This is a genomic window from Pseudomonas sp. PA-5-4B (assembly GCF_021606215.1).
GTDB classification, from domain to species: Bacteria; Pseudomonadota; Gammaproteobacteria; order Pseudomonadales; family Pseudomonadaceae; genus Aquipseudomonas; species Aquipseudomonas edaphica.
Window position 1 is genome coordinate 1 of record NZ_WKDB01000044.1, and the last position, 54,214, is coordinate 54,214.

Consider the following 54,214-nt stretch of genomic DNA (forward strand, 5'->3'; position numbering starts at 1 on the left):
GTCTTTGTCCATCTTTTTCTTGGTGGCTTTGTCCCACAGGCGGCAGCCGTCCGGGCTGAATTCGTCGCCCAGGACGATGGTGCCGTCGTGGAACACGCCGAATTCGAGTTTGAAGTCGACCAGCAGCAGGCCTGCGTCGTCGAACAGCTTGCTCAGCACGTCGTTGACCTTGAGGGACAACTCTTTCATGCGTACCAGTTGCTCAGCGGTGCCCCAGCCGAATGCCACCACGTGGGATTCGTTGATGAACGGGTCGCCCTTGGCGTCGTCCTTCAGGAACAGCTCGAACGTGTAAGGGTTGAGCTTGAGGCCCTCTTCCACGCCCAGGCGCTTGACCAGGCTGCCGGCGGCGTAGTTACGCACGACGCATTCGACCGGGATCATGTCGAGCTTCTTGACCAGGCACTCGTTATCGCCCAGCAGTTTGTCGAATTGGGTCGGAATGCCGGCCGCTTCGAGTTTTTGCATGATGAAGGCGTTGAACTTGTTGTTCACCATGCCTTTGCGATCAAGCTGTTCGATGCGCTTGCCGTCGAACGCCGAGGTGTCGTTGCGAAACAGCAGGATCAGGCGGTTGGCGTCGTCGGTCTTGTATACCGACTTGGCTTTGCCGCGGTAGAGTTCTTCACGTTTTTCCATGATGGGCTCCGCTTGCTAAATGGTGGGCTAGGCGATGTGTCGCCAGTCGAGCCCTGAATCTTGATCGGCCAGTTGCAGCCAGTCCGGGTCGCACCCAAGGGTGTCGACAAAACATTGCCGCGCAAGCGCAGGCAGGTTGTTCTTGCTGCTCAGGTGGGCCAGGACCAGGTGTTGCAAGTCTTGCCAGCCCAACTCATACACCAGGTACGCCGCCTGGTGGTTGTTCAAATGTCCCAGTTCGCCGCCTACCCGCTGCTTGAGAAAGTAGGGGTAATGACCACGTGCCAGCAGGTCGCGGCAGTGGTTGGACTCGATCATCAAGGCATCGAGGTCACGGTAACCGTCCAGCACCTTGGAGCAGTAGGAGCCCAGGTCGGTGAGCACGCCGAAACGCCGCTGACCGCCACTGAATACATACTGCGTCGGTTCCTGGGCGTCGTGCGCTACGGCAACTACGTCAATGCTCAACGCACCGATCTGCAGCGTCTCGCCACCGGCCAGGAAGCCTGCGGGTTCTATGGGTTTGCGCATCCCGCGCAAGGTGCCGCGACTCAGGTACACCGGAAGATTGTAGCGCCGAGACAGCAAACCCACGCCATGCACGTGGTCGGCATGTTCGTGGGTCACCACAATTGCGCTCAGCTGCGAGGGGTGAACCCCCAGGCGCAGCAGGCGCCGCTCGGTTTCTTTTAACGAGAAACCACAATCCACCAGCACATACGTGTCGTCATGTGCGACCAGCGTGCCGTTCCCTTGGCTACCGCTGCCGAGAACGGCAAAACGCATCGGGTCAGCCCAGGTTGTCCTGAATCACGCCCAACACTTTGCGCGCTGTTTCAGCCGGCGCAACGGTGTTGATGTTCTTCTCGACGGTCACTTGTACGCTCTCGCCCACCTTGCTCAAACGAACCTGGTAACGCTCGGCACGTGTTTCGATCTCTTCCTTGGTCGGCTTGCTGCCGAACAACTTGCCGAAGAAACCTGGCTCGTCGTCTTTCTTCTCGGCCTTTTCCGCTACGTTGATGTAGTACAGGCCCAGGCTGCGGTTGATGTCTTCAACGCGCCATGGACCTTGCTCCAACGCACGGCCAACACTGGCCCAGGCACGGTCGAGGTCTTCACCCAGGGTGAGCACCACGTTGCCGCTGCCGTCTTCGGTGAGGCTGACGCGGTTAGGCGTGTCGAAGTTACCGGCGGCGAGCAGGGAAACCGAACCGCCCTTCTCGGAGATACGGCTCATGCTGGCCAGCATCTCGTCGACCAACGCGGCGTCTACGCCCATGTTGACCGAACGCGGGGTGAAATCGACGTTGGCAGTGCTGCCGGCAGGACGCTCGGCGCTCACCACGTAGACTTCACTGGTATTGCGCTGCACGCCTGGCTCGATGCGCACACGCACACGGGCTTCGCTGTCGGGCGCTACACCGCTCGCCTGCAGGCGCTTGGCCATGCTGGCGGACAGTTCGCTGCCGTGCTGCCATGCCGTGGTGAACTCACCGGTTTGCGGGCGTTGTTGATCAATGCTGAAACCGTTGTCCTGGAAGAACTGCACCGCCACTGGCCAGACTTCAGCCGGTGGGCGTTGGGCCATGATCCAGCGGTTGTCGCCGCTCTTTTGCAGGCTGTAGTCGCTGGTGTCCGCCACGGCCGAGATCGGCTGCGGGCGTGGCACTACGTACTCGCCCTTGGTGGTGTCATCGGCGACGTTGCGCGGAATCGGCAACAACGGGTCAAGGCGCTTGGCGACGTTGACGTCCGGCGGCAGTTGCATCGGTTTGGTTGCTTGGGCTTCCAGGTAATCGCTGCCGCGGTCACGGAAGTAGCCTTCCGGGCCCCATACCCAACCGCAGCCACTGGTGCTGGAGATAATCAAGGCAAGTGCGGAAAGTCCGGCCAATCGCTTCATGCGTAGTGCTTCCTCAATTAAACCAGGACGCCGGACTGGCGCAGGGCCTGTCGCAGCGGTTCGTGACAGGCTTCGCTGAGCCGGGTGAGCGGCAGACGGATACCGTCCGGCATCAAGCCCATCTCAAACAGTGCCCATTTCACGGGAATAGGGTTGGATTCAATAAACAGTGTCTTGTTGAGCGGCATCAGTTGCTCGTGGATCGCACGGGCTTTTACGGCGTCACCGGCGATGGCGGCGGCGCACATGTCGCTCATGGCGCGTGGCGCGACGTTGGCGGTCACCGAGATGTTGCCTTTGCCGCCCAGCAGGATCAGCTCGACCGCCGTGGCGTCGTCACCGGAATACACCAGGAAGTCGCTGCTCACGCCGGCCAGGATGTCCTTGGCGCGCTGCAGGTCGCCGGTAGCTTCCTTGATGCCGATAATGTTCGGCACGGTGGACAGGCGGATCACGGTCTCGGCCTTCATGTCACAGGCCGTGCGGCCAGGAACGTTGTAGAGGATCTGCGGGATGTCGACGGCTTCGGCGATGGCCTTGAAGTGCTGGTACAAGCCTTCCTGGGTCGGCTTGTTGTAGTACGGGGTTACCAGCAGGCAGGCATCGGCGCCGGCTTTCTTGGCGTTCTTGGTCAGCTCGATCGCTTCACGCGTCGAGTTGGCGCCTGTGCCGGCGATTACGGCAATGCGGCCCGCCACGCGCTTGACCACGAACTCGATGACCTGGATGTGTTCTTCCACATCAAGGGTGGCCGATTCACCTGTGGTGCCGACCGCCACGATGGCGTTGGTGCCTTCTTGCAGGTGGAAGTCCACCAGTTTGCCAAGGCTGTCCCAGTCGAGATGACCTTGTGCATCCATGGGTGTGACCAGTGCCACCATACTGCCCGCAATCATGCAACCGCTCCTGCCGGAAAAAGAGAGCCGTAATGGTACTGGCGCCAAGATGCTTGTACAAGCGAAGTACCGCCTGAGGATGCGTTCTGGGGCAACTAAACGACGGGCAATGCCATCATTGGGCCAAAGCGCGGCTTGAAGCACGCTGAAATCAGACCGATCGCGTAATGAAAACGCCACCTCCTAGCCCTTGGCGATGGTTTTCGCTACCCTTCATCCTTTGATCGATACGGCCCACACAGTATCGACCGCTCATCGCTTTAGGAAGGCTGCATGTCCACCCCCACAGTTCGCGAACAATTCCTTGTTATCAGTGCCCTCGGCGCCAACCCCATGGAGCTGACCAACGTCCTGTGCCGCGCCAGCCATGAGAACCGCTGCGCCGTCGTGACCTCCCGCCTCACCCGCCACGGCGAGTGCAGCGCGTTGGTGCTGCAGATCTCCGGCAGCTGGGACGCCCTGGCGCGCCTCGAAACCGGCCTGCCGGGCCTGGCCAAGAAGCACAACTTCACCGTCAACGTCGTGCGCAGCGCCGCCCTGGAAAACCGCCCGCAGGCCCTGCCTTATGTGGCGTATGTCAGCTCGGCCTACCGCTCGGACATCGTCAATGAGCTGTGCCAGTTTTTCATCGACCACAACGTCGAGCTGGAAAACCTGACCTGCGACACCTACCAGGCACCGCAAACCGGCGGCACCATGCTCAACGCCACGTTCACCGTGACCTTGCCGGCCGGCGTGCAGATCAGTTGGCTGCGTGACCAATTCCTGGATTTCGCCGATGCCCTGAACCTCGACGCACTGATCGAGCCATGGCGCCCACAGAACCCAATGTAAGGAAGTACCTATGCCGGTAGCCATCGACAAACCCGTGGCCGATTTCGAAGCCCAGGCCACCAGCGGCCAGACGTTCAGCCTTGCAGCCCTCAAGGGCAAGCAAGTGGTGATCTACTTCTACCCAAAGGACAGCACCCCGGGTTGCACCACCGAGGGTCAGGGTTTTCGTGACCAGTACGCCGCGTTCAAGGCTGCCAATACCGAAGTGTTTGGCTTGTCGCGAGACAGCGTGAAGTCCCACGAGAACTTCAAGGCCAAGCAGGAATTCCCCTTCGAGCTGATCAGCGACAAGGACGAAGCGGTTTGCCAGCTGTTTGATGTGATCAAGCTGAAGAAGCTGTATGGCAAGGAATACCTGGGCGTGGACCGAAGCACGTTCCTGATCGACAAGGATGGCGTGCTGCGTCAGGAATGGCGAGGTGTGAAAGTGCCGGGCCATGTGGATGCGGTGTTGGCGGCGGCACAGGCATTGAATAAAGCTTGACCCCTGCTGAACCAGCTTGCTGTGGCGAGCGAGCTTGTTGTGGCGAGCGAGCTTGCTCGCGTTGGAGTGCGAAGCGCTCCCGCTTTTACGGGGCCGCTACGCAACCCAAAGGGAGCAAGCCCCCTCGCCACAATAAGGTTGCTGTTACAAAAGCGGCGCCACCACCGGCTCTTGCCGCGGCCACGCATCCAGTACGGCCTTGAACAGCGTCGCCAGCGGGATTGCAAAGAACACGCCCCAAAACCCCCACAGCCCTCCAAACAACAGCACCGCGCAGATGATCGCCACCGGGTGCAGGTTGACGGCCTCCGAGAACAGCAGCGGCACCAGCACGTTGCCATCCAGGGTCTGGATAATCCCGTACACCGCCATCAGGTAGATGAACTGGTCGCTCCAGCCCCACTGGAACAACGCGATCAACATCACCGGCACGGTCACCACCACCGCGCCCACATACGGCACTACCACCGATACACCCACCAGCAAGGCGAGCAGCGCCGCGTAGTTCAGCCCGAGCGCGACAAACGCGATGTAGGTGACGCCGCCACAGATCACAATCTCAATGACCTTGCCGCGAATATAGTTGGCAATCTGCCGGTTCATTTCTTCGGCCACTCGGGTGATCAGCGCCCGTTCACGCGGCAGATAGCCGCTGACCCAGCGGCCGATCATTGCGCGGTCCTTGAGGAAGAAGAACACCAGGATCGGCACCAGCACCAGGTAGATCATGATGTTGACCAGGAGCGGCAGGCTGGACAGGGAAAAAGTCAGCGCCCATTGTCCGAACTTTCCGATCTCGCCGCGCGCCACTTCAATGGCCTGCAACACCTGCTCGTCCGATACCAGGTGTGGATAACGCTCCGGCAACAGCAGCAACAGCGATTGCCACTTGGCGAGCATGCCCGGCAACTCGTTGAACAAGGTGATCAACTGATGCCACAGCAATGGCAGCACCACGACGATAAACACCACCAACAGCCCCATGAACAGGGCAAAGACCAGCCCTACCGCCACACCGCCGGGCAAACGCAGACGTTCCAGGGTAGTGACCAAACCTTGCATCAGGTAGGCCAGCACCATACCCGCCAATACTGGCGCCAGCATGCCGCCCAAGGTGAGCACGGCGGTAAAAGCCAGGAATAGCAGGACGGCCAGCACCACCGCTTCTTCATCGGAAAAATAGCGCTGAATCCAGTCTCGCAACACTTTGAACATCAATCAACCTCGGGCGGTGGGGGCGAACAGTTCAGGCCTTGCGCAACCAGTAACGGTACACACCGGCGGCATCTTCTTCGTGCAGCAGGGTGTGCCCGGCCAGCTTGGCAAAGGTGCGAAAATCGCGCTGGGAGCCTGCGTCCGTGGCGATCACCTTGAGCACGGCACCGCTGGCCAAGCGGTTGAGTTCCAGCTTGGCCTTGAGCAAGGGCAGCGGGCAATTGAGGCCACTGGCATCGAGTTCGGCGTCAAAGGCTACAGCGTTGGTCATCGGTTTGCTCCGGGCATGCGTTTGGAGTGCTTAGAATATCTGGTCCGAAGCTCAGTGTCCGGCTACAGTAAGCTCTTTGTCGAAAGGCTTTGTGCATGACTTTTTTGCGCCCTACCCTGCTGACGCTGGCTTGCCTGCTGGCCTCCCCGGCCTTCGCTGACGACCTGCCGTCACTCGGCGACGCCAGTTCTGCCATTGTCTCGCCGCAACAGGAATTCCAACTGGGCCGCGCATGGCTGGCCTACCTGCGAGGCCAGGTCTCGCAACTCAATGACCCGCAGCTCAAGGATTACGTCGAAACCAGCGTGTACAAGCTGGTGGAGACCAGCCAGGTGAATGACCGACGCCTGGAGTTCATCCTCATCGACAGCCCGCAACTCAACGCCTTTGCCGCACCCGGCGGGATTGTAGGGGTTAACGGCGGCTTGTTCCTGAATGCTCAGACTGAAGGCGAATATGCCTCGGTACTCGCTCACGAATTGGCTCACCTGTCCCAACGTCACTTCGCGCGAGGTGTGGAAGCGCAGTCGCGCATGCAGATTCCGATGATGGCCGCCCTGCTCGGCGGCATTATCGCGGCGGCAGCGGGTGCAGGTGATGCTGGCATTGCCGCGATTGCGGGCAGCCAGGCGGCAGCTATCCAGGAACAGCGCAGGTTTTCGCGCCAGAACGAACAAGAGGCTGACCGTATCGGCATCCTCAACCTGGAAAAAGCCGGTTACGACCCACGCTCCATGCCGACGATGTTCGAACGCCTGATGCGCCAATACCGTTTCGATGCCAAGCCACCGGAGTTTTTGCTGACTCACCCGGTGACCGAGTCGCGGATCGCCGACACCCGCAACCGTGCCGAACAAGCCAAGCAGGGCGGCAAGGAAGACAGCTTGCGCTACCAACTGATTCGCGCACGGGTGCAGTTGCAATACGAAGACACGCCGGGGCTGGCCGCCAAGCGCTTTCAGGCGCAATTGGACGAGAACCCGAAAAACGATATAGCGCGTTATGGCCTGGCCATCGCGCAGATCAAGGGTACCCAGTTCAAAGAGGCACGGGAAAGCTTGCAGCCGCTGCTGGCCAAGGCGCCCAACGACATTACCTACAACCTGGCGCAGATCGAGTTGGATATCGACAGCAACCGCCTGCCGGATGCCCAGCAACGTACTGACCGGATGCTGGCCCAGTACCCCGGCAGCTATCCGCTTAATCAGATTCGCATAGATGTGCTGCTCAAGCAGAACCGTACGGCCGATGCTGAAAAGGCATTGGACGGGTTGCTCAAGTCGCGCCCCGATGATCCGGATGTGTGGTACCAGGTGGCAGAGACTCGCGGCCTGTCCGGCAATATCATTGGTCTGCATCAGGCACGCGCCGAGTACTTTGCTTTGGTGGGTGACTTCAAGCAGGCCATTCAGCAATTGGACTTTGCCAAGCGCCGGGCCGGCAACAACTTCCCACTGTCCTCGCGTATCGACGCGCGCCAGCGTGAGCTGATCGAACAGGAACGCTTGGTGAAAGGGATGATGAGCTAAAACCATCGCCCACAAAAAAGCCCCGCTTTCGGTAACCGAAAGCGGGGCTTTTTATTGAGCTAGCGGATTACTCGGCCAGCTTGAAGGTGATGAAGCTTGCACGGCCCTGACGCAGCACGCGCATCGACACCGAGCGATTCTTCGGCAACGCTTTGGCGATGTCGGTGAATTCCTTGGTGGAGTTGATCGCCTGGTTGTTCAGGTGGGTGATCACGTCGCCCGGCTGCAGACCGATCAAGGCGGCTGGGCCGTCCTGGACTTCTTTGATCACAACACCGCTCTTGAGGTCGAAGCTCTTCTTCTGCTCGTCGGTCAACTCAACCACGGCAATGCCCAAGCGATTGCTGCTGCGCTCAACGCCTGGCTTGGCGTTGCCCAGTGCGTCCAGGGTTGCACCCTCTTCCGGGATCGCGCCGACGGTCAGCTCAACGGTCTGGCGCTTGCCGTCACGAATCACTTCCAGCTTGGCTTTGCTGCCGGCTTTCAGAGCGCCTACCAGATGCGGCAGGTCGGCGGACATGACGATCGGCTGGCCATTCATGCTCAGGATCACGTCGCCCACTTGCAGGCCGCCCTTGGCAGCCGGGCCGTCGTCCTGAATCTGCGCGACCAAGGCACCGGCCGGCTTGTCGAGGCCGAACGATTCAGCCAGGTCTTTGTTCACTTCCTGGATCACCACACCCAACCAGCCACGGCTGACTTTGCCGCCGCTTTTGAGCTGGTTGGAAACGTCCATGGCCACGTCGATCGGGATGGCGAAGGACACGCCCATGAAACCACCGGAACGGGTGTAGATCTGCGAGTTGATCCCCACCACTTCGCCCGCCAGGTTGAACAGCGGACCACCGGAGTTACCCGGGTTGATCGGCACGTCGGTCTGGATGAACGGTACGTAGTTTTCATTTGGCAGGCTGCGACCGATGGCGCTGACGATACCCTGGGTCACGGTATGGTCGAAGCCAAACGGTGAACCGATCGCAACCACCCATTGCCCGGCTTTAAGGTCCTGGGATTTACCCAGTTTCAGTACGGGCAGGTCTTTACCTTCGATTTTCAGCAAAGCCACGTCGGAACGCGGATCGGTGCCCACCAGCTTGGCTTTCAACTCACTGCGGTCGGCCAGGCGCACGAGAATTTCGTCAGCGTCGGCAATCACATGGTTATTGGTGAGGATGTAGCCGTCTGGCGAAATAATGAAGCCCGAGCCCAGGGACTGCGCCTCACGCTGCCCGCCACCGCCGCCACGCGGGGAGCGTTGTTGCGGCATACCGCGCTCAAAGAACTCGCGCAGCATGGGCGGCAAGCCTTCCAGGTCAGGCATCTGCTGGTTCGAGACTTTGCGATCCGGCAGCTTCTGCGTGGTACTGATATTCACCACGGCAGGCGAAGCCTGCTCCACCAATTGGGTGAAGTCAGGCAGCTCGGCCGCTTGCGCGGACACTGCCTGACCCAGCACCAATACCGTGGCGACTATGGTTAGGTAAGACTTCAAACGTGGTATCGACATACAGCTCCCGTTACGACGAGCAGGGTTGAGCGACAGGGTTCAAGAAACGCCGAAAACTTCGACCGGCATTTTTGTTCCGCGAACAAAATAAGGTCAGAGCCGACAAGCTCTGACCTATAAAAAACATGGGGATGTTTTGCAAGTGAAAATACTGATCCAGAAATTTCATGCTCTCAGCCCCCAACCGCGCAAAGGCTCACATTGAAAGGTCAGGATGAACATAGGATTAACGACTCATGGCTTGGCGGCGGTCTTTTCGCCGCGCACCGACAGCGCGATGCGTTCGGCGGTGCCGATGGGGATTTCGCCTACAACCGTCACCATGACTTCGCCATCGACCGTGTTCAGACGGCGCGACACGGCCACAGTTGGGCCAAGCTGCGTGCGTGTTTCGCTCACACTCGCACCGTCGGTGGACTCAAGAAACACTGAGAAACGTGCAAGCCCGTCGTCGTACATCAGACTGTCGACAGTGGCGTGGGTCTGAGTATCTTTTCGCGAGACGCTGTTGGTGAGCTGAAAACCTGGAGGCAACCAGTCCAGATGCCATGCGTGGGTGGCGGGCACCTCGGGTGCTTTGGTGCTGGAAACAGCCACAGGTGAGCATTCGCTGCTGGGCAGTAAGTCATGATCTGATGGCGCAGCCGAAGTGTTCAGTCGAGTGAACTGGAAGCGCTCCAACAACTGACCCTGCTCATTGAGTAACAGGGACTTTAGCGGCAGCGCGGTTTCACGATCCAGGTGCAACTCAAAGCCATATCGGTATTGATCACGGGGAGTAATTGACACAATCACCGCATTCCGACCGGCCACGCGAGATTTGCCAATGACGGCCAGTTCGTAGAATTGAGTTAGTTTTTGCGGATCCAGAGCGCGCGAAGGCGCATCAGGCGAGTTGCCAAGGCCGGCAACCAAGGTGCCACTGACACACTGCGTGCGTCCATCTACGCGCACCAGTTCCTGGGCAGAGCCGTCGAGTTGCAACAGCCGCTCGCGGACGTGACCGTCTTGGACGCGATGCCAGATGTCATGGGTAGAGAAACTGCCGTTACGCTCGTAGACGAACGTACCTGCAAAGCTTTGCTGCTGTTCTGCACGCCCAAGTCGAGTCAGCCAGTCTTGGGCTTCGTCGGCATGGGCGGATAGTGCAAAACAACCACTGAGCAAAAGCGTAAGGAGCGGTATGGCGCGCATAGGGCCCCTTAGCGGTTTAGCGGTTTTCCAGGCTGGCTGCACGAGCGTATGGCAGAGCGCTTTCAGTGCCTTTCAAGGCCGATTCCTGTGCGTGTTGGCGCAGGTAGCCTGGAAGACGCTGGTCCTGCCAACCGGATTGCCCTTGAAGTACGCCGTTGGCCATAGGGCCGGTGGCATCAGAGCTTTCCTTGTAGCCGGCCAGTACCGCTGGGCCTTTGACTTGCGGACCGGCCATGACCGGTTGCTGAGTCTGCTGGGCCAGTTCGGCACCGGCAATTTCGTCCTGGTTGTACAGGCGAACACCGGCCAACACGGCAACAGTCACCGAGGCAGCTACTGCCAGGCGACCCAGGCTACGCCATGGACCACGAGCAGCTTTTGCCGGAACGGCTTCATCGGCCAACGCGGCAGAAACGGCCGCAGCAATATCCAGACGAGGGATTAAAAGATCCTTGTGCATCACCGCCCGAGCGACTTGGTAACGAGACCAGGTATCACGGGTTTCGGCATCATCAAATGCGTTGAGCACCCGACGAAGTTCCAGTTCATCCGCTTCGTTATCCATCACTGCGGACAGCGATTCCTGCAGGGCATCACGACTCATGGCGGTTCCTCTCTTGGCTGTCGCCGCTGTCTTTAGTTTTCCTGCAACAACGGTTGCAAGGCTTTGTCGATGGCTTCCCGGGCCCGGAAAATCCGTGACCTTACAGTCCCCACCGGACATTGCATGACGCTCGCAATGTCTTCGTAACTGAGACCATCGAATTCACGTAAAGTTAACGCCGTACGCAAATCTTCTGGCAGTTGCTGAATAGTGCGATGAACGGTGCCTTCGATCTCGTCGCGCAGCAAAGCACGTTCCGGCGACTCGAGATCTTTGAGGCCGTGATCACCATCGTAAAATTCTGCATCTTCTGAACTTACATCACTGTCCGGTGGGCGGCGGCCGCGAGACACCAGATAGTTCTTCGCCGTGTTAATGGCGATGCGGTACAGCCACGTGTAAAACGCACTGTCACCGCGAAAATTGCCAAGTGCACGGTACGCCTTGATAAAGGCTTCCTGTGCAACGTCCTGCGCTTCATGGGTGTCGTGCACAAACCGCACGATCAACCCGAGAATTTTGTGCTGGTATTTCAGCACTAGCAGATCAAATGCTCGCTTGTCGCCACGTTGAACGCGCTCGACCAGCTGCTGATCCTCTTCCTGGGTTAGCATGAACACTCCTCGTTGTACTCACAGGAGGCTTGCATAACTAAACGATCAGGCTTGCAAACATAGACTAGGACTTCTCGCAAAAGTTCTCCCCCTCCAAGCAAGTTTCCGGCATGCACTGATTTGGCACACACGAAAAACGCAGCACGGGCTAGGCCGGCTGCGCGAATAATCTTGTCGCCGGTTTTCTGACGCGTCCAATGCTCCCGACGGGCCAATAAACTCAACGTTTTCCCAGCTTTCGGGCAACCTGCTATTGAGTCGGGGCTCATGCAAAAAGTTCCAATCTCAATAGCCGGCCCATATGACCCCAGCTGTGCACCGTAATTTCACTTTGCTACGAATGCCCGACTATTGTGCCGCTCCCCCCCTCTATATACTAGTGGCCCGTGTGACCCTTTGATTCGCCGATCCAGGCGTCCTGTTTGCGCCAGCCCTTTGGATCGCTTTTTGCGGAATCCTTCAAATGAGCCAACAGTTTCAACACGATGTCCTGGTGATCGGTAGCGGTGCGGCCGGCTTGAGCCTGGCACTCACCCTCCCCAGCCACCTGCGCATTGCGGTCCTGAGCAAGGGCGACCTGGCCAATGGCTCGACATTCTGGGCCCAAGGCGGTGTCGCCGCGGTACTGGACGACACCGACACAGTGCAATCCCACGTCGAAGACACCCTTAACGCCGGCGGCGGCCTGTGCAACGAGGACGCGGTGCGCTTCACCGTCGAGCATAGCCGCGAAGCCATCCAATGGCTGATCGACCAGGGCGTGCCGTTCACCCGCGACGAACACGCGGGCAGCGATGACGGCGGATTCGAGTTCCACCTGACCCGCGAAGGTGGCCACAGCCATCGCCGCATCATCCACGCCGCCGATGCTACTGGCGCCGCCATCTTCAAGACCCTGCTCGAGCAAGCCCGCCAACGCCCCAACATCGAATTGCTGGAGCAACGCGTCGCCGTCGACCTGATCACCGAAAAGCGTCTGGGCCTGGACGGCGAACGCTGCCTCGGCGCCTACGTGCTCAACCGCGCCAGTGGCGAAGTGGACACCTACGGCGCACGCTTCACCATTCTCGCCTCAGGCGGTGCCGCCAAGGTCTACCTCTATACCAGCAACCCCGACGGCGCCTGCGGTGACGGTATCGCCATGGCCTGGCGTTCAGGCTGTCGGGTGGCCAATCTGGAATTCAACCAGTTCCACCCCACCTGCCTGTATCACCCGCAAGCCAAGAGCTTCCTCATCACCGAAGCCCTGCGCGGTGAAGGTGCGCACCTGAAACTTCCCAACGGCGAGCGCTTCATGCAGCGCTTCGACCCCCGCGCCGAACTGGCGCCACGGGATATCGTGGCCCGCGCCATCGACCACGAAATGAAGCGCCTGGGCATCGACTGCGTCTACCTCGACATCAGCCACAAACCCGAAGCCTTCATCAAGACGCACTTTCCCACCGTCTATGAGCGCTGCCTGGCGTTCAACATCGATATCACCAAAGGCCCGATCCCGGTGGTCCCGGCCGCGCACTACACCTGCGGTGGCGTGATGGTCGACCAACACGGTCGCACCGACGTGCCCGGCCTGTATGCGATCGGCGAAACCAGCTTCACCGGCCTGCACGGCGCCAATCGCATGGCCAGCAACTCGCTGCTCGAATGTTTCGTCTACGCACGCTCGGCGGCCACCGACATCCTTGAACAGCTACCCCGCATCCCGGTGCCCGCTGCCCTGCCGCGCTGGGACGCCAGCCAGGTGACCGACTCCGACGAAGACGTGATCATCGCCCACAACTGGGACGAACTGCGGCGCTTCATGTGGGACTACGTAGGCATTGTGCGCACCAATAAGCGCCTGGCACGGGCTCAACACCGCGTGCGTTTGCTACTGGACGAAATCGACGAGTTCTACAGCAACTACAAAGTCAGCCGCGACCTGATCGAGTTGCGCAACCTGGCCCAGGTTGCCGAGTTGATGATCCGCTCAGCCATGGAACGCAAGGAAAGCCGCGGCCTGCATTACACCCTCGACTACCCGCAGATGCTGCCCGAAGCCCGCGACACTATTCTGGTGCCAGCCACCTACGGCGACTGAACTTCAAGCGCACCCGCAGGCGTCGGTGCACATCGGCGACCTGCGAATCCATCGGCACACAGACCGAACGCACCCACCACTCGCCCTGCACCCGATAGCGCAGCACCACGATCAGCGGCAACGCCAGGCTGTCCGGACGCAGCTGTACGCTGTGCCAGCCGCGCTCGGCACTGAACAATTGCCAGCCATCTTCGTCACGGCGCAGGCCACGAATCGACGAACGGTGAGTCAGCAGGATATGACGCGGCAACACCCAGGCGGCATGGGCCAGGCACACCAGAATGCCAAGGCTTGCGAAGGGCAAATCGATAAACAGCAAGGCACCCAGCGCGAACAACTGGGCAAGCAGGTACGCCGCCAGCAACAGCCGTGAGGCCTGCCAGCGGCATTCGAAGCGATTACTTGGGCTGGACACGATCCAGGATCATCCGAACCATGCGCTGCAACTCCGGGTCTTCAGATTCGGCGCGTTCCATGAACCAACCGAACATGTCCTGGTCTTCGCACGTCAGCAGCCGCACATAGAGATCGCGGTCTACCTTATCCAGCGTCGCGTACACTTCTTTAGTGAACGGCACCAGCAACACATCCAACTCCAGCATGCCACGGCGGCTGTGCCAGTAGAGGCGGTTGATTTCTACATCTTCGACCATGGACTGCTCCTCAAATAGCGCGCAAGTATACAGGCCCAACGGCAGCGGAACACTCGGCTTTGGTCGCCCCATACGGAAACTATCCATTTGCCGGGCGCCCCTCTATGATGCACGCATGACTTTTTGACCTGCGAAGACCCATGGCCGACTCTGCATTTTTCTGCCCCCTGACACACGAAGGCGTCCTTGCCGTCCGCGGCTCCGACGCCGCCAAGTTCCTGCAAGGGCAACTGACCTGCAACCTCAATTACCTGAGCGACACCCAGGCCAGCCTTGGCGCGCGTTGTACGCAAAAAGGCCGCATGCAGTCGAGTTTTCGCATCCTGCTGCAAGGTGACGGCGTGTTGCTGGCCATGGCCACTGAGCTGCTCGAACCGCAACTGGCAGACCTGAAGAAATACGCGGTGTTCTCCAAATCCAAACTCACCGACGAAAGCGCCGCCTGGGCACGCTTTGGCCTGTCGAATGCGGATCAAACCCTGGCCACCCTTGGGCTTGAGCTGCCAACTGAAACCGACAGCGTGGTGCGCACCGACACATTGATTGCCATTCGTGTCTCCCAGAACCGCGCCGAACTCTGGGTGCCTGCCGAACATGCCGAAGGCGTACGCCAGCAATTGGCCAGCCAACTGCAACAAGCTGACTTGAATGACTGGTTGCTCGGCCAGATCCGCGCCGGCATCGGCCAGGTCATGCCGCAGACCCGCGAACTGTTTATCCCGCAGATGCTTAACCTGCAGGCCGTAGGCGGCGTCAGCTTCAAAAAAGGCTGCTACACCGGCCAGGAAATCGTCGCGCGCATGCAGTACCTGGGCAAACTCAAGCGTCGCCTGTATCGCCTGAGCCTCAATGCGGCGCAATTGCCCGAGCCAGGCACTCCGCTGTTCTCGCCCAACCATAACAGCGCGATCGGCGAAGTCGTCATCGCGGCAAAAGCTGACCATTCCATTGAACTTCTGGCCGTGCTGCAAGCCGAAGCTGCCGACAGCGGCGATGTGCACGTCGGCACCCTGGAAGGCCCCGGCTTACAACTGCTCGACCTGCCGTACCTACTGGATCGAGATAAAGAGATCCAGCGTTAATCGCCGCACCTTTTTGCAACACCCTAGAGAGCATGAATGAACAAGCTGGCGGAAAAAGTCCAACAGGCTTTGGTAACGGCCATCGACAACGATGACCTGGTTCTGCCGACATTACCGGAAGTGGCCTTGAACATTCGTCAGGCCGCGGAAGACCCGGAGATCAGCATCAGCCACTTGAGCAAAGTGATCGGTCGCGATACCGCGCTGTCGGCGCGCCTGATCAAAGTGGTGAACAGCCCGCTGCTACGCGCAACCCAGGAAGTCACTGATCTGCATACCGCCATCACGCGGCTGGGCACCAACTACAGCAGCAACCTGGCCATCGGTCTGGTCATGGAACAGATCTTCCACGCCCGCTCCGAAGTCGTCGAACTGAAAATGCGCGAAGTGTGGCGCCGCAGCCTGGAAGTGGCAGGCGTGAGTTATGCCTTGTGCCGCAACCACAGCCACCTCAAGCCGGACCAGGCCGCCCTCGGCGGGCTGGTGCATCAGATTGGCGTGCTGCCGATCCTCACCTACGCCGAAGACCGTTACGAGCTGTTGGCCGACCCGGTCAGCCTCAACCATGTCATCGACAGTATTCACCCGTTGCTGGGTGACAAACTGCTGGGTGTGTGGGATTTCCCGGAAATGCTGGCCAAGCTGCCGGGGCAGTACCTGGATTTGGAGCGTGACTCCCCAAGCCTGGACTACATCGACGTGGTGCAAATCGCCGTACTGTATTGCCACCGAGGCACCGCGCATCCATTGGCCAACGTAGACGTTACCAGCCTGCCGGCGCTCAAGAAGCTGCGCATCGACCCCTACAGCGAAACATTGCGTGCCGAGCTGGATGAAGCGCGCTCGATGTTCTATTGACTACCCCGCGATAAAACTCACCCGCACCTTCAACCCCGCCAATTCACCATCATGCAGGCTGATCTGCGCCAAATGCGCCCGGCAGATCTCGCCGACAATCGCCAGCCCCAAGCCCGAGCCCATGCCCTGCTGGCTGCGGCGGTAGAAACGTTCGAAAACCCGGTCCCGCTCATCCAGCGGGATGCCTGGGCCGTCATCTTCAACTTCCAGGATCGCCGGCGCGGTCACCCGCAGAATCACGTTCCCGCCCGATGGGGTGTGGGCCAGGGCGTTATCCACCAGGTTGCTCAACAGCTCATTCAACAAAGTCGGCTCACCGCGCAGCCACACCGGTTCGTCCGCCTCCAATGCCAGGGCAACGCCCCGCGCGTGGGCCAGCGGCGCCATGGCCATGCCGAGTTCCCGCGCCAGCTGGCTGAGGTCAAGCAATTGCGCACCGCCCTCGGCAATCGCCCGCGCGCCGTTTTCGATGCGTGCCAGGGACAGCAATTGGTTGGCCAAGTGGGTCAGACGGTCGGTGCCTTGGGCTGCGGTTTCCAAGGTACTGCGCCACGTCGCCGGGTCGCTGCTGCGCAGGCCCAGCTCAAGCCGGGCCTTGAGCGCCGCCAGCGGGGTGCGCAATTCGTGGGCGGCGTCGGCGATAAACTGCGCCTGGCGCTCGAACTGGCCGCGCAAGCGCTCGGTGAAATGATTAAGCGAGCGCACTAACGGGCCGAACTCATGCTGCACCTCCACCAGCGGCAGCGGGCGCAAGTCGTCGGGCTGGCGTTCTTCCACGGCGGTGCGCAGGCGTTCCAGCGGGCGCAGTGCCGCACTCACGGCAAACCACACCAGCAATAACGCACCGACCGCCAGCATGCCCAGGCGCAGCAGAGTGTCGGCCATCAGGCTGCGAGCCATGCTCTCGCGAGCTTCGTCAGTTTCCGCCACGCGAATTTCCGCCATGCCGTTCATGTTCGGCTCTGACACCGCCTTGAGCAGGCTGACCACCCGCACATGCTGGCCCTGGTACATGGCGTTGTAGAACCGCGCCAACGCCGGGTAATCATCGGTGCGCGGCGTGCCCGGCGGTGGGCCAGGGAGGTTTTCGTAGCCGGAGATCAATTTTCGGTCGATGTCATTGACCTGATAATAGATCCGCCCGGCACTGTCGTAGGCGAAGGTATCCAGCGCCACATACGGCACATTGGCACTCAGGGTGCCGTCCACCTGGGTCAACCCGGCGGCGATGGTGCGCGCAGAAGCCAGCAAAGTGCGGTCATAGGCGGTGTCGGCAGCTTCGCGGCCATTCCAGTAAGCACTCATGCCGCTGGCGAGCATCAGCACCACCAGCAGCAGCGCCAGGTTCCACAGCAGCCGCCAGCGCAGGCTGCTGGGCTTATGCATCACGGGCTTCCAGCAAGTAGCCAAGGCCACGGAAGGTCACGATGGCGATGGGCTGGCCGTCGAGCTTCTTGCGCAGGCGGTGCACGTAGATTTCAATCGCGTCGGGGCTGGCTTCCTCGTCCAGGCCGAACACCTGGGAAGCCAGTTGCTCCTTGCTCATCACGCGGCCGGGCCGCGCGATCAGCGCCTCAAGCACCGCCTGCTCGCGAGAGGTCAACGTCATCAGCTCGCCGCCCACGGTGAAACGCCGGGTATCCAGGTCGTAGACCAGCACGCCGCACGCCTGCTGACGTTCACCGCCCAGCACACTGCGGCGCAACAGCGCCTTGACCCGCGCTTCCAGCTCGGTCAACTCGAAGGGCTTGGCCAGGTAGTCATCAGCGCCCAGGTTCAGGCCATGCACACGGTCTTTTACATCACTGCGCGCCGTCAACATCAACACTGGCAGATTTTTCCCACGCGCCCGCAGACGCGCCAACACCTCAAAACCATCCATGCGCGGCAGCCCCACATCGAGGATCACCACCGCATATTCCTCGCTGCTCAAGGCCAGGTCCGCGGCCACGCCGTCGTGCAGTACGTCGACGGTCAAACCCGTGCTCTTGAGCGCTTGGGCAACACTTTCGGCGAGTTGCAGATGGTCTTCAACCAAGAGGACACGCATGGATTTTCACCTCGTTCGGGCATGGTCGACGCCACGCTTTGGCGGGCAGTTTACAGGCGCCGCCTGCCCTGTGAAGCCCGAAAACATTGAAAGGCAGCTGAAAGGTTAGTGAAAGCTTCGCCCTTTAGCATCCAGCAACGGTGGGTAATGCCCGCCGAGCTACCTGATCAGTAGCGATCGAAAAACGCCTCGAAGCGTTTTCGCCAAAATAAGAACAATAACGGAGTACACCACGATGCTGTCGACCCAGCCCCAGGCTTGCCCGCCTGTGCGTTTTTCCCGTCTTGCCAAGACCGCCCTTGCCAGTGCCACCGCCCTTGCCGGCTTTTCGCCGCTTGCCCAGGCTGCCTTCTTTGAAGACAGTAGCGCGACCCTGGAAACCCGCAATATGTACTTCAACCGCGACTTTCGCGACGGCACCAGCGCGCAGCAATCCAAGCGCGACGAATGGGCTCAGGGCTTCATGCTCAACCTGCAATCGGGCTACACCGACGGCACCGTCGGCTTTGGTGTGGACGCGCTGGGCATGCTCGGGGTCAAGCTCGACTCCAGCCCCGACCGCACAGGTTCTGGCTTGCTGCCCACTGACAACGGCCGCGCTGTCGACGACTACGCCAAACTCGGCCTGACCGGCAAAGTGAAGATCTCCGCCACCGAACTCAAGATCGGTGCGCTGATCCCCGAACTGCCGACCCTCAAGCCCAACGACGGCCGCATCCTGCCGCAGACCTTCAACGGTGGCTTGCTGACCTCCAAAGAATTCAAGAACCTGGTGTTTACCGGCGGCCGCCTAGACAAAGCCAAAGACCGCGATTCCACCGACTACGAAGAAATCGCCCTCAATAACAAGAACAGCCGTTTCGTCAGCGGGGCTACCGGCAAGCACTTCAACTTCGGCGGCGTTGACTACAAGTTCGCCGACAAGATCACCGGCAGTTACCACTTCGCCCAACTCGATGACGTGTACCGCCAGCACTTCCTCGGCCTGGTGGCCTCGCGCCCACTCGGCCCCGGCACCTTCGGCACCGACCTGCGCCTGGCCATCAGTGATGACACGGGCGCGGCCCATGGCGGCAAGATCGACAACAGATCCCTCAACGGCCTGTTCAGCTATGCCCTCAATGGCCATAAGCTCAGCGCCGGCTACCAGCACATGTCCGGCGACAGCGCCTTTCCGTATGTGGATGGGGCCGACCCGTACCTGGTCAACTTCGTACAGATCAACGACTTTGCCGGCGCCGAAGAACGCTCCTGGCAAGCGCGCTACGACTACGACTTCGCCAAGCTGGGCATTCCCGGCTTGAGCTTCATGAGCCGTTACCTGTCGGGTGACAACATCAAGCTCAAGAACGGTGAGACCGGCAAGGAGTGGGAACGCAACAGCGAGATCCGCTACATCGTACAAAGTGGCACGTTCAAGGATGTCGCGTTTCGCCTGCGTAATGCCACGTACCGTTCCAACTACTCGGCCCGTGATGCGGATGAAGTACGCGTGCTGGTCAGCTATAGCGTCGCACTTTGGTAGTAGCCCCTAAATAACAACAAGACGGAGATTCAAATGACCTATTCACTGCGTAAATTGGCCCTCGCCGCCGGCTGCATGTTGTTCGCCGGCCAACTGCTGGCCGCCGACGAACCCAAACGCCCGGAATGCATCGCCCCAGCCTCCCCCGGCGGTGGTTTTGACCTGACCTGCAAACTGGCGCAAAGCGCGTTGGTCAATGAGAAGCTGCTGAGTAAACCGATGCGTGTGACCTACATGCCCGGCGGCGTGGGCGCGGTGGCCTATAACGCGGTGGTAGCACAGCGCCCAGCGGACGGCGGCACACTGGTGGCCTGGTCCAGCGGTTCGCTGTTGAACCTGGCCCAGGGCAAGTTCGGCCGTTTTGATGAAAGCGCCGTGCGTTGGTTGGCAGCGGTCGGCACCAGCTACGGTGCCATCGCAGTGAAAAGCGATTCGCCCTACAAGACCCTCGACGATCTCGTCAAAGCCTTGAAGAAAGATCCGGGCAGCGTGGTGATCGGTTCCGGCGGCACCGTAGGCAGCCAGGACTGGATGCAAACCGCCCTGATCGCCAAGGCCGCCGGCATCAACCCGCGCGAACTGCGTTATGTCGCCCTCGAAGGCGGCGGTGAAATCGCCACCGCCCTGCTCGGCGGCCACATCCAGGTGGGCAGCACCGACATCTCCGACTCCATGCCGCACATCCTCAGCGGTGACATGCGCCTGCTAGCGGTGTTCGCCGAAGAGCGCCTGGACGAGCCGGAAATGAAGAACATTCCGACCGCCAAAGAGCAAGGCTACGACATCGTCTGGCCAGTGGTCCGCGGTTTCTACCTCGGGCCAAAAGTCAGCGATGCCGACTACGCCTGGTGGAAAGAAGCGTTCGACAAACTGCTGGCCTCCGAAGAGTTCGCCAAGCTGCGTGACCAGCGCGAGCTGTTCCCGTTTGCCATGACCGGCCCGGAGCTCGACACCTACGTGAAGAAACAGGTGGCTGACTACAAAGTGCTGGCCAAAGAGTTCGGCCTGATCCAGTAATCGCCCCTCTTTTGCACGGCTGCGCCCTCTTTAACGGGCGGCGCGGCCCAGGAGTTCCACATGCTCTTACAACGCATTTTCGCCTCGGTGATGCTGCTGGTCTGCGCCGGCCTGGCACTGATGGCCTGGCCGTATCAGGCGGCGTTTTCCTACGAGCCGGTCGGCCCACGTGCCTTTCCGCTGCTGATGCTCGGCCTGATGAGCCTGGGCCTGATCTACATGATCTTTCGCCCGCAGCCAACCAAGCACACCGAAGAAGAACCCGCGCTGGACCGCGAAACCCTGATCAAGATCAGCCTTTGCGTCGCGCTGCTGATCGTGTTCGCCGGCACTTTCGAGCCATTGGGCTTCATCCTCAGCAGCATGTTGATCGGCATTCCAATGGCACGCCTGTATGGCGGCCGCTGGTTGCCCAGCGTAGTGATCGTCACCCTCATGGCTATCGGCCTGTACCTGCTGTTCGACAAGGCCATGGATGTACCGCTGCCCCTCGGCCTGCTTGAAGTTCTGGAGAACTGATATGGATACGTTCAGCTATTTGGGCCAGGGCTTCGGCGTTGCACTGACCCCTTACAATCTGGTGACCGCGCTGTGTGGCACCCTGATCGGCACCGTGGTCGGCCTGTTGCCGGGCCTGGGCCCGATCAATGGCGTGGCCTTGTTGATCCCCATCGCGTTCGCGTTGGGCCTGCCGCCGGAATCGGCGCTGATCCTGCTCGCGGCTGTGTACCTGGGCTGCGAATACGGCGGCCGTATCAGCTCGATCCTGCTCAACATCCCGGGCGAAGCTTCTACCGTAATGACTACCCTCGACGGCTACCCGATGGCCCGCAAAGGCCTGGCCGGTGTGGCGTTGTCGCTGTCAGCATGGAGTTCGTTCATCGGCGCGTTTATCGCCACCTGCGGCATGGTGCTGTTTGCGCCGCTGCTGGCCAAATGGGCGATTGCCTTCGGCCCGGCGGAATATTTCGTGCTGATGGTGTTCGCGATTGTCTGCCTGGGCGGCATGGCCGGTGACAAACCGCTGAAGACGTTTGTTGCAGCGCTGATCGGCCTGTTCCTCTCGGCCGTGGGCATCGATGCCAACAGCGGCGTGTACCGTTTTACCGGCGACAACATCCACCTCACCGACGGCATCCAGTTTGTGGTGTTGGTACTGGGTCTGTTTTCCATCAGCGAAATCCTGTTGCTGTTGGAAAAAACCCACCGTGGCCAGGAAGCGGTAAAAGCCACCGGGCGCATGATGTTCAATCTGAAGGAAGCCGGTGCTGTCTTTGTAGTTAACATCCGCTGCGGCCTGCTCGGTTTCATAATGGGCGTGCTGCCGGGTGCTGGTGCAACCCTCGCTTCGGCTGTTGCCTACATGACCGAGAAACGCCTGGCCGGTGCCAGCGGCAAATTCGGCCAGGGCGACATGCGCGGCCTCGCTGCGCCGGAAACTGCAATCGGTGCGTCCGCCTGCGGCGCCCTGGTGCCGATGCTCACCCTAGGCGTACCCGGTTCGGGCACCACGGCGGTGATGATCGGCGCGCTGTCGCTGTACAACATCACACCCGGCCCGCTGCTGTTCCAACAGCAACCGGACATCGTCTGGGGCCTGATCGCTTCGTTGTTTGTCGCCAACATCATGCTGGTGATCCTCAACATCCCGATGATCCGCATCTTCACGCGCATCCTCGCCGTACCGAACTGGGCGCTGGTGCCGGTGATCGCCATCATCACCGCCATCGGTGTGTACGCGGTTCACGCCACCACCTTCGACCTGTTCCTGATGGTCGGCATCGGCATCTTCGGTTACATCCTGCGCAAGCTGGACTTCCCGCTGTCGCCGGTACTGCTGGGCTTTATCCTCGGTGGCCTGATGGAGCAGAACCTGCGCCGCGCGCTGTCGATCTCCAACGGTGCGCTGGAAATCCTCTGGTCCAGCCCGATCACCTTTGGCGTGTGGGTACTGACGGCGATCATGTTGTTCGTGCCGCTGCTGCGTATCTGGCGTAAACGTGCCCAACAGCGTCGCGCCCTGGCCGATGTCTGAGGTCACCTTTAAACAATGGTGGGCAACACCGCTGGTCGGCCTGGCCGGCGGTTACCTGGCCAGCCTCGTCGGCTGGCCTTTGCCCTATATGGTCGGCTCGTTGCTGGCGATTATCCTGGTGCGCTGCCTCACGCCGTGGCAGTTGGCGGAGATTCCCGGCGGGCGCAAATGTGGCCAATGGGTGGTAGGCATCGGCATCGGCCTGCACTTCACGCCGGTGGTGATCGAGCAAGTGATGAGCCACTTCGGCCTGATTTTCTTCGGTGCGCTGATCACCAGCCTGTCGAGCGTGGTCGGCGTGTGGTTAATGCGCCGCAGCGGCGAAGACCGCGCCACCGCGTTTTTCTCCAGCATGCCGGGCGGTTCCGGTGAAATGGTCAACCTCGGCGCCCGTAATGGCGCAGTGCTCAGCCGTGTCGCAGCGGGGCAAAGTTTGCGTGTGCTGGTGGTGGTGCTGTGTGTGCCGGCGATCTTCAAGTACTTGCTCGAAGGCGGCACGCCGCAGTTTCACCCGGCGCCAGTGAGTTGGGGTTGGCTGGCGCTGCTGTTCCCGCTGGGCGCGCTGGTGGCCTGGGGCTGGCAGCGTTTACGTCAGCCAAACCCGTGGTTGTTCGGGCCACTGTTGGTCAGCGCGACTGCCAGTGTTGTCTGGGACTTGCATTACGGCCTGCCGGACGGCGGCAGCCAGATCGGCCAGTGGCTGATCGGCAGCGGCCTGGGCTGCCACTTCAACCGTCAGTTCTTCCGTCGTGCGCCGTCGTTCATGGGCCGTACCTTGATCGGCACCGCCTTGACCATGGCGCTTGCGACGTTGGCGGCGGTGGGCTTGAGCGCGCTGACGCAGCTGGATTTGCGCTCACTCACCCTGGGCATGATGCCGGGCGGCATTGCCGAAATGAGCCTCACGGCAGAGACTTTGCAGCTATCGGTGCCGCTGGTAACGGCGATGCAAGTGATGCGCTTGTTGTTTGTGCTGTTTTTGGCTGAGCCGTTGTTCAGGCACTGGAATCGTCAGCCGGAAAAAATCTAAGCCTTCACAAAATTCCAATGTGGGAGCTGGCTTGCCTGCGATAGCGGTGGTTCAGTCAATAAATGTATCGGCTGACAGACCGTCATCGCAGGCAAGCCAGCTCCCACATTAGGTTGTGACTAACCTTTAGAGTGGCGGCAACCGCCACTCAATCGGCGTCTCGCCATTCTGCTCAAGAAACTTGTTGGTACGACCGAAGTGCCCACACCCCAAAAACCCGCGATACGCCGACAGCGGCGACGGGTGCACCGAGGTCAGCACCAGGTGCTTGGTCGCATCCACCAGCTTTTGCTTGCCTTGCGCATGGGCGCCCCACAACAGGAACACCAGGTGCGGCTGGTGCTCGCTGACCACTTCGATCACACGATCGGTAAAGAACTGCCAACCCTTGCCCGCGTGGGCATTGGCATTCGCGCGCTCCACGGTCATGGTGGTGTTGAGCATCAGCACGCCCTGGTCGGCCCAGCTTTGCAGGCAGCCGTGGTTGGGAATGTCGATGTTCAGGTCGCGCTTGAGCTCTTTATAGATATTGACCAGTGACGGCGGCGTCGGCACGCCCGGTTGTACCGAGAAGCACAGGCCATGGGCCTGGCCGGGGCCGTGGTATGGGTCCTGGCCGAGGATCACCACCTTGACCTTGTCCAACGGTGTGGAGTTGAGCGCATTGAAGATCAGCGGGCCAGGCGGGTAGATCTCTTTGCCGGCGGCATGTTCCTGGCGCAGGAACTCGCGTAGTTCGGCCATGTAGGGCTTGTCGAACTCATCCCGCAGGGCGTGTTTCCAGCTGGGTTCGAGTTTGATGCGGTCGCCTTCGGTCATGGTGTGTTCATCGTGTAAAAAAGAATGGGCGAACCCTAGGAAAGCCGACCCCGCTTGTCAATTGATCTGACACATCATCGGCACTTTCCTTTGAAGCGTTCATACTGAACCTTCACTTTCTCGATTGAGGTCACGATGAACCTGCACTTCGAAGAGCTGACCGGCAGCGACGGTGCCCGCCTCGGCATCGCCAGCCTGGACGCGGAAAAATCCCTCAACGCACTGTCCCTGCCCATGATCCTGGCCTTGGACGAACGCCTGGAGGCCTGGGCCAAAGACCCGAATATCGTGTGTGTACTGCTGCGCGGCAATGGCCCCAAAGCCTTTTGCGCCGGTGGCGAAGTCCGCAGCCTGGCCCAGGCCTGCCGTGAACTCCCCGGCGAAGTGCCCGCCCTGGCCGCGCAGTTCTTCGCCGCTGAATACCGCCTCGACTACCGCCTGCACACCTACCCCAAACCGCTGATCTGCTGGGGCCACGGCTATGTATTGGGCGGGGGTATGGGCCTGCTGCAGAGCGCTTCGGTGCGTATCGTCACACCGAGCAGCCGCCTGGCCATGCCCGAGATCAGCATCGGCCTGTACCCGGATGTTGGGGCCAGTTGGTTCCTGTCGCGGTTACCGGGCAAGCTGGGGTTATTCCTTGGCCTCACCGGCGCCCATATCAACGGCCGCGATGCGTTGGACCTGGGCCTGGCCGACCGTTTCCTGCGCGATGACCAGCAGGAAGCGTTGATAGATGGCCTGCTGCAATTGAACTGGCAGGAACAAACCGCGATGCAGCTCAACAGCCTGCTCAAGGCGCTCGCCCAGGAAGCCGTTGACCAGCAACCCGAAGCGCAATGGCTGCCGCGCCGTGCGCAGATCGACGAATGGCTGGATGTGGCTGATGTGCGCTGTGCCTGGCGCGCCTTGAGCCCGTTACGTGAGCACGCCGACCCGCTGTTCAGCCGCGCCGGCAAAAACCTGAGTGAAGGCTGCCCGCTGACCGCGCACCTGGTGTGGGAGCAGATCCAGCGGGCGCGGCACCTGTCGTTGGCCGAGGTGTTCCAGATGGAATACACACTGAGCCTCAATTGCTGCCGTTACCCGGAGTTTGCCGAAGGCGTGCGGGCGCGCTTGATCGACAAGGACCAGACGCCCCATTGGCACTGGCCGGATATCAATACGATCCCGGACGCGGTGGTGCAGGCGCATTTCAACAAGGTGTGGGAAGGCCGGCATCCGCTGGCGGATTTGTCCGATTACTGAAAAGTGTCGCCCACAAAAAACGGCGCTTCCTGCGCCGTTTGCATTCAAGGCCTGTCAGCGGTGACCGCCGCGGCCACCTCCATGATCGCCACCCCGACCGTGCCCGCCTCTGCCGCCGTGATCGCCCCAACCCTGGTTCGGATAAGGCCGGTAACCGCCCCTTGGGCCCGAGGGGTAGTAGCGCGGGGCCGGTTGGTAATAACGCGGCGCCGAGTAGTAACGCGGTGCGGGGGCGTAATAGCGCGGAGCCGGTGCGTAATAACGTGGCGCCGAATAGTACGTGCCACCGCCGTAGTAATACGCCGGCGCCGGCGCGGTGTAGACCTCGGATCGATAGTAGCTACCGCCTCCATCGTAGTAGGGCACACAAGCAGAAAGGGTAAGACCGAGTAAAGCGCTGAGCAGCAGTCGTCGATACATGGCGGCCTCCTGGACCGCGGAAGAGCACCTCCAGCGACGCGGGAGGGCGGCACCCGGCTTTCGCCGAATGACACAGTATCGGACATCGAAAACCAGATCTGGTGCGTTTTGGTAACAACTTGATACATGACCGTAGGCGGTCGATACGATCCGTTGCGCATCCCGGTAACTATCAAGTTACTTTATCGATTCAGTAAATTTTGCTGGCCCGGAACCTTGTCGATTGCGATGATGTCACTATGACATCGCACATGGCCAGGGAGGCTCTATCGTGCGCCCCTCGCCAATATCGCCGGATTAGAGTCATGAAAATTTCAACCAAGCTGCTGCTTTCATTCCTACTGTGCGCACTGGTCACCCTCGGGGTTGGCCTGCTGGGTATCAAAAGCGTCGTGCGCCTTTCCAGCGCATTGGAACTCACGTTCTCCAACAACCTGGTTTCCGTCAGCAACACGGCAAGTACGCTCAATGGTCTGGTCGCCCACAACCGTGGTCTGTACCGTTTGCTGGACGCCAGCAAGGGCGACGTCTCCGCCCAGGACCGCGACCGCGTGACCCAGGACATCGCCAACGAACTCAAACGCAGCCAGAGCGCCTACGCCACCTACCGCGCCACGCCGCTGGCAGACGACGAACGGGCAGCCGGTGACAAGCTCGACCAGATCTGGCCCACCTACATCAGCAACTCCGAGCGCATCGTCGCGATGATGAACGGCGGCCAGCTCGAGCAGGCGCGCGCTCAGCTCAACAGCACCAACAATGAGCTGTTCCGTCAGGCGCGCGAGCTGATCCGTGTGATTATCGATTCCAACAACCGCCAGATCCAGGAAGGCGCCGCCGCCGCCGCCGACCTACGCAGCAGCGCGTTGACCTGGATGATCAGCGGCATCGTGCTGGCCTTCATCATCGCCCTCATCATTGGCGTGCTGATCACCCGCCTGATCACCCGCCCTATCGCCCAGGCCGTCGAGAGCGCCCAACGCATTGCCAAGGGTGACCTGACCCAAGCCATCATCACCGACCGTACTGACGAAGCCGGAAAATTGTTGATGGCATTGGCCGACATGCAGGGCGGGCTGAAAAGCACGCTGGTGGAAATCGCCAACGCCGCCGACCAGCTCGCCTCCGCCGCTGAAGAACTCAGTGCGGTCACCGACGAAAGCAGCCGTGGCCTCACGCGCCAGAATGACGAAATCCAGCAAGCCGCCACTGCCGTCAACCAGATGACGGCGGCGGTGGATGAAGTGGCAAGCAATGCGGTGTCGACCTCCGAAGCCTCGCGCCAGGCCACCACTGAAGCGGAGGAAGGCCGTGAGCAGGTGGCGCAGGCCGTGTCCGGTATGAGTTCGATGGTGGTCGAGATCAACGATTCGACACAATCGGTGGCCGACCTGGCCAGCCAGGTGCGCGAGATCGGCAAGGTGATCGACGTGATCCGCGGTATCGCCGACCAGACCAACCTGCTGGCCCTTAACGCCGCCATCGAAGCCGCACGCGCGGGTGAGCAAGGCCGTGGTTTTGCGGTGGTGGCCGATGAAGTCCGCGCGCTGGCCCATCGCACCCAGACCTCCACCGTCGATATCGAAAAAATGATCGGCGAAGTGCAGGTCGGCGCCGATGACGCCGTGGCAGCCATGAACAAAAGCCTGACCTGGGCCAACAACACCCAAACCCTGGCGCAAAACGCCGGCGAAGCCCTGGAACGCATCACCGCCAGCGTGGCGAAGATCAACGAACGCAACCTGGTGATCGCCTCCGCGTCGGAAGAGCAGGCGCAGGTAGCCCGCGAAGTGGACCGCAACCTCCTCAACATCCAGGACCTGTCGACCCAGACCGCTGCCGGTGCCAACCAGACCAACGCCTCCAGCCAGGACCTGTCCCGCTTGGCCACCTCATTCAACGTGCTGGTCAGCAAGTTCCGGTTGTAACCGCCTCATTGCAGTGCGCCAACGCACCCGAGTGGCGCACGCATACCCCTCTTCCCCGCCACGCCCGGCCGTAAACCGGGCCTCTGGCCCAGTTGGCACGACTCTCGCTTTGCCTCTCCCGTGCAGGATTCATCACAGGTTCGCGGCACCACAATTTGCAATGGCCGACTAGGGTTCCGGCTCGCTTGAAAAGCGAGTGGCTGGTCCGAGAGTTGGCGACCTCCAGTTGAGGTTACACGGCGGGATAAAAGCCCGGGAGACAAGCCACCGTTCACGGTGCCGCGTTGCTCCTGCTCGCCCATGTTCAACTGGAGAAGCCCCATGCCCACAATCCGTTTACCCGCCCTGCTCGCCGCCGCCTTCGCCGCCGTGCTGAGCTTTCAAACCCAAGCCGCGACCAAAGACCACTTCAGTGTGTGCTGGACTATCTATGCCGGCTGGATGCCGTGGGAATACGCCGGCAGCCAAGGCATCCTCGACAAGTGGGCCAAGAAGTACGGCATCAAGATCGACATGGTGCAGCTCAATGACTATGTCGAGTCCATCAACCAATACACCGCTGGCCAGTTCGACGGCTGCACCATGACCAACATGGACGCCCTGACCATTCCCGCCGCCGGTGGTGTGGACAGCACCGCGCTGGTGGTCAGCGACTTTTCCAACGGCAATGATGGCGTGGTGATCAAGGGCACCGGCAAGACCGTGGCCGACCTCAAGGGCATGAACGTCAACCTGGTGGAACTCTCGGTGTCTCACTACCTGCTCGCCCGCGCCCTGGAATCCGCTGATCTCACCGAAAAAGACCTCAAAGTCGTCAACACCTCCGACGCCGACATCGCCGCGGCCTTCAACACCGACCAGGTGCAAGCCGTGACCACCTGGAACCCGATGCTCTCCGAGATCAAGGCTAAACCGGGCGTCACCCAAGTGTTCGACTCCAGCAAAGTGCCCGGCGAAATCATGGACATGATGGTGGTCAACACCCAAACCCTCAAAGACAACCCGGCCCTGGGCAAAGCGCTGACCGGCGCCTGGTTTGAAGTGGTCGCGCTGATGAACGCCAAAAACGCTGCCAGCACCGCGGCGCTTGAACATATGGCCAAGGCCTCCGGCACCGACCTCAAGGGTTTCCAGGCGCAACTGGACACCACCAAGCTGTTCGCCACGCCCAAGGAAGCGCTGGCGTTCGCCACCAGCGCGCAACTGCCCGCCACCCTGCGCAAGGTCGCCGAGTTCTCGTTTGAACACGGCCTGCTCGGCGAAGGGGCCAGGGACGCCAGCGCCGTGGGCATGAGCTTCGCCAATGGCATCACCAGCGGCGACACCGCCAACCTCAAGCTGCATTTCGACCCCAGCTACGTGCAGATGGCCGCCGACGGCACGCTGTAAGAGGACCCGGCCATGCGCCTGATCAACCGTCACCCGGAACGCTCCAGCCGCCTGCTGTTGGTGCTGCTGCCGTTCGCCCTGCTGCTGTTCGCCTACTTTGTAGGCTCGGCCGAGCGCCTGGCGGATAACCCCAACGACAAACTGCTGCCCAGCGCCGCGCAAATGGGCGACGCGGTGAAACGCCTGGCGTTCAGCGCCGATACGCGCACCGGTGAATATGTGCTGTGGCAAGACAGCGCCTCCAGCCTGCGCCGCCTGGCGATCGGCTTGGGCATCAGCGCCCTCGCCGGCCTGTGCCTGGGCATCGCCGCCGGCACACTGCCGTTGTTTGGCGCGCCGTTGTCGCCACTGCTCACGGTGCTGTCAATGGTGCCGCCACTGGCGATCCTGCCGATTCTGTTCATCGTGTTTGGGCTGGGAGAGTTGTCCAAAGTCATGCTGATCGTCATCGGTGTAACACCGTGCCTGGCGCGCGACCTGGAACAGCGCGCCCGGGAAATACCCGTCGAGTTGCTGGTCAAGGCACAGACCCTCGGCGCCTCCACCTGGACCCTGATGCTGCGTGTGGTGCTACCGCAACTGCTGCCACGTCTGCTGATCTCGCTGCGGCTGATGCTCGGCTCGGCGTGGTTGTTCCTGATCGCCGCCGAAGCCATCGCCTCCACCGACGGCCTCGGCTACCGGATCTTCCTGGTGCGCCGCTACCTGGCGATGGACGTGATCTTGCCCTACGTGGTGTGGATCACCCTGCTCGCCTGGCTGATGGACTGGGGCCTCAAAACCCTCACACGGCGTGCGTTCCCCTGGTACGAAGGAGCGCGGCCATGAGTTTTATCAGCGTCAACAATGTGTGGCAGCGCTATGGCGAACAGGTGGTGTTGGAAGGGCTCAACCTGCACGTCAATGAGGGTGAGTTTTGCACCCTGGTCGGCACGTCCGGCTGCGGCAAATCGACCTTCCTGCGCTTGTTACTGGGCCAGGAAACCGCGAGCAAAGGCCAGATCCTGCTGGACGGCCAACCACTTGCCGGCGAGCCGGATGCCAGCCGTGGCGTGGTGTTCCAGCGTTACTCGGTGTTCCCGCATTTGACGGTGCTGGACAACGTTGCGCTTGGCCTTGAGCTACCGCGCTCGCCGCTGCTGGGACGGCTGTTCGGCAAAGCCAAACAAGACGCACGGGAACAGGCCGCCGCCCTGCTGCAAAAAGTCGGCCTCGGCCACGCACTGGACAAATACCCGGCGCAGCTCTCCGGCGGCATGCAGCAACGCCTGGCCATCGCCCAAGCCCTGATCATGAAACCCCGCGTGTTGCTGCTGGACGAACCCTTCGGCGCCCTCGACCCGGGCATTCGCAAAGACATGCATCAGCTGTTGCTGGCGCTATGGCGCGAAACCCGGCTGACGGTGTTCATGGTCACCCACGACCTCAGCGAAGGTTTCAGCCTCGGCACACGCTTGCTGGTGTTCGACAAAGTCCGTGTCGACCCCCACGCCCCCGGCGCCTATGGCGCGCGCATCACCTACGACATCCCTTTGAACAGCGAGCGCCGCAAAGCGCTGGCCGCCGAACTTGGAGCGACTTGCAAATGACCGATTCCATTCAACTGTTCCCACCCTTCGCCGAAGAAATGCTGCCCGGCGGCGGCCACCGCTCCTTTGTGCTCAAGCGCGGCCAACTGCTGCGCCTCACGGATATTCGCGGTGGTGCCAACGTCAGCCTGACCCTGCTCAATGCCAATGAAAAAACCGAGCGTCTGAACCTGCCCGACAGCCTCAAATGCCAACACACCGCCAAGCTCACCCGCGGCCACTGCCTGTACTCGGACATGGGCCGCGTGCTGGCAGCCATCACCGCCGACACCTGCGGCTGGAGCGACAGCATCGGCGGCGTGCTGTGCGCCGCCGAAGTGGCCGAGAAGTACGGCCAGGGCCGTTATCAGGAGCTGCGCAACGGCTTCTTTCGCAACGGCACCGACAACCTGTTGGTGGAATTGGGCAAGTGGGGGTTGGGGCTTAGCGACCTGCTGATGACCCTCAACCTGTTCAGCCGGGTCAGCGTTGACGAAGGCGGCGGCCTGCACTTTGTACCGGGCAATTCCAAAGCCGGCGACTACATCGAACTCTACGCGCCGATGGACACACTGGTGGTGCTGACCGCGCTGCAACACCCGATGGACCCCAACCCGAACTACGCGCCGCAACCGCTGAAACTCAGCTGGATGAACGCCGATTCCAGCGTCGCCGAACAGTGCCGTACTTCGCGCCCGGAAAACGAGCGCGGCTTTATCAACACCGACCGTCTGTTCGCCTGAGGAACTGCCATGTCTATCGCACTGAAACAACCCGAGGCAGCCGTGTACCGCGCCATCATTCCCGCCGGCGAACCGTGGCTGATGGAGGTCAAGGCCGGGCAGACCCTGCGCATCCTCGACCTGGAGGGCAACCAGGCCGTCGACACGCTGTTCTACAGCCGCAAAAACCCCAAGGAACGCTACGACGTACAGCGCACATTACGCCGGCAAAACCGCGTGTACCTGAGCACCGGCAGCGTGCTGTATTCCAACCTTGGCCAGCCGATGCTGACCATCGTCGATGACACCTGCGGGCGCCACGACACCCTCGGCGGTGCCTGTGCCCAAGAGAGCAACACCGTGCGCTACGCTCTGGAAAAACGCTACATGCACAGCTGCCGCGACAACTACCTGCGCGCCTGCGCCCACGACGGCCGGCTGGGTAAAGGTGACATCGGGCCGAACATCAATTTCTTCATGAATGTGCCGGTCACCGCCGACGGCGGGCTGACCTTTGAAGACGGCATTTCCGCGCCCGGCAAGTACGTCGACCTGCGTGCGCAGATGGACGTGATCGTGCTGATCTCCAACTGCCCGCAACTGAACAATCCATGCAATGGCTACAACCCGACGGCTGCGGAGTTACTGGTATGGAACTGAAAATAAAACGCCTGCGTAAGTGGTTATTCGCCCTGTGCCAGTCCCGAGCCGGGCAATGCATCCGAAAACACTAGCGATCAACTGTGGGAGCTGGCTTGCCTGCGATAGCGGTCCATCAGCCAACCGATAAGCTGACTGCCCTACCGCCATCGCGGGCAACCCCGGCTCCCACACTGACCACAGGCACTGCGGACGACCGCAGTGCTCCCTCACTTTGCGGGACGGCCCGCAGGGTTTTGCCATGTTCGAAAAACTCTTGATCGCCAACCGTGGCGCCATCGCCTGCCGCATCCTGCGCACCTTGCGCGAGCTGCAGGTCAAAGGCATCGCCGTCTACGCCGAAGCCGACGCAGCCAGCCTGCATATCCAGCAAGCCGACGAGGCCTACAGCCTCGGCGAAGGCGCGGCGGCGGCCACCTACCTGGCAGTGGAAAAAATCCTCGCCACCGCCAAGGCCTGTGGCGCCAAGGCGATTCATCCTGGCTACGGTTTTCTCTCAGAGAACGCCGCCTTTGCCCAAGCCTGCGAAAATGCGGGGATAGCCTTCGTCGGTCCGACACCCGAACAGCTGCGCGTATTCGGCCTCAAGCACACCGCGCGGGCCTTGGCCAAACACCATCAAATTCCATTATTGGAAGGCACCGAGCTGCTCGACAGCCTCGATACAGCGTTGCTGGCGGCCGAAACCGTGAGCTATCCGGTCATGCTCAAAAGCACCGCAGGCGGCGGTGGCATCGGCATGCGTGTGTGCCACAATGCGACAGAGCTGAGTGAGTCCTTTGAAGCGGTCAAACGCCTGGGGCAAAACAACTTCAGCGATGCCGGTGTGTTTATCGAGAAATACATCGAGCACGCCCGCCACCTGGAAGTGCAGGTGTTCGGCGACGGTTTGGGCGACGTCATCGCCCTTGGCGTGCGCGACTGTTCCGTGCAACGGCGCAACCAGAAAGTCCTCGAAGAAACACCCGCGCCGAACCTGCCCGACGGCATGGCCGAAGCCTTGTGCACGGCGGCCATCACCCTGGCCAGGGCGGTCAATTACCGCAGCGCCGGCACCGTAGAGTTCATCTTTGACAGCGCTGACGGCCGCTTCTACTTCCTCGAAGTGAACACGCGCCTGCAGGTAGAACACGGCGTCACCGAACAAGTCTGGGGCGTCGACCTTGTTCGCTGGATGGTGCAATTGGCGGCGGGTGAACTACCTGCGTTGAGCGAATTGAAGCTGCACCCTCAGGGCCACGCGATTCAGGCGCGGCTGTATGCGGAAGATCCAGGCAAGGATTTCCAGCCGAGCCCAGGCCTGTTAACCCGTGTGGATTTCCCGACGGCTGAAGGTTTGCGGATCGACACCTGGGTGCAAGCCGGTTGCGAGATACCGCCCTACTTCGACCCGATGATCGCCAAGCTCATCACGTGGGCGCCGACCCGCGAACAGGCGCGTCTGAATCTGCATCAGGCATTGAGCGACAGCCAGCTCTACGGCGTGGAAACCAACCGCGACTACCTGCGCCAAATCCTGCTGGCCACGCCGTTTGCCAGCGGCCGCCCGTGGACGCGTTGCCTGGAAGGCCTGGTCTACAGCGCCAGCACCTTCGAAGTGCTCAGCGCCGGCACCCAAACCAGTGTGCAGGACTACCCCGGCCGCCTCGGCTACTGGGCCGTCGGTGTGCCGCCCTCCGGGCCAATGGACAGCCGCGCACTGCGCCTGGGCAATCGCCTGCTGGGTAACGACGACGGCGCGGCGGCGCTGGAAATCACCATGAATGGGCCGCTGTTGCGCTTTAATTGCGCGGCGGTCGTCGCTGTTACCGGCGCAGCCATCACGCTGTTGCTGAACGACCAACCAGTGCCGATGAACACCGCGTTGCGGATTGAAGCAGGCGCGGTGTTGAGCCTTGGCAGCATCATAGGTGCCGGTGCGCGCAGCTATCTGTGCCTGCGCGGCGGGTTGCAAGTGCCAGATTACCTGGGCAGCAAAAGCACCTTCACCCTCGGCCAGTTCGGCGGGCACGCCGGGCGCGCTTTACGCACTGGCGATGTGTTGCATTTGCTGCCACTGACAGACGCCGACGCCGGCCAGCAATTGATCGCGGAACCCCTGCCTGCGGTGCGCACGCTGCGGGTGATTTATGGCCCGCACGGCGCGCCGGAATACTTCAAGCCTGAATACATCGTCACCTTCTTCGCCACCCAATGGGAAGTGCACTTCAACTCCAGCCGCACCGGCGTGCGACTGATCGGGCCAAAACCTTTATGGGCGCGCACGGACGGTGGCGAAGCGGGGCTGCATCCGTCGAATATCCATGACAACCCCTATGCCATCGGCGCGGTGGATTTCACCGGGGACATGCCGGTGATCCTGGGGCCGGATGGGCCGAGCCTTGGCGGGTTTGTGTGCCCGGTGACGGTGATCGAGGCGGACCTTTGGCAGTTGGGGCAACTCAAGGCCGGGGACAAACTGCGGTTCGAACCGGTGAACCTGAAAACCGCCCGCGACCTCGCCCTGAAATGGGATCAATGTGGGAGCTGGCTTGCCTGCGATCCAGACAACTCGGTACCTCAGGCAGACCACATTGATGCCATCGCGGGCAAGCCCGGCTCCCACATCGACCGTGGCCCACTTACGATCGGATCGCCTGTGGTGCTGGAGTTGGGTGAAGGCGACACCCGCCTCGTCGCCCGCCTCGCCGGCGACACTCACCTGCTGCTGGAAATCGGCGCCCCCGAGCTGGACCTGGTGCTGCGCTTTCGTGCTCATGCACTCATGCAAGCCCTGGAAACTCTCGCCCTGCCAGGTGTCATCGACCTGACCCCAGGCATCCGTTCCCTGCAAATCCACTACCAGCCCGAACAACTGCCGCTGGCTGGTTTACTGGCGTTGATCACCACGCAATGGGCCGCTGTGTGCGCCACCCCCAACCTGCAAGTGCCCTCGCGCATCGTGCACTTGCCGCTGTCGTGGGACGACCCGGCGTGTCAGCTGGCGATCGAAAAATACATGACCACCGTGCGCAAGGACGCGCCGTGGTGCCCGAGCAACCTGGAGTTCATTCGCCGCATCAACGACCTCGCCAACCTCGATGAAGTGCGCCACACGGTGTTCGATGCCAGCTACCTGGTGATGGGCTTGGGTGACGTCTACCTCGGCGCTCCGGTGGCCACGCCGCTGGACCCGCGCCACCGTCTGGTGACCACCAAATACAACCCGGCGCGCACCTGGACCGCCGAGAATTCGGTGGGCATTGGCGGCGCTTATTTGTGCGTGTACGGCATGGAAGGCCCAGGCGGTTATCAGTTTGTGGGCCGCACCTTGCAGATGTGGAACCGCTACCGGGAAGTCTCGGCGTTTGATGGCAAGCCGTGGTTATTGCGGTTCTTTGACCAGATCCGTTTTTACCCGGTGACGGCTGATGAGCTGGTGCAGATCCGGCGCGACTTTCCGCTGGGGCGCTTTGAATTGAGCATCGAGCACAGCCAGTTGAACCTCGCGGAGTATCAGGATTTCCTCGCGCGCGAAGCCGCAAGCATTGGCGCGTTTCGTGAGCATCAGCAGCACGCCTTCAATGCCGAGCGTGAACGCTGGATTGCCAGTGGCCAAGCGCATTTCGACAGTGAAGAACTCGCGGCACCACAAGGTGCAGACACGCCGTTGCAGGCCGACCAAATCAGTGTCGACAGCCCGATCGCCGGCAACCTCTGGCAAGTCCAGGTGGCTAACGGCGAGCGCGTGTCGGCTGGCGATGTGCTGGTGATTCTGGAGTCGATGAAAATGGAAATCCCGGTAGTGGCGCCGTTCGCCGGCACCGTGCGCGAGATCCCCGTGCAACCCGGCAGCGGCATCGGCGCCGGGCAACGGGTGGTGGTGCTCGAACGTGACTGACTCTTCTATTCTACAGGCGGACAAGCCATGAATCTGCAACTGGACAACCTGCGCAATGCCTACCTGAGCGGCGACACCACGCCCCGTGAAGTGCTGCTGCACCTGCGCGAAAAAGCCGCGCACTTGAACCCCGATTATCACCTGTTTATCCACTTGCTTACCGAAGCGGAGCTGGAGCCGTACCTGGCCGCATTGGACGCGCGCGAACCGGCTGAGTTGCCGTTATTCGGCGTACCGTTTGCGATCAAAGACAACATCGACTTGGCTGGCATTCCCACCACCGCCGCGTGCCCGGCGTTCGCCTATGTGCCGAAGCGCAACGCGAGCATTGTCGAGCAGTTGATCGCCTTGGGCGCGGTGCCAGTGGGCAAGACCAACCTCGACCAGTTCGCCACCGGGCTCAATGGCAGCCGCTCGCCGTATGGCGCGTGCCCCAACAGCGTGTTGCCGGAGTATCCGTCGGGCGGCTCCAGCGCCGGGTCGTCACTGGCCGTCGCGTTGGGTGTCGCGAGTTTTGCCCTGGGCACCGACACGGCCGGTTCCGGGCGGGTGCCGGCGGCGCTGAATAACCTGGTGGGGCTCAAGGCGAGCAAAGGCTTGATCTCCACAGCCGGCGTGGTGCCGGCGTGCCGCACGCTGGATTGCGTCACCACCTTTACCCGCACCGCGCGCGAGGCCAGCCAGTTACTGGCGCTGACTGCCAAACTCGATCCGTTGGATGCGTACAGCCGAGCGAACCCGGCGTGGAATGATGCGTCGGCGTTTGGCGCACCACTCGCGTTTCGTTTTGGCGTGCCGCGCGAGCAGGACCTGGAGTACTTCGGCTGCGAGCAAGGCCCGCAGTTGTTTGCGCAGGCCATCGACCGCTTGATTGCACTGGGTGGCGAGCCGGTGACGCTGGACCTGTCGCCCTTCCTGGAAGCCGCGCGCCTGCTCTACGAAGGGCCGTGGGTGGCTGAACGCTACAGCGTGGCCGGTGAACTGATGGAGCAGAACCCCGAGGCCGTGCTGCCGGTGATTCGTGCGGTGCTGGCCAAAGCGCCAGCGGTAAACGGCGTACAGACCTTCCGTGCGCAGTACCGCCTGCAAGCCTTGAAAGCGCAGTGCGATGGCATGCTTGAAGGCCTCGACTGCGTACTGACGCCGACCATAGGCCGCCCGGTGACGCTGGAAGAACTGCGCGCCGAACCGGTGCTGCGCAACGCCGAGCTGGGCTACTACACCAACTTCATGAACCTGCTGGATTACGCCGCCGTCGCCGTGCCCAGCGGCTTTATGCACAACGGTTTGCCTTGGGGTGTGACGCTGTTTGGCCGAGCGTTCACCGACCAATACCTGTTGGGCGTGGCAGATGCGTTGCAGCGCCAGCACGATACGTCGCTGCCTGTGCCTGTCGGCAGCGCAGGTCATGACTTTACCCGGCTGGTGGTGTGCGGCGCGCACCTGCAGGGGCTGGCGCTTAACGGCCAATTAGTGCGGCGTGGCGCGCGCCTGCTGGAGCGCACCCACAGCTCGGCCGACTATCAGTTGTTCGCGCTGGCCGGTGGGCCACCCTGTCGCCCCGGCATGTTGCGGGTGAGTGAAGGCGGCGTGGCCATTGAGGTGGAAGTGTGGGAGCTGCCGAGCCGCGAATTGGGCTCCTTCCTCACCGGTATCCCCGCCCCCTTGGGCCTGGGCAAGGTGCAACTGGCCGACGGGCGTTGGGAAACCGGCTTCATCTGCGAGCCCTACGGCTTGACCGGCGCCGTGGACATCAGCCACTTCGGCGGCTGGCGCGGCTACCTGCGCAGCTTGCAATAGCGGGGCGGCGCTGTATCGTGCAGGGAACTGCGCGATACAGCCCGAACCGACATGACCACACCCACCCTTTGCCCTGCCTGCGGTGCCCGCAACGACTGCACCCTGGCCGACCCACGCACCGCCGACCAAGCCTGTTGGTGCTACAGCGTCACCATCGACCCGGCGGTGCTCGAAGCGCTGCCCGATGAACTGCGCAATAAGGCCTGCCTGTGCCCACGCTGTGCGCAGGTAGATGCGCAATTGCGTCGGGCTGAACAGCCGTAATGCGCGTTGATCGTTTCCTCAGCAACCTGCCGCGTTTCAATCGCCAACAAGTGCGTGTGCTGCTGGTTGAGCGACGGGTGACAGTTGATGGCGTGGCCGTCAGCGACCCACACCATGAAGTGCGAGCATTCAGCCGCGTCTGTGTCGATGATGAGGTACTGCAAGCCGGCAAACCGGCGCGTTATTTCATGCTGCACAAACCCCAAGGCTGCGTGAGCGCTACCGCCGACCCGGTGCATCCCACCGTGCTTGATTGGCTGAGTGAACCGGACACGCATGAGCTGCACATCGCCGGCCGTCTGGACTTCAACACCACCGGGCTGATGCTGATCACCAACGACGGCCAATGGTCGCGGCGCCTGACACAGCCCCAGACCAAACTGCCCAAGGTTTACCTCGTTGAAACCGAGCAGGACATTGGTCCTGAGTATGCAGCCACCTTTGCCGCTGGCCTGTATTTCGCCTTTGAAGATCTCACCACTCAACCCGCCGACCTTGAGCTACTCGGCCCAAGGACCGCACGCCTGAGCATCATCGAAGGCCGTTATCACCAGGTGAAGCGCATGTTCGGGCACTTTGATAACAAGGTGATCTGCCTGCACCGTGAGCGTATGGGGCCTTTGGTGCTGGATGCCACCCTTGCGCCGGGCGAATATCGGGAACTGACCGACGAAGAAATCCGACAGGTCTGACGACCGTTCAGCCGGTGATGGCAAAAAACCAGCTTGGCGCCTTGCGAGCTGGCGCCTGTGCTGCTTGAATCAAGACGTCAGCCAAATTATGACTGGCGAGTCGCCCCATAACCTCCAAGAAACACCTTGCCCCGCCCGCGCTTGATCTATGGGCGTTCCAGGCAAACAGCCCGCCATAACAACACCCGTCGGCCAGCCGTTATCGGACCGACATGGGCCTCATCTTCCAGGCGTATGCCTACCTGTCATAAAGCTCGTGCAGAGTGATCTGCGCGCCCTACCCGCTTGCCAGGAGTCTTACGACATGAGGCCAGAAATCGCTGTGTTGGATATACAGGGTCAGTATCGGGTTTACACGGAGTTCTATCGCGCGGACGTTGCTGCAAAGACCATCATCCTGGTCAACGGCTCCATGGCCACCACGGCATCCTTCGCTCAAACCGTGAAAAGCCTGTACCCGCAATTCAATGTGGTTTTGTACGACCAGCCCTACGCTGGCCGCTCCAAAATCCATAACCGTCATGAGCACATGCTGACCAAGGAAGTCGAAGGCCAGATCCTGCTGGAACTCATCGAACACTTCGGCGCCGAACACGTGCTGTCGTTCTCCTGGGGCGGCGCCGCTGCCCTGGTCGCCCTCGCCCACCGCCCGCGCCGGGTGGAAAAGGCCGTGATCAGCTCGTTCTCGCCGGTGATCAACACCCCCATGCGCGACTACCTCGAACGCGGTGTCGACTACCTCGGCAACCTCGACCGCCACAGCGTCGGCCACCTGGTCAACAGCACCATCGGCAAACACCTGCCGTCACTGTTCAAGCGCTTCAACTACAAGCATGTGAGCGGCCTGGCCGAGCATGAATACGGGCAGATGCACTTCCACATCAGCCATGTGCTCAACAGTGACCGGCTGTGCTACCTAAAAGCCGCCAGGCAGATCGACATTCCGGTGCTGTTTTTGAATGGCGAATGGGATGAGTACACCAGCGCCGAGGATGCCAAGCTGTTTGGCCAGCACGTGGCCAACAGCAGCTTCAGCACCATCCAGGCGACCGGGCATTTTCTGGACATGGAGCACAAGGCGGCCTGCAGGGACAGCCGGGATGCGGTGGTGGGCTTTTTGAAACCAGAACGCCAGGTGAGTCGGTTGCGTTATCACCAGGGCCAGACGCAGCATGCGTTTGCTACCTGAAAGGCGGCTTATGTGGGAGCCGGGCTTGCCCGCGATGCAGGCGCTGCGGTGTGTCAGTCACACTCAAGTGATGCAATCGCAGGCAAGCCAGCTCCCACACAAGCTTGATGAACCCAACTCACACATTTTTCGAAGAAAAACTTCAAATCCCGGCGAACATCTGGTACAAAGTCAGCCGCTTTGAGCGGGTATAGTTTAGTGGCAAAACGAAAGCTTCCCAAGCTTTAGTTGAGGGTTCGATTCCCTCTACCCGCTCCACTCAGATTTTGGTCTTGCGTCAGGTTGGTTCTGGCGGGAGATGCACCAAAAAACCGGCCCTTGGTGGCCGGTTTTTTTATGTTCTAAATTTGGCTTCATGCGTGAGCGACCGGTTCCGATGCAGGGTATCTGGCTCCCCTTCCCCTTGGTATGTGCGGCCTGGGAAGGCAAGCCTGTTGCAGGGCGTGAAAAACCTACGCGGCGCGGTCCACGCGGTCTTGCGCCGCTTCTACCAGCATCAGCCCCAGTTCGATCATTTGCTGAATGGCCAAGGCCAGGTAGCGATGTTGAGAAGGCAGGCTTTCGGCGAACTCGTTGGTCATGGCACCCGCGCCGGCAATGGTTTCGTAGGCGTTGGCGAGCAAGGCTTCGGTGTTGGCTTCGGGGCGGACGCTGAACAGGGTCGCGGTGGGGTTACAGGAGTCAGTACACATCTGTTGATCCTCGGTAAGGACCACCACCCAAAGGGTTAGGGTGGCAGCTGTACGCAGGTTAGTAGACCGGGAAAATTCATCGAAAACCGGCGCGCCCGAAGACGCCCTACGTACAGCTACCAATAAGCACAGACATGAAAGTGCCTGACAGTAAGGACAGCCGTACGCCGGATAAATTTTCAACGGGCTACTAAACCCGACCGCTGATGGGCAGCGGCAGACGAACCTTAAAGCGCTCGTCCAAGGCGTACAACTCAGACGATTCTGTGTGTTGTGTAGGCAATAACGCAACATTCAGGACCGGCTGTACCGTTCTCCTTCAGACCGTAAATTCTGGCAATAGGAAAACCCTGAAGAACGTTTGAAACCGGCACGCCCTCGCATCACTCTCCCCAGCCTTCGACACTGACGTGTCTCTTGCCAACCCGTATCCAAGTAGATACAGTGAGATTCTGTGAGGCCCCGTGCGTTATTCGATCCAGCAAACCCAAGCCTTCACTCAATGGTGCTCGGCAATTCGCGATCTGCGAGCAAAAATCACCATTGCTCGACGTATCGAGCGAGCCAGTGTGGGCAATCTGGGGGATTTCAAGATGCTGGGCGGCGGTATTTCAGAGATGCGGATAGACGTGGGTGCGGGTTATCGCGTTTATTTCACCTTGCGCGGCAGGGAGGTCGTCATCTTGCTGGCAGGTGGCGACAAGTCTTCACAAGAAGCCGATATCCGGCGAGCAAAAAAATTAGCAAAGGAGGTTTGATCATGGCTCAAACACTGACGACATTTGATATGGCCGAGCTGCTCGACAGTGATGAGGCCATCAGCGAATACCTTTCTCAGGTGCTGGCAGACGGTGACAACGAAGAGTTCCTTCGCGCCGTAGGCTACGTCGCCAAAGCCCGTGGCATGACAAAGATCGCCACGGATGCGGGCGTAGGGCGCGAGAGCTTGTACAAGGCATTTGCCCCGGGCGCAAAACCTCGTTTTGAAACGGTTCTGAAGGTGCTTCACTCACTGGGCATTGATCTGTTGGCTCGGCCTGGGCATACCAGCAATTATTCGATTGTTTGAGGCGCACACCCCCGCTGCACCACCCACGCCAGCGGCAACGTCACCAACAACATGCCCGCCAGTACCATCACCGCCACCGGTACACCCAGCGCGTCGCCCACCCCACCGAATACCACGGGTGCCAGCGCGCCGCCGCCGATTGTGCCGGTGTAGAACACCGCAAATGCTTGCTCGCGTTTTCCCGCCGCCGCCAGGTCCGGCACGGCGCCGTACAGCACTGAAGAAGTGCCATTGAGCATCAGGCCCAGCAGCGGCAGCATCACCATCAGTCCATTCAGCGGCAGGTACACGGCGGCTATGATCAGCAGCGCCGTGCTGGTTTCCGTCAGCCATACGGTTTTCATCATGCCGATGCGGGCACCCAAGTAGCCGCAGAGCAATTTGCCGAAGGCGCCACCGATAAACAGCAGTGTCAACGCCAGGCCGATACCGGCAGTTCCCGCGCCTTTGGCTTGCAACAGAAACGGCAGGAAAGTAAGAAAGCCCATGCGCACGGTGCTGTCGAGCGTACCGGTGAGGATCAACGCGTGCAGGCCGGTGACAGAGCCAGTTCCGCCAGTCGGCTTGGCCGTTTTTGTAGACGCGGATTCGGCTACTTGCGCAGGCACCAGCCACCACAACAACCCCGCCGCAGCCAGGCCGAGCAACCCCAACAGTGTGGCACTGGCGCGCCAACTGATGACGGTGAGCAACAGCCCGACTAAACCCGGAATCAGGGTTTTGCCGATATCGCCGGAAAAGTTGTATTGGGACAAGGCTTGCTTGACCCCGCCGCCGTCCTCATAAGCATCAGTAATCATCGAAGAGGCTAATGGGTGTTGGGTGCTGGCGCCCAAACCGCCTAACAGCAACGCCAATAGCAGCATGATCAGCCCAGTGGCCTGCCCCACCAACAAATAAGCGACGCCAGCAAGCACCGTGCCGCCCACCAGCATCGGCATGCGCCCCCATCGTCGGGCGGCGCGGCTGGCCATCAGTTGAAACACGGCCATCATCCCGGAATAGGCACCGCGCAACAGCCCGATCTGCGCGTAGGAAAGAGCGAACTGTGCCTGCCAAATGGGCAGCAGCACGTAGATCACATCCGTGAGGCCATCGTGTACGGCATGGGCGCCGCACCCGGCGATCAGCGAGCGGCGGCGGTTTGAGGTTTCGCGGGCAGGCACGGCGCTGGTGTCGGTCATGATGCTTGGATCAACTCAGGTTTAAGGGGCTTCCAGCCCGTCAGGGCGATCAGCAACGTCAGCAGTTGAAAGCCGATAATCAGCGCTACACACCCAGCCCAGCCCCAGCGCTCCCACATCAAGGCGGGGACGATGGCACCACAACTGCCGCCCAGGTAATAACAGGTGAGGTAAACGCCCACGGCGCCTGCCTTGTTGGCCTGCGCGGTGGCACTGATGAACGCGTTGGCGGCGGCCTGGGCGAGAAAGACACCGGTCGAACTGAGCGCCAGGCCCGCCACGATGCACCCCAGCGACGGCGCCAGGGTCAGTGCCGAGCCACTGATGCCCAGCACGGCAGCCACAGCCAGCAGCTCGGCGTGGGGCCGCGCTTTGCTGAGGCGGCCGGCGATAGGAATCACAATCAAGGCCAGCAGAAACACCATGTACAGCGTGCCCAAGGCCGCAGGTCCGAGGTTGAAAGGCGGTAGGCCAAGGTAGAGTCCCGCGTAGGTAAATGCCGCAACCTGGGAGAACAACACACAAAACCCTACGGCGTAGGCAGCTACCAATGGCTTGCGAAAAACGCCTGACGAAGCAGCCTTGACCGGTGCGACTCGCGGCGGGTTATCGGGCAGCAAAAACTGAATGAACCCACCGACCATCAAACTCAATACGGCCAACAATTCAAAGGCCTCGCGCCAGCCGACATATTCGGTCATCACGCCGGTGACGAAGCGCCCGGCGAACCCGCCCAGTACGGTGCCCGCCACATAGAGGCTGGTGACTTCGGTCACCGTGGCGCCGTGCCAGCGGTCGCCGATGTAAGCCACGCTGGTGGCAAACACCACCGGGATCAACATGCCTTCCACAAAGCGCCACACCAACACTTCGGCAAAGCTGCCGGCGTAGGCGGTCATCAGCGCGGGCAAGGCCAGTAACAGCGCGGTCACAGCGATGACCGTACGCTGCTGGAAACGCCCGGTCAGCCGGCCGACAAATGGCGCGGTCACTGCCACGGCCAGGGTGGTGACCGTGATACTCCAGCCCGCCGCCTTGGCGCTGATATGAAACTGCTCGGCGAACGTGGTCAGGATGCTCTGGGTGGCATACAGGTTTAGAAACGCCGCGCAGCCACACAGGAACAGGGCAAGACGGGCACAATGCAGGCGCGGTTTCATGAAACCTCTCGTTTTATTTTGTGAGGTCTTTATAGAATGGCCAGCGGGTCTTAAACCAATACCGAATTCGAACCGATCAATACCCAGGGATCAGGATGCTCGACCTACGCAAGCTGCGTTACTTTCTGACGGTCGCCGAAGAACTGCACTTCGGCCGCGCAGCCCTTCGCCTGCACCTGGCCCAGCCGCCGTTGACCCGGCAGATCTCGGCGCTGGAAACGGAGTTGGGCTTCAAGTTGTTTGATCGCACCAGCCGCACGGTTTCCCTCACCGCTCAGGGCCGTTCGTTCTTGCCCTATGCGCGTGGCGTGTTGGAACAGGTGGAGCTGGCACAGGTAATCGCCGGTAAATTGGCCGCCGGGACCGCTGGGCAACTGACCTTGGGTTACGTCAGTTCGATCGCGCTGTCGGACCTGTTTAGCCAGGCGATCCAGGCCTTCGCCCAGGGTTTTCCCGATGTGCAGTTGACCTTGGTGGAGTGCGCTTCCGGCAGCCTGGGCGCACAGGTGGCAGATGGGCGCCTGGATGTCGGCCTGAGTCGTCTGCTGCCGCAAAGCCAGGCCGTGCAAGCGCTGTCGCTGGGTGAGGAGCGCTTGTGGGCGGCGGTTTCCAGTGAAAGTCCGTTAGCCGACCAAACGCAGGTGAGCCTGGCGCAGCTCAGTGCTTACCCGCTGATTCTGTTTCCGCCCGATTACGGGTCGGGGTTGAACCAGTCGATCGAGCAGTTGTACCGACATCACGGCGTGCCCCTGCGCGCCGGGCCGACCGGGCGGCAGATCACTTCGATCATTGCGTTGGTGGCCGCCGGGCAAGGCGTGGCATTGGTACCCGAATGCACCCGGAGCTTGATGAACAAGGGTATCACCTATAAGCCCATGGTCGAGGTGGATGCCTGTGCGCAGCTGTTGGTGCTGACGCCTGCGACCAGAAAAAGCCTGTTGGCTGACGCATTTCTCGCCGTTCTCGCCCATGTCTTAAACAACGAGTAACACTTCGAAAATCCCCGCAATACCTCTCTAAGACGCCGTTTTCAAAGGCTCATACACTTCATTCAGCACTTACCGAAACGCCGGTCGTCAGCCGTCGGTAGGTAGAGTGTTGATAATTTATTTTCAGTGGTTATAGTCACCACCAACACACACCACAAGGAGGTGCTGTGGATAGCCGATATTTGATAGGTCACATTGTTGCGGATGGCTGGTACCTGGTACGCACCCGAGGCAGTCACCACCACTTCAAACACCCGACCAAACCGGGGTTGGTGACGATTCCTCATCCAAAGAAAGACCTGTTGGACAAGACCGCCAAGAGCATTTTGAAACAGGCGCTGCTGAGCTGAGCGCCCCTGGAGAGCAATAGACATGCTTTACCCCATCGCAATTTCAACCGGTGACGAGGACCACGCCTGGGGTGTGGAAGTGCCGGATATTCCTGGCTGCTACTCCGCCGGCGACGACCTGGACGACGCCATGGCCATGGCCCGCGAAGCGATCGAAGGGCACTTTGAAATCCTTGCAGAGGATGGCGCGCCGATTCCCACCGCTCAGAAAGTCACCCTGCACGCGGCCAACCAGGCATATGCCGGCTGCATTTGGGCCGTGGTTGATATTGATGTCACTAAATATCTGGGCAAAGCGCAGAAGCTCAATATCACCCTGCCGGGTTACCTGCTGAATCGAATTGATGAATACGTGTTGCATCATCCTGAAGAAAAAAGCCGTTCCGGCTTTCTGGCATCGGCAGCACTAAAGGTTCTGCAGCAGGAACATTGACTTAAGCAAATTCCTAAAGCGACGAAGACGACCTTCGTTAAAAATGCGCACATATCTTACCCATGAGCAGAGCCAATGCGCGTGCCTGTACAAAAAACTGAGAGCCAAGTCGTTAGAAAGGTGGTGGGGCTGGTATTGATCATTCCACTGCTGTTACCGCTGACGCCAATCCCTTTCGGCCTGAGGAGCCTGGCGTCGATAGCGGCTCTGGCGGGATCCATCTATGGCGTCTGGTATTCAAGGCAGAACGCCAGCCGAGGCATCACACTCTGCGCAACCGCACTTGCGCTACTTAACCTCGGTTCATGGGTAGCACTGTCGACGCCCTCGATCGTCTGGTTCATCTATTTCGTCGCTTGGGCCTATGGTTCCGGTAACTGGATTCACTGGAGCATTTAGTCCCAGTAGAATTTGACCGCAAGAAACTGGGTTCCCAACCGCCCACAAGGTGGATAGTGGCCCCCTACATCTTCAAGGAGCCCGCTCATGCCCTACCAATACAAGCTCATGCCTTCCCCCGTCGGCCAGCTCACCCTGGTGGCGCGCAACGGCAAACTCAGCGCCATCCTGTGGGAAAAAGAACGCGCCAATCGCGTGCGTCTGGGCGAGTTGCATCTAGCCGACGACAGCCCGGTGTTATTGGAAGCCGAGCGCCAGCTACGGGAATACTTTACCGGCACCCGCAATCAGTTCGATCTGGCGTTGGACTTCGACGGCACCGATTTCCAAAAACAAGTCTGGCAGGCACTGCTGACCATCCCCTTCGGCGAAACCCGCAGCTACAGCCAGATTGCCCAGCAGATCGGCAACCCCAAGGCCGTGCGCGCGGTAGGCGCAGCCAATGGCCGCAACCCCATCTCGATCGTCGCGCCCTGCCACCGGGTGATCGGTGCTTCGGGCGGGCTGACCGGGTTTGCCGGTGGGCTTGAGGCCAAGCAGTATTTGCTGGCGCTTGAGGATCGCGGCCAGGCAAAGCTGGCCCTCTGATTACGCGTCTGCAAGGGCGTCACGGGTAAAGGCCTGGCACTCGTACAAAGGTTCGAAACCTAGTTGCCGGTACAGCGCGAAGGCACCCTGCGAGGCTTCTAGAAAGCATCGCAGGGCCCCGAGGCTCGACGCGTGCAGCAGAGCGGCATGGATCAATCGAGTGGCGTACCCTCTGCCACGCAAGCCCATGAGTGTGCCGATATCGCTAAGCCGGGCCTCGCCATCACACAGGGACAGCACCAGCGAAGACCTTACCTGCCCCTCATCGGACAAGGTGAAGTGATAAAGCGCCTCACCCGCGTCCAGGGCCCGCTGGTGGCGGACCTGATAACGCGCAACCTCCTCGGGCAGCCTCATGAACGCACTGCCAAAGGGCTCAGCCCAATCGTTCATGTTCCGCGTGAGCTGGACCTGCACACCGCTCTCGCCCACCCATGGCGCCAGGCACGCCAGGTCACCCACCATCGCGGTGGTCTTTTCGACCGGCTTAAAGCCGTGTGCCAAAAACACCTCACCCAGCGCTTCGACCTGTTCCTCATGGATCACCACGCGTATTGCCTGCGTGGTACGCCGGATAAGCTCCAGCGGTGCGGCCAAAGCGTTATCCAGCAAAGTGCTGCCAACCCGGATAAACAACAAATTGAACGGGCTGAAATACTCATCCGTGAAATAAGCATTGATGCCGCCGCTGTATCGACGATGCGTTGGGCACACCGCGGCAAAAAAATGCTCTTCGGTTTTACCGTAGAGCGTGGGCAAATCGCAGGCGGCGTTAGCGTGCATGGGAGAACATCCGGATAAAAAAAACCAGTCTTGCTCCCGCCATTCAAAGGCGCAGTAGGCCAATTCCTAAGATAGCCGGAGGAAAAAGCACGGCATTGTTCTAACCCTAAAATGTAAAAAGAAATTTCGAAGCGGGCCTGCGGTCCATAATTTCATCACCCTCCGGTCAAGGAAAAACGGTCATGAAATTCTCTGCAGTCTCCCAATCTCTGTCCCGCTGGGCAGGCAGTGCCCGCACGTTCTACGTGGCTGTCGCACTGATTTTCCTGTGGAGCCTCAGCGGGCCATATTTCCACTACAACGACACCTGGCAGCTGATCATCAATACCTCGACCACCATCATCACCTTCCTGATGGTGTTCCTGATCCAGAACACGCAAAACCGCGACAACGACATCCTGCATATCAAGATCGACGAGTTGCTGCGCGTCTCCAAGGATGCGCAAAACGCCGTGCTGAGCCTCGATGGCCTGGACCGTAAGGAACTGGAAAAACTGCGCAGCGAATACCGCAGCATCGGCGCCGCAGGCAATGTCAGCCTCAACAGCAGTTGCGGCGAAGTAGTCGACGATGCGGTGACCAACAAAACCGATCTGAACCAGGCATAAAAAAACGGCGGTTGGAGAAAGTCCAACCGCCGTTTTCTATCTCAAGTGACGGACTCAACCGTCGCCTTGATAACCTTTGCCATAGGTCGACGCCAAGGCACGGGCCTTTTGCAGGCGCTCCTCCAACTTGGGCAGCGTTTCATCCACCAGCGCTTTGATTTCCGGCACATCCGACGCCGCACCTTCCTGTTTGAACAGGGCAATGGCGTCTTCGTTTTCCTTGACCTGTTGCGCGGTGTAGGCCGCGTCGAAGGAGTCGCCGTCCTTGAGTTCGGGCATCAAGGTTTCGGCTTTATCGACGATCTTCTCGCGCGGGGCCACCGGCAAGTCGAGTTTCTTGGCGATGGCTGCCAGGTGCTGGTTGGCCTGGGTGCGTTCGTTGATCACCTCGATGGTGTAGTCCTTGATTTCCTGGGACGAGGTTCTGGCGTGGGCCATGCGACTGGTTTCGATATCGGCCATCCCTTTGGCCGAAGCCTGCTCGATGAATTCAGCAGGCGACTGGGCGAAAGCATTGCTGGCGCCGAGGCCCAGCAGCATCGCGAAACTGGCGGTGCGTAACCGGATAGCCATGCGGCTCATGATGGGTTCCTCCAGGTCAAAAATAGGTGCGGGAACAGACGCCCCGCCCTGAATTCGAATTTTCAGGGCGGCAAAGGTTTAGAAAAAACTCGCCAGTGCGACGAACGGTCGTCGCTATATCAGGCCGGTTTGCTGCCAAACAGGCCCGGCAACGCATGCGCCAGGGCATTGATGGCGAAGCCGATAAACATCACGCCACAGAGTTTGGTGATAAGGATTTCATGGCGCTGATACACGGTGCGCACACGTTGGGCGCCGACCACGCCGATCAGAATGGCATAGGCCAGCAGGCCACCGATAAAGCTCAGGAAGATCAACGACGGCAGCATCGCCCACGTCAGCAACTCGGCACGGCTGGACAACAACGCGGTGAAGGTCGCCACGGCCACCGGGTAAGCCTTGGGGTTGGTGAGACCGAACACAATGCCGTGCCAGAACGGGTGCCGCGCCGCGCCCTGAGGTGCATCGCTGCTGCGCCGCTGGGTACGGATCGCACGCCAGCCGAGCCAGAACAGGTATAAACCGCTGAGCACGCCCAGTGCATCAAAGGCTGTGCTGCCCACTTCCCGCGCGCCCACGATGGCAATCAACGCCGTGCTGCACCACACCACGTCACCGAGCAAATGCCCGCACAAAAAACCCGCCCCGGCACGGCGACCACGGGCAGCGCCGATACCGAATACGGCGAGCACGCCCGGACCGGGCGTAATGCCATAGATAAAACCCGAAGCAAGCACGGCGAACAGCAGGGATAGGGTCATGGGCGCGACTCTGATAGACGGTGATGAGGTGGATCGATTCTGCACGTTCCGCCGCTACGGGTAAAACTTCATTCCTGCATAAGGTTTGGCGCGACAGGCTTGCAAACGTGAGGCCAGATCGCCGACGTGGGCTTCGAGCTTGTGGCCATCGGGGTCGAGAAAGTAGAACGACGCGCCTTCACTGCGGTTGTCGCGCCATTCCCGCACCTGCGCAGCGCGCAGGCGCGCCACCAGCGCCGCAAAATCACCGGTATCGGCGGTAAACGCGTAGTGCGTGTATTCAGCCGCAGGCTCTGGCGAGCGCAATGGGTCGAGGGACAAGCACAGCCATAAACCGGGTAGGGACAAATAGGCGCCGCCGTCCCAGGTCGCATCGAGCCGAAGTTGCAACAATTGATGGTAGAAGCCGATGCTGCGGTTCAGGTCGGTGACGGCAAGGGTCAGGTGGTTAAGGCCGCAGAGCATGGAATGTCCTTTTATCTATTCACCCAGTGACGAACGGGGCAAACCGTTTTTGCGATGACGATGTAGTATGTTGCACTACACATCACTACATCGAGGCTCTTATGTCTGTTATGTCTCTACTCATACCGGAAGACGTCGCCGACACGCTTGCCAGTCTCGCCAAGGCGACAGGGCGCAGCAAATCCTTTCTAGCCGTAGATGCATTACGCGAATACCTGACGCGTGAGGCCTGGCAAATAGAGGAAATTCAAAAAGCATTGAAAGAAGCTGATGCGGGCGACTTTGCGACAGCGGCCGAAGTAAAAGCAGTCGCCGATAAATGGCGTAACAATGCAGGTTGATTGGCTGAGGGCTGCCCTCAGGAATCTTGACGATGAAGCGGCCTACATTGCCGAAGAAAACCCGAAAGCTGCCCATGAGTTCGTGCAGGCGATCTTGACCGGGCTTGAACATGTCGCTGAATTTCCGGCAATGGGCAAAGAAGGCAGAGTGCCCGGCACGCGCGAATGGGTAGTGCCCCGATGGCCCTATATCGTTCCCTACCGTATTCGAGATGGCCGGTTACAGGTGATGCGAATTTTTCATACACGCCGCCAGCCACCCGCTTCCTGGTAGCCACGGTTCAGACGGACAATACACCCTGCACCTGCCCAATCAACCACTGCAACCCCGAATCCCCGCCCCGCCGCGCATGCCACGCCAACTCAAACGCAAACGAAGGGATATGAAACGGCGGCGGCACAGCCAGCAGGTGCTGCTGATCGATGTTGAGCAAGCCTCTGGATGACACCGTCAAAATCAGGTCTGTGCCCTGGATCAACTGCGGTGCCACGCCCCAGTGCGGCAGGCTGATCGCCACATGCCGGCGCTCACGAATTGCCGTCAACGCCCGTTCGATCTCCGGGGTGCCACTGCCGCGCATTTCCAGCAACACATGCGGACGCGACAGGTAAGCGGGCAGATCGAGCACGCCGTTTTTCGGCAGGCTTTCGCGGTCAATCAGGCAGGTGTAATGCTCTTCGAATAACGGCGTGGTGCGCAGTTCGGCGGGCATGTCGGGGAACACCCCGGCGGCCAGGTCGAGGTCACCATTGAGCACGCCATCGACCATGCCTTCGCGGCTGGCCTGGACGATTTGCAGGTCGATGCCAGGCGCTTCACGGCGCAAGGTGCGGACCAGCCCCGGCAGGAAAATCGCCGCGCTGTAGTCCGACATCGCCACACGAAACCGGCGCTTGGCCGATGCTGGATCAAACCGGTTGGGCGCCAGCAGCGCCTGCACCTGGGCCAGGGCTTCGGCCAGTGGCGCGGCCAGCTCCAGGGCGCGGGCGGTCGGCACCAAGGCACCGCCCTGGCGCACCAGCAATGGGTCACCAAGCAGATCACGCAAGCGCGCCAGCGCATGGCTGACCGCCGGCTGGCTCAGGTGCAGGCGCTCGGCGGCGCGGGTGACGTGTTGCTCACTGAGCAAGGCGTCGAGGATCACCAGCAGGTTGAGGTCGATGCGGCGCAGATCATTCATCAGCTGCATGCTCAGCATAAGAACTTGGAATTTAAATTTGCGCGACGAATAGCCTAGAGTCCAGCAAAACCTCTGGGAGAACTGAGATGACGACGTTGCATTGGGTAGGTCTGTTGGCACTGGCGGTGATCGCCGGCGCGGTGGTGCCGTTTCAGAGTGCGATCAACGCAAGCCTCGGGCGCGGGCTGGGGCACCCGTTGTGGGCCACGCTGGCGTCACTGCTGGTGAGCATTATTGTGTTGCTGCCGGTCATCATCGCGCTGCGCCTGCCCTTGCCGAGCCTGGCCTTTATCACCAAGGCGCCGCTGTGGATATGGGCCGGAGGAGCGTTTGGCGTGTGCTTTATTTCGCTGGCGCTGATGTTGCTGCCCAAGCTCGGCGCGTCAGGGTTTATTGCGCTGGCCATGGCCGGGCAGATTCTCGCTTCGCTGCTGCTCGATCACTTTGGCCTGTTCGGCCTGATGGAACGCCAACTGACAACGCCCCGCGTGCTGGGGGCGTTGTTGTTGATTGGCGGGGTGGTGTTGATTCAGTTCAGCGCCACACCGGCCCGCGCCCTTGCCACGGCAGGCTGATCAGCCCCTGTCGAGCGTGCGCAGTTTTTGTGGCAAGCCCCACAGCAGCAGCGCCGCCGCCAACAGCGCACACACGCCGATCACATACAGCGCCGGCGTGGTGCTGCCGGTGAGGTCCTTGATGCGCCCCACCATCACCGGGCTGACAATACCGCCGAACTGCCCGAGGGTGTTGATCACCGCAATGCCACCGGCCGCACCCGCACCGGCGCCAGCCAGCAATTTGGGCGGCAGCGTCCAGAAGGTGGGGATCGAGGCAATGATGCCCGCGCCCAACAGGCCCAGGGCGATGATCAGGAAGGTGGTGTGGTCGGCAAAGATCCCGGCGCAGAAGAAGCCAATGGCGCCCAGTACCACCAGGCCGCAGACAAACTTGCGGCGCTCACCGGTGGCGTCCGACAGTCGCCCGATCACCACCATGCTGATCGCCCCGCACACATAGGGAATGGCGGTGAGCAGGCCGATCATCACCGGGCTCTGGGTGCCGGCACTGCGGATCAACTGTGGCGCCCAGAAGTTGAGGCCGTAAGACGCCACCTGGATCAGAAAGTAGATAAACCCAAGCATCAAAAACCCTGGAATGCGGATCGCCGAGAGCAACGAGCCACCGTGCGCGTTCGGCTCATGCTTGGCGATGCGGCTCGACAGCAGGGTTTTCTCGGCAGGCGTCAGCCAATGCGCGTCTTCAATGCGGTCCTTGAGCAAGGTCAGCACCAGAAAACCCAGGCCGATGCAGGGCAAGCCGCCGAGCAGGAACAGCCAGTGCCAGCCGCGCATTTGCAGTACGCCGTCGAGGTGTTCCAGCACCAGGCCGGAAAATGGCGCGCCGACTAAACCGGCGAAGGCCGAGGCCAGGAACAGCATTGAGGTGATGCGCCCACGAAAGTGCTGCGGGAACCACAGCGTCAGGTAATACAGCACGCCAGGCGCAAACCCCGCCTCCATTGCACCGATGATAAAGCGCAGGCCATAGAACTGCCATTCGGCGGTGACAAACACCATGGCCGCCGTGGCCAGGCCCCACGACATCATGATGCGCGCGATCCAACGGCGGGCACCGACCTTGTAGAGCATCATGTTGCTCGGCACTTCGAACAGCACATAACCCACCACAAACAAGCCGGCGCCCAGGCCATAGGCGGTGTCGCTCAGGCTCAGGTCGGTTTGCAGCTGGAACTTGGCGAAGCTGATGTTGATGCGGTCAAAAAACGCGAACAGGTAGCACACCATGATCAGCGGCATCAGGCGCCAGGCGACCTTACTGACCAGGGCTTTTTCGGCATCGATTTCAGCGGCCGGGCGCACGCCGGCCTCTAACGTATTAGTGCTCATGGTTTCTCTCCAGCGGGCTGCTCACAGGCGCCCGATTGTTTTTGTTGTCTGGTAGCGCGTTACAGCGTGGCGATGTAAGCCGGTGGCGGGTGCAGGTCGCCATTGCGCCCGGCCTTGGCG

At 60.8% G+C, this 54,214-nt stretch carries 60 protein-coding genes, 1 tRNA gene and 1 riboswitch (1 of these 62 cut by a window edge); of the genes, 35 read left to right on the top strand and 26 right to left on the bottom strand.

The genetic code is table 11. The features are described 5' to 3' along the window. The 4 genes from purC to dapA all read right to left on the bottom strand — a co-directional run. Window positions 1-639, bottom strand: a 639-nt coding sequence (gene purC, locus GIW28_RS20425) for a phosphoribosylaminoimidazolesuccinocarboxamide synthase (protein WP_236490407.1), incomplete at its 3' end; no start/stop codon positions are given. Between the two features lie 27 nt (window positions 640-666). After that, a complete protein-coding gene (locus GIW28_RS20430) occupies window positions 667-1,425 on the bottom strand; it encodes an MBL fold metallo-hydrolase (RefSeq protein WP_017137339.1) in 759 nt (252 codons plus the stop codon). A 4-nt stretch (window positions 1,426-1,429) separates the two neighbouring features. Next, window positions 1,430-2,545, bottom strand: coding sequence for an outer membrane protein assembly factor BamC (bamC, locus tag GIW28_RS20435; RefSeq protein ID WP_017137338.1), 1,116 nt, complete (start codon window positions 2,543-2,545; stop codon window positions 1,430-1,432). A gap of 17 nt (window positions 2,546-2,562) precedes the next feature. Beyond that, window positions 2,563-3,441, bottom strand: coding sequence for a 4-hydroxy-tetrahydrodipicolinate synthase (gene dapA / locus GIW28_RS20440; RefSeq protein WP_017137337.1), 879 nt, complete (start codon window positions 3,439-3,441; stop codon window positions 2,563-2,565). 273 nt (window positions 3,442-3,714) lie between these two features. Between dapA and GIW28_RS20445 the strand changes: the two genes are divergently transcribed. Both GIW28_RS20445 and GIW28_RS20450 read left to right on the top strand, forming a co-directional pair. Further along, on the top strand, window positions 3,715-4,275 hold the full coding sequence (locus GIW28_RS20445) for a glycine cleavage system protein R (RefSeq protein ID WP_017137336.1): 561 nt from the start codon (window positions 3,715-3,717) through the stop codon (window positions 4,273-4,275). 10 nt (window positions 4,276-4,285) lie between these two features. Then, entirely contained in the window at window positions 4,286-4,759 is a 474-nt protein-coding gene (locus GIW28_RS20450; RefSeq protein ID WP_017137335.1) for a peroxiredoxin, read from the top strand. Window positions 4,760-4,903: 144 nt separating this feature from the next. Here the strand turns inward: GIW28_RS20450 and GIW28_RS20455 are convergent, their stop codons facing one another. Both GIW28_RS20455 and GIW28_RS20460 read right to left on the bottom strand, forming a co-directional pair. Continuing rightward, window positions 4,904-5,974 carry an AI-2E family transporter gene (locus tag GIW28_RS20455; protein ID WP_017137334.1) on the bottom strand — a complete coding sequence of 357 codons (1,071 nt, stop codon included), beginning with the start codon at window positions 5,972-5,974 and terminating at the stop codon, window positions 4,904-4,906. 31 nt (window positions 5,975-6,005) lie between these two features. After that, entirely contained in the window at window positions 6,006-6,245 is a 240-nt protein-coding gene (locus GIW28_RS20460) for a sulfurtransferase TusA family protein (RefSeq protein ID WP_017137333.1), read from the bottom strand. A 95-nt stretch (window positions 6,246-6,340) separates the two neighbouring features. Between GIW28_RS20460 and GIW28_RS20465 the strand changes: the two genes are divergently transcribed. Further along, complete coding sequence (locus GIW28_RS20465) at window positions 6,341-7,774, top strand: M48 family metalloprotease (protein ID WP_017137332.1); 1,434 nt, start codon at window positions 6,341-6,343, stop codon at window positions 7,772-7,774. A 67-nt stretch (window positions 7,775-7,841) separates the two neighbouring features. Here the strand turns inward: GIW28_RS20465 and GIW28_RS20470 are convergent, their stop codons facing one another. From GIW28_RS20470 to rpoE, 4 genes are all read right to left on the bottom strand, one after another. Then, window positions 7,842-9,281, bottom strand: coding sequence for a DegQ family serine endoprotease (locus GIW28_RS20470; RefSeq protein ID WP_017137331.1), 1,440 nt, complete (start codon window positions 9,279-9,281; stop codon window positions 7,842-7,844). A 234-nt stretch (window positions 9,282-9,515) separates the two neighbouring features. Further along, window positions 9,516-10,475, bottom strand: a complete 960-nt coding sequence (locus GIW28_RS20475; protein WP_099548637.1) for a MucB/RseB C-terminal domain-containing protein — start codon at window positions 10,473-10,475, stop codon at window positions 9,516-9,518. Window positions 10,476-10,491: 16 nt separating this feature from the next. After that, window positions 10,492-11,079, bottom strand: a complete 588-nt coding sequence (locus GIW28_RS20480; protein ID WP_034096393.1) for a sigma-E factor negative regulatory protein — start codon at window positions 11,077-11,079, stop codon at window positions 10,492-10,494. Window positions 11,080-11,111: 32 nt separating this feature from the next. Then, entirely contained in the window at window positions 11,112-11,693 is a 582-nt protein-coding gene (gene rpoE / locus GIW28_RS20485; protein WP_003172477.1) for an RNA polymerase sigma factor RpoE, read from the bottom strand. A 463-nt stretch (window positions 11,694-12,156) separates the two neighbouring features. On the opposite strand from rpoE, the gene nadB reads away from it, so the two are divergent. Continuing rightward, on the top strand, window positions 12,157-13,773 hold the full coding sequence (gene nadB, locus GIW28_RS20490) for an L-aspartate oxidase (protein ID WP_017137328.1): 1,617 nt from the start codon (window positions 12,157-12,159) through the stop codon (window positions 13,771-13,773). Here nadB and GIW28_RS20495 read toward each other — a convergent pair. Together GIW28_RS20495 and GIW28_RS20500 are read right to left on the bottom strand one after the other, a co-directional pair. Beyond that, entirely contained in the window at window positions 13,742-14,188 is a 447-nt protein-coding gene (locus tag GIW28_RS20495; RefSeq protein ID WP_017137327.1) for a hypothetical protein, read from the bottom strand. The two genes, nadB and GIW28_RS20495, sit on opposite strands and share 32 nt — an antisense overlap. Beyond that, a complete protein-coding gene (locus GIW28_RS20500; RefSeq protein WP_017736358.1) occupies window positions 14,172-14,426 on the bottom strand; it encodes an FAD assembly factor SdhE in 255 nt (84 codons plus the stop codon). The genes GIW28_RS20495 and GIW28_RS20500 overlap by 17 nt, the downstream gene beginning before the upstream one ends. Window positions 14,427-14,566: 140 nt before the next feature. On the opposite strand from GIW28_RS20500, the gene ygfZ reads away from it, so the two are divergent. Together ygfZ and GIW28_RS20510 are read left to right on the top strand one after the other, a co-directional pair. After that, window positions 14,567-15,508: a CAF17-like 4Fe-4S cluster assembly/insertion protein YgfZ gene (ygfZ, locus tag GIW28_RS20505; protein WP_099548636.1), complete on the top strand. Its 942-nt coding sequence runs from the start codon at window positions 14,567-14,569 to the stop codon at window positions 15,506-15,508. A gap of 36 nt (window positions 15,509-15,544) precedes the next feature. Beyond that, on the top strand, window positions 15,545-16,366 hold the full coding sequence (locus tag GIW28_RS20510) for an HDOD domain-containing protein (protein ID WP_017137324.1): 822 nt from the start codon (window positions 15,545-15,547) through the stop codon (window positions 16,364-16,366). On the opposite strand, the gene GIW28_RS20515 is transcribed toward GIW28_RS20510, so the two are convergent. Together GIW28_RS20515 and GIW28_RS20520 are read right to left on the bottom strand one after the other, a co-directional pair. Beyond that, window positions 16,367-17,752 carry a sensor histidine kinase gene (locus GIW28_RS20515; protein ID WP_017137323.1) on the bottom strand — a complete coding sequence of 462 codons (1,386 nt, stop codon included), beginning with the start codon at window positions 17,750-17,752 and terminating at the stop codon, window positions 16,367-16,369. Continuing rightward, window positions 17,745-18,416: a response regulator gene (locus GIW28_RS20520; protein ID WP_017137322.1), complete on the bottom strand. Its 672-nt coding sequence runs from the start codon at window positions 18,414-18,416 to the stop codon at window positions 17,745-17,747. Before GIW28_RS20520 ends, GIW28_RS20515 begins: the two co-directional genes overlap by 8 nt. A gap of 235 nt (window positions 18,417-18,651) precedes the next feature. Between GIW28_RS20520 and GIW28_RS20525 the strand changes: the two genes are divergently transcribed. From GIW28_RS20525 to GIW28_RS20545, 5 genes are read left to right on the top strand one after another with little or no spacing between them, the layout of a single operon-like run. Then, window positions 18,652-19,941: an OprD family porin gene (locus tag GIW28_RS20525; RefSeq protein ID WP_017137321.1), complete on the top strand. Its 1,290-nt coding sequence runs from the start codon at window positions 18,652-18,654 to the stop codon at window positions 19,939-19,941. A gap of 33 nt (window positions 19,942-19,974) precedes the next feature. Then, window positions 19,975-20,958 carry a Bug family tripartite tricarboxylate transporter substrate binding protein gene (locus GIW28_RS20530; RefSeq protein ID WP_017137320.1) on the top strand — a complete coding sequence of 328 codons (984 nt, stop codon included), beginning with the start codon at window positions 19,975-19,977 and terminating at the stop codon, window positions 20,956-20,958. Window positions 20,959-21,018: 60 nt separating this feature from the next. Further along, the gene (locus GIW28_RS20535; protein WP_099548634.1) at window positions 21,019-21,477 is read left to right on the top strand and encodes a tripartite tricarboxylate transporter TctB family protein; all 459 of its coding nucleotides are present in this window, start codon (window positions 21,019-21,021) and stop codon (window positions 21,475-21,477) included. Window position 21,478: 1 nt separating this feature from the next. Beyond that, window positions 21,479-22,993, top strand: a complete 1,515-nt coding sequence (locus GIW28_RS20540; protein ID WP_065929105.1) for a tripartite tricarboxylate transporter permease — start codon at window positions 21,479-21,481, stop codon at window positions 22,991-22,993. Further along, on the top strand, window positions 22,986-24,023 hold the full coding sequence (locus GIW28_RS20545; RefSeq protein WP_026013720.1) for an AbrB family transcriptional regulator: 1,038 nt from the start codon (window positions 22,986-22,988) through the stop codon (window positions 24,021-24,023). The genes GIW28_RS20540 and GIW28_RS20545 overlap by 8 nt, the downstream gene beginning before the upstream one ends. A gap of 126 nt (window positions 24,024-24,149) precedes the next feature. Here GIW28_RS20545 and ung read toward each other — a convergent pair whose 3' ends face one another. Beyond that, window positions 24,150-24,842, bottom strand: coding sequence for a uracil-DNA glycosylase (ung, locus tag GIW28_RS20550; RefSeq protein ID WP_138453928.1), 693 nt, complete (start codon window positions 24,840-24,842; stop codon window positions 24,150-24,152). Between the two features lie 135 nt (window positions 24,843-24,977). On the opposite strand from ung, the gene GIW28_RS20555 reads away from it, so the two are divergent. Next, window positions 24,978-26,090: an enoyl-CoA hydratase/isomerase family protein gene (locus tag GIW28_RS20555; RefSeq protein ID WP_017137315.1), complete on the top strand. Its 1,113-nt coding sequence runs from the start codon at window positions 24,978-24,980 to the stop codon at window positions 26,088-26,090. Window positions 26,091-26,144: 54 nt separating this feature from the next. Here GIW28_RS20555 and GIW28_RS20560 read toward each other — a convergent pair whose 3' ends face one another. After that, complete coding sequence (locus tag GIW28_RS20560) at window positions 26,145-26,510, bottom strand: hypothetical protein (protein ID WP_017137314.1); 366 nt, start codon at window positions 26,508-26,510, stop codon at window positions 26,145-26,147. Window positions 26,511-26,815: 305 nt separating this feature from the next. Between GIW28_RS20560 and GIW28_RS20565 the strand changes: the two genes are divergently transcribed. The 12 genes from GIW28_RS20565 (at window position 26,816) to GIW28_RS20620 (ending at window position 40,860) form a co-directional block, all read left to right on the top strand. Further along, the gene (locus GIW28_RS20565; RefSeq protein ID WP_099548632.1) at window positions 26,816-28,438 is read left to right on the top strand and encodes a methyl-accepting chemotaxis protein; all 1,623 of its coding nucleotides are present in this window, start codon (window positions 26,816-26,818) and stop codon (window positions 28,436-28,438) included. A 157-nt stretch (window positions 28,439-28,595) separates the two neighbouring features. Beyond that, a riboswitch (guanidine-I (ykkC/yxkD leader) is annotated at window positions 28,596-28,699 on the top strand. 60 nt (window positions 28,700-28,759) lie between these two features. Then, entirely contained in the window at window positions 28,760-29,827 is a 1,068-nt protein-coding gene (locus GIW28_RS20570) for a putative urea ABC transporter substrate-binding protein (RefSeq protein ID WP_017137312.1), read from the top strand. A gap of 12 nt (window positions 29,828-29,839) precedes the next feature. After that, a complete protein-coding gene (locus GIW28_RS20575; RefSeq protein ID WP_017137311.1) occupies window positions 29,840-30,655 on the top strand; it encodes an ABC transporter permease in 816 nt (271 codons plus the stop codon). After that, complete coding sequence (locus GIW28_RS20580) at window positions 30,652-31,416, top strand: ABC transporter ATP-binding protein (RefSeq protein ID WP_099548630.1); 765 nt, start codon at window positions 30,652-30,654, stop codon at window positions 31,414-31,416. Before GIW28_RS20575 ends, GIW28_RS20580 begins: the two co-directional genes overlap by 4 nt. Continuing rightward, window positions 31,413-32,138, top strand: a complete 726-nt coding sequence (locus GIW28_RS20585; protein ID WP_017137309.1) for an urea amidolyase associated protein UAAP1 — start codon at window positions 31,413-31,415, stop codon at window positions 32,136-32,138. Before GIW28_RS20580 ends, GIW28_RS20585 begins: the two co-directional genes overlap by 4 nt. A 9-nt stretch (window positions 32,139-32,147) precedes the next feature. After that, window positions 32,148-32,777: an urea amidolyase associated protein UAAP2 gene (locus tag GIW28_RS20590; RefSeq protein WP_099548629.1), complete on the top strand. Its 630-nt coding sequence runs from the start codon at window positions 32,148-32,150 to the stop codon at window positions 32,775-32,777. Window positions 32,778-33,018: 241 nt separating this feature from the next. Next, entirely contained in the window at window positions 33,019-36,657 is a 3,639-nt protein-coding gene (gene uca / locus GIW28_RS20595) for an urea carboxylase (RefSeq protein WP_099548628.1), read from the top strand. A 27-nt stretch (window positions 36,658-36,684) separates the two neighbouring features. After that, window positions 36,685-38,457 carry an allophanate hydrolase gene (gene atzF / locus GIW28_RS20600; RefSeq protein ID WP_236447675.1) on the top strand — a complete coding sequence of 591 codons (1,773 nt, stop codon included), beginning with the start codon at window positions 36,685-36,687 and terminating at the stop codon, window positions 38,455-38,457. A 51-nt stretch (window positions 38,458-38,508) separates the two neighbouring features. Next, window positions 38,509-38,721: a cysteine-rich CWC family protein gene (locus tag GIW28_RS20605; RefSeq protein WP_236447676.1), complete on the top strand. Its 213-nt coding sequence runs from the start codon at window positions 38,509-38,511 to the stop codon at window positions 38,719-38,721. Further along, on the top strand, window positions 38,721-39,413 hold the full coding sequence (locus tag GIW28_RS20610) for a 16S rRNA pseudouridine(516) synthase (protein ID WP_177032625.1): 693 nt from the start codon (window positions 38,721-38,723) through the stop codon (window positions 39,411-39,413). The genes GIW28_RS20605 and GIW28_RS20610 overlap by 1 nt, the downstream gene beginning before the upstream one ends. Before the next feature lie 304 nt (window positions 39,414-39,717). After that, window positions 39,718-40,602 carry an alpha/beta fold hydrolase gene (locus GIW28_RS20615; RefSeq protein ID WP_236447677.1) on the top strand — a complete coding sequence of 295 codons (885 nt, stop codon included), beginning with the start codon at window positions 39,718-39,720 and terminating at the stop codon, window positions 40,600-40,602. Between the two features lie 184 nt (window positions 40,603-40,786). Further along, window positions 40,787-40,860: transfer RNA gene (locus tag GIW28_RS20620), tRNA-Gly, on the top strand. A gap of 194 nt (window positions 40,861-41,054) precedes the next feature. Here the strand turns inward: GIW28_RS20620 and GIW28_RS20625 are convergent. Next, a complete protein-coding gene (locus tag GIW28_RS20625; RefSeq protein WP_017137302.1) occupies window positions 41,055-41,294 on the bottom strand; it encodes a DUF6124 family protein in 240 nt (79 codons plus the stop codon). A gap of 464 nt (window positions 41,295-41,758) precedes the next feature. Between GIW28_RS20625 and GIW28_RS20630 the strand changes: the two genes are divergently transcribed. After that, window positions 41,759-42,052, top strand: coding sequence for a type II toxin-antitoxin system RelE/ParE family toxin (locus GIW28_RS20630; protein ID WP_099548623.1), 294 nt, complete (start codon window positions 41,759-41,761; stop codon window positions 42,050-42,052). A gap of 2 nt (window positions 42,053-42,054) precedes the next feature. Beyond that, on the top strand, window positions 42,055-42,363 hold the full coding sequence (locus tag GIW28_RS20635) for an addiction module antidote protein (RefSeq protein ID WP_236447678.1): 309 nt from the start codon (window positions 42,055-42,057) through the stop codon (window positions 42,361-42,363). Here the strand turns inward: GIW28_RS20635 and GIW28_RS20640 are convergent. After that, window positions 42,348-43,547 carry an MFS transporter gene (locus tag GIW28_RS20640; protein ID WP_236447679.1) on the bottom strand — a complete coding sequence of 400 codons (1,200 nt, stop codon included), beginning with the start codon at window positions 43,545-43,547 and terminating at the stop codon, window positions 42,348-42,350. The genes GIW28_RS20635 and GIW28_RS20640 overlap by 16 nt on opposite strands. Beyond that, window positions 43,544-44,707, bottom strand: coding sequence for an MFS transporter (locus GIW28_RS20645; RefSeq protein ID WP_236458983.1), 1,164 nt, complete (start codon window positions 44,705-44,707; stop codon window positions 43,544-43,546). The genes GIW28_RS20640 and GIW28_RS20645 overlap by 4 nt, the downstream gene beginning before the upstream one ends. Window positions 44,708-44,802: 95 nt before the next feature. Between GIW28_RS20645 and GIW28_RS20650 the strand changes: the two genes are divergently transcribed. The 5 genes from GIW28_RS20650 to GIW28_RS20670 all read left to right on the top strand — a co-directional run bounded on the left by GIW28_RS20650 (window position 44,803) and on the right by GIW28_RS20670 (window position 47,466). Continuing rightward, window positions 44,803-45,696 (top strand): LysR family transcriptional regulator, encoded by an 894-nt coding sequence (locus tag GIW28_RS20650; RefSeq protein WP_236447681.1) that lies wholly within the window; start codon window positions 44,803-44,805, stop codon window positions 45,694-45,696. A gap of 167 nt (window positions 45,697-45,863) precedes the next feature. Beyond that, window positions 45,864-46,046 carry a type II toxin-antitoxin system HicA family toxin gene (locus GIW28_RS20655; protein ID WP_017736377.1) on the top strand — a complete coding sequence of 61 codons (183 nt, stop codon included), beginning with the start codon at window positions 45,864-45,866 and terminating at the stop codon, window positions 46,044-46,046. A gap of 22 nt (window positions 46,047-46,068) precedes the next feature. Continuing rightward, window positions 46,069-46,479 (top strand): type II toxin-antitoxin system HicB family antitoxin, encoded by a 411-nt coding sequence (locus tag GIW28_RS20660; protein ID WP_169985481.1) that lies wholly within the window; start codon window positions 46,069-46,071, stop codon window positions 46,477-46,479. A gap of 75 nt (window positions 46,480-46,554) precedes the next feature. Beyond that, complete coding sequence (locus GIW28_RS20665; protein ID WP_017137294.1) at window positions 46,555-46,878, top strand: hypothetical protein; 324 nt, start codon at window positions 46,555-46,557, stop codon at window positions 46,876-46,878. A gap of 87 nt (window positions 46,879-46,965) precedes the next feature. After that, window positions 46,966-47,466 carry a methylated-DNA--[protein]-cysteine S-methyltransferase gene (locus GIW28_RS20670; protein ID WP_017137293.1) on the top strand — a complete coding sequence of 167 codons (501 nt, stop codon included), beginning with the start codon at window positions 46,966-46,968 and terminating at the stop codon, window positions 47,464-47,466. Here the strand turns inward: GIW28_RS20670 and GIW28_RS20675 are convergent, their stop codons facing one another. Beyond that, entirely contained in the window at window positions 47,467-48,249 is a 783-nt protein-coding gene (locus GIW28_RS20675; RefSeq protein WP_169985479.1) for a GNAT family N-acetyltransferase, read from the bottom strand. It lies immediately after the preceding gene. 182 nt (window positions 48,250-48,431) lie between these two features. On the opposite strand from GIW28_RS20675, the gene GIW28_RS20680 reads away from it, so the two are divergent. Then, entirely contained in the window at window positions 48,432-48,857 is a 426-nt protein-coding gene (locus GIW28_RS20680; protein ID WP_017137291.1) for a low affinity iron permease family protein, read from the top strand. A 54-nt stretch (window positions 48,858-48,911) separates the two neighbouring features. Here the strand turns inward: GIW28_RS20680 and GIW28_RS20685 are convergent, their stop codons facing one another. From GIW28_RS20685 to fos, 3 genes are all read right to left on the bottom strand, one after another. After that, window positions 48,912-49,439 (bottom strand): DUF4142 domain-containing protein, encoded by a 528-nt coding sequence (locus GIW28_RS20685; protein WP_236458985.1) that lies wholly within the window; start codon window positions 49,437-49,439, stop codon window positions 48,912-48,914. 119 nt (window positions 49,440-49,558) lie between these two features. Continuing rightward, entirely contained in the window at window positions 49,559-50,200 is a 642-nt protein-coding gene (locus tag GIW28_RS20690) for a LysE family translocator (RefSeq protein ID WP_017137289.1), read from the bottom strand. Between the two features lie 54 nt (window positions 50,201-50,254). Next, a complete protein-coding gene (fos, locus tag GIW28_RS20695) occupies window positions 50,255-50,665 on the bottom strand; it encodes a fosfomycin resistance glutathione transferase (protein ID WP_017137288.1) in 411 nt (136 codons plus the stop codon). A gap of 101 nt (window positions 50,666-50,766) precedes the next feature. Here fos and GIW28_RS20700 point away from each other — a divergent pair, with 101 nt between their 5' ends. Both GIW28_RS20700 and GIW28_RS20705 read left to right on the top strand, forming a co-directional pair. Beyond that, window positions 50,767-51,006, top strand: coding sequence for a CopG family ribbon-helix-helix protein (locus tag GIW28_RS20700; RefSeq protein WP_236447957.1), 240 nt, complete (start codon window positions 50,767-50,769; stop codon window positions 51,004-51,006). Continuing rightward, the gene (locus GIW28_RS20705) at window positions 50,996-51,280 is read left to right on the top strand and encodes a type II toxin-antitoxin system RelE/ParE family toxin (RefSeq protein WP_017137286.1); all 285 of its coding nucleotides are present in this window, start codon (window positions 50,996-50,998) and stop codon (window positions 51,278-51,280) included. Before GIW28_RS20700 ends, GIW28_RS20705 begins: the two co-directional genes overlap by 11 nt. Window positions 51,281-51,287: 7 nt before the next feature. On the opposite strand, the gene GIW28_RS20710 is transcribed toward GIW28_RS20705, so the two are convergent. After that, window positions 51,288-52,196 carry a LysR family transcriptional regulator gene (locus GIW28_RS20710; RefSeq protein ID WP_026013718.1) on the bottom strand — a complete coding sequence of 303 codons (909 nt, stop codon included), beginning with the start codon at window positions 52,194-52,196 and terminating at the stop codon, window positions 51,288-51,290. Window positions 52,197-52,273: 77 nt separating this feature from the next. Between GIW28_RS20710 and GIW28_RS20715 the strand changes: the two genes are divergently transcribed. Then, on the top strand, window positions 52,274-52,762 hold the full coding sequence (locus GIW28_RS20715) for a DMT family transporter (protein ID WP_169985474.1): 489 nt from the start codon (window positions 52,274-52,276) through the stop codon (window positions 52,760-52,762). Here the strand turns inward: GIW28_RS20715 and GIW28_RS20720 are convergent, their stop codons facing one another. After that, complete coding sequence (locus GIW28_RS20720; protein ID WP_099548616.1) at window positions 52,763-54,094, bottom strand: MFS transporter; 1,332 nt, start codon at window positions 54,092-54,094, stop codon at window positions 52,763-52,765. A 59-nt stretch (window positions 54,095-54,153) separates the two neighbouring features. Continuing rightward, window positions 54,154-54,214 carry the end of a hydroxymethylglutaryl-CoA lyase gene (locus GIW28_RS20725; protein WP_017137282.1) on the bottom strand. 881 nt of this gene lie beyond the right edge of the window, so only the last 61 of its 942 coding nucleotides appear in the window; the start codon falls outside the window, past its right edge; the stop codon is at window positions 54,154-54,156.

What these genes read in the sequence shown, in the direction of transcription:
- GIW28_RS20430 (WP_017137339.1), bottom strand. Translation starts at nt 1,425, where the DNA reads ATGCGTTTTGCCGTTCTCGGCAGCGGTAGCCAAGGGAACGGCACGCTG.
- bamC (WP_017137338.1), bottom strand. Translation starts at nt 2,545, where the DNA reads ATGAAGCGATTGGCCGGACTTTCCGCACTTGCCTTGATTATCTCCAGC.
- dapA (WP_017137337.1), bottom strand. Translation starts at nt 3,441, where the DNA reads ATGATTGCGGGCAGTATGGTGGCACTGGTCACACCCATGGATGCACAA.
- GIW28_RS20445 (WP_017137336.1), top strand. Translation starts at nt 3,715, where the DNA reads ATGTCCACCCCCACAGTTCGCGAACAATTCCTTGTTATCAGTGCCCTC.
- GIW28_RS20450 (WP_017137335.1), top strand. Translation starts at nt 4,286, where the DNA reads ATGCCGGTAGCCATCGACAAACCCGTGGCCGATTTCGAAGCCCAGGCC.
- GIW28_RS20455 (WP_017137334.1), bottom strand. Translation starts at nt 5,974, where the DNA reads ATGTTCAAAGTGTTGCGAGACTGGATTCAGCGCTATTTTTCCGATGAA.
- GIW28_RS20460 (WP_017137333.1), bottom strand. Translation starts at nt 6,245, where the DNA reads ATGACCAACGCTGTAGCCTTTGACGCCGAACTCGATGCCAGTGGCCTC.
- GIW28_RS20465 (WP_017137332.1), top strand. Translation starts at nt 6,341, where the DNA reads ATGACTTTTTTGCGCCCTACCCTGCTGACGCTGGCTTGCCTGCTGGCC.
- GIW28_RS20470 (WP_017137331.1), bottom strand. Translation starts at nt 9,281, where the DNA reads ATGTCGATACCACGTTTGAAGTCTTACCTAACCATAGTCGCCACGGTA.
- GIW28_RS20475 (WP_099548637.1), bottom strand. Translation starts at nt 10,475, where the DNA reads ATGCGCGCCATACCGCTCCTTACGCTTTTGCTCAGTGGTTGTTTTGCA.
- GIW28_RS20480 (WP_034096393.1), bottom strand. Translation starts at nt 11,079, where the DNA reads ATGAGTCGTGATGCCCTGCAGGAATCGCTGTCCGCAGTGATGGATAAC.
- rpoE (WP_003172477.1), bottom strand. Translation starts at nt 11,693, where the DNA reads ATGCTAACCCAGGAAGAGGATCAGCAGCTGGTCGAGCGCGTTCAACGT.
- nadB (WP_017137328.1), top strand. Translation starts at nt 12,157, where the DNA reads ATGAGCCAACAGTTTCAACACGATGTCCTGGTGATCGGTAGCGGTGCG.
- GIW28_RS20500 (WP_017736358.1), bottom strand. Translation starts at nt 14,426, where the DNA reads ATGGTCGAAGATGTAGAAATCAACCGCCTCTACTGGCACAGCCGCCGT.
- ygfZ (WP_099548636.1), top strand. Translation starts at nt 14,567, where the DNA reads ATGGCCGACTCTGCATTTTTCTGCCCCCTGACACACGAAGGCGTCCTT.
- GIW28_RS20510 (WP_017137324.1), top strand. Translation starts at nt 15,545, where the DNA reads ATGAACAAGCTGGCGGAAAAAGTCCAACAGGCTTTGGTAACGGCCATC.
- GIW28_RS20515 (WP_017137323.1), bottom strand. Translation starts at nt 17,752, where the DNA reads ATGCATAAGCCCAGCAGCCTGCGCTGGCGGCTGCTGTGGAACCTGGCG.
- GIW28_RS20520 (WP_017137322.1), bottom strand. Translation starts at nt 18,416, where the DNA reads ATGCGTGTCCTCTTGGTTGAAGACCATCTGCAACTCGCCGAAAGTGTT.
- GIW28_RS20525 (WP_017137321.1), top strand. Translation starts at nt 18,652, where the DNA reads ATGCTGTCGACCCAGCCCCAGGCTTGCCCGCCTGTGCGTTTTTCCCGT.
- GIW28_RS20530 (WP_017137320.1), top strand. Translation starts at nt 19,975, where the DNA reads ATGACCTATTCACTGCGTAAATTGGCCCTCGCCGCCGGCTGCATGTTG.
- GIW28_RS20535 (WP_099548634.1), top strand. Translation starts at nt 21,019, where the DNA reads ATGCTCTTACAACGCATTTTCGCCTCGGTGATGCTGCTGGTCTGCGCC.
- GIW28_RS20540 (WP_065929105.1), top strand. Translation starts at nt 21,479, where the DNA reads ATGGATACGTTCAGCTATTTGGGCCAGGGCTTCGGCGTTGCACTGACC.
- GIW28_RS20545 (WP_026013720.1), top strand. Translation starts at nt 22,986, where the DNA reads ATGTCTGAGGTCACCTTTAAACAATGGTGGGCAACACCGCTGGTCGGC.
- ung (WP_138453928.1), bottom strand. Translation starts at nt 24,842, where the DNA reads ATGACCGAAGGCGACCGCATCAAACTCGAACCCAGCTGGAAACACGCC.
- GIW28_RS20555 (WP_017137315.1), top strand. Translation starts at nt 24,978, where the DNA reads ATGAACCTGCACTTCGAAGAGCTGACCGGCAGCGACGGTGCCCGCCTC.
- GIW28_RS20560 (WP_017137314.1), bottom strand. Translation starts at nt 26,510, where the DNA reads ATGTATCGACGACTGCTGCTCAGCGCTTTACTCGGTCTTACCCTTTCT.
- GIW28_RS20565 (WP_099548632.1), top strand. Translation starts at nt 26,816, where the DNA reads ATGAAAATTTCAACCAAGCTGCTGCTTTCATTCCTACTGTGCGCACTG.
- GIW28_RS20570 (WP_017137312.1), top strand. Translation starts at nt 28,760, where the DNA reads ATGCCCACAATCCGTTTACCCGCCCTGCTCGCCGCCGCCTTCGCCGCC.
- GIW28_RS20575 (WP_017137311.1), top strand. Translation starts at nt 29,840, where the DNA reads ATGCGCCTGATCAACCGTCACCCGGAACGCTCCAGCCGCCTGCTGTTG.
- GIW28_RS20580 (WP_099548630.1), top strand. Translation starts at nt 30,652, where the DNA reads ATGAGTTTTATCAGCGTCAACAATGTGTGGCAGCGCTATGGCGAACAG.
- GIW28_RS20585 (WP_017137309.1), top strand. Translation starts at nt 31,413, where the DNA reads ATGACCGATTCCATTCAACTGTTCCCACCCTTCGCCGAAGAAATGCTG.
- GIW28_RS20590 (WP_099548629.1), top strand. Translation starts at nt 32,148, where the DNA reads ATGTCTATCGCACTGAAACAACCCGAGGCAGCCGTGTACCGCGCCATC.
- uca (WP_099548628.1), top strand. Translation starts at nt 33,019, where the DNA reads ATGTTCGAAAAACTCTTGATCGCCAACCGTGGCGCCATCGCCTGCCGC.
- atzF (WP_236447675.1), top strand. Translation starts at nt 36,685, where the DNA reads ATGAATCTGCAACTGGACAACCTGCGCAATGCCTACCTGAGCGGCGAC.
- GIW28_RS20605 (WP_236447676.1), top strand. Translation starts at nt 38,509, where the DNA reads ATGACCACACCCACCCTTTGCCCTGCCTGCGGTGCCCGCAACGACTGC.
- GIW28_RS20610 (WP_177032625.1), top strand. Translation starts at nt 38,721, where the DNA reads ATGCGCGTTGATCGTTTCCTCAGCAACCTGCCGCGTTTCAATCGCCAA.
- GIW28_RS20615 (WP_236447677.1), top strand. Translation starts at nt 39,718, where the DNA reads ATGAGGCCAGAAATCGCTGTGTTGGATATACAGGGTCAGTATCGGGTT.
- GIW28_RS20625 (WP_017137302.1), bottom strand. Translation starts at nt 41,294, where the DNA reads ATGTGTACTGACTCCTGTAACCCCACCGCGACCCTGTTCAGCGTCCGC.
- GIW28_RS20635 (WP_236447678.1), top strand. Translation starts at nt 42,055, where the DNA reads ATGGCTCAAACACTGACGACATTTGATATGGCCGAGCTGCTCGACAGT.
- GIW28_RS20640 (WP_236447679.1), bottom strand. Translation starts at nt 43,547, where the DNA reads ATGACCGACACCAGCGCCGTGCCTGCCCGCGAAACCTCAAACCGCCGC.
- GIW28_RS20645 (WP_236458983.1), bottom strand. Translation starts at nt 44,707, where the DNA reads ATGAAACCGCGCCTGCATTGTGCCCGTCTTGCCCTGTTCCTGTGTGGC.
- GIW28_RS20650 (WP_236447681.1), top strand. Translation starts at nt 44,803, where the DNA reads ATGCTCGACCTACGCAAGCTGCGTTACTTTCTGACGGTCGCCGAAGAA.
- GIW28_RS20660 (WP_169985481.1), top strand. Translation starts at nt 46,069, where the DNA reads ATGCTTTACCCCATCGCAATTTCAACCGGTGACGAGGACCACGCCTGG.
- GIW28_RS20665 (WP_017137294.1), top strand. Translation starts at nt 46,555, where the DNA reads ATGCGCGTGCCTGTACAAAAAACTGAGAGCCAAGTCGTTAGAAAGGTG.
- GIW28_RS20670 (WP_017137293.1), top strand. Translation starts at nt 46,966, where the DNA reads ATGCCCTACCAATACAAGCTCATGCCTTCCCCCGTCGGCCAGCTCACC.
- GIW28_RS20675 (WP_169985479.1), bottom strand. Translation starts at nt 48,249, where the DNA reads ATGCACGCTAACGCCGCCTGCGATTTGCCCACGCTCTACGGTAAAACC.
- GIW28_RS20680 (WP_017137291.1), top strand. Translation starts at nt 48,432, where the DNA reads ATGAAATTCTCTGCAGTCTCCCAATCTCTGTCCCGCTGGGCAGGCAGT.
- GIW28_RS20685 (WP_236458985.1), bottom strand. Translation starts at nt 49,439, where the DNA reads ATGAGCCGCATGGCTATCCGGTTACGCACCGCCAGTTTCGCGATGCTG.
- GIW28_RS20690 (WP_017137289.1), bottom strand. Translation starts at nt 50,200, where the DNA reads ATGACCCTATCCCTGCTGTTCGCCGTGCTTGCTTCGGGTTTTATCTAT.
- fos (WP_017137288.1), bottom strand. Translation starts at nt 50,665, where the DNA reads ATGCTCTGCGGCCTTAACCACCTGACCCTTGCCGTCACCGACCTGAAC.
- GIW28_RS20700 (WP_236447957.1), top strand. Translation starts at nt 50,767, where the DNA reads ATGTCTGTTATGTCTCTACTCATACCGGAAGACGTCGCCGACACGCTT.
- GIW28_RS20705 (WP_017137286.1), top strand. Translation starts at nt 50,996, where the DNA reads ATGCAGGTTGATTGGCTGAGGGCTGCCCTCAGGAATCTTGACGATGAA.
- GIW28_RS20710 (WP_026013718.1), bottom strand. Translation starts at nt 52,196, where the DNA reads ATGCAGCTGATGAATGATCTGCGCCGCATCGACCTCAACCTGCTGGTG.
- GIW28_RS20715 (WP_169985474.1), top strand. Translation starts at nt 52,274, where the DNA reads ATGACGACGTTGCATTGGGTAGGTCTGTTGGCACTGGCGGTGATCGCC.
- GIW28_RS20720 (WP_099548616.1), bottom strand. Translation starts at nt 54,094, where the DNA reads ATGAGCACTAATACGTTAGAGGCCGGCGTGCGCCCGGCCGCTGAAATC.